At 37.6% G+C, this 57,671-nt stretch carries 55 protein-coding genes (1 of these 55 running past the window's edge); 26 read left to right on the top strand and 29 right to left on the bottom strand.

The window, feature by feature from the left end; genetic code table 11:
• Positions 1-573, bottom strand: partial view of a 23S rRNA (uracil(1939)-C(5))-methyltransferase RlmD gene (gene rlmD / locus E0W68_RS12215; RefSeq protein WP_135219723.1) — the beginning only. It extends 840 nt beyond the left edge of the window; the window shows 573 of its 1,413 coding nt (coding positions 1-573); its start codon is at positions 571-573; its stop codon lies beyond the left edge, outside the window.
• 69 nt (positions 574-642) lie between these two features.
• Here rlmD and E0W68_RS12210 point away from each other — a divergent pair, with 69 nt between their 5' ends.
• From E0W68_RS12210 to E0W68_RS12175, 8 genes are all read left to right on the top strand, one after another.
• Entirely contained in the window at positions 643-1,203 is a 561-nt protein-coding gene (locus tag E0W68_RS12210) for a DUF1697 domain-containing protein (protein WP_135219722.1), read from the top strand.
• An 89-nt stretch (positions 1,204-1,292) separates the two neighbouring features.
• Positions 1,293-1,709, top strand: coding sequence for an OsmC family peroxiredoxin (locus tag E0W68_RS12205; protein WP_135219721.1), 417 nt, complete (start codon positions 1,293-1,295; stop codon positions 1,707-1,709).
• A 99-nt stretch (positions 1,710-1,808) separates the two neighbouring features.
• Positions 1,809-2,774 (top strand): helix-turn-helix transcriptional regulator, encoded by a 966-nt coding sequence (locus E0W68_RS12200; RefSeq protein ID WP_135219720.1) that lies wholly within the window; start codon positions 1,809-1,811, stop codon positions 2,772-2,774.
• A 63-nt stretch (positions 2,775-2,837) separates the two neighbouring features.
• Positions 2,838-3,335, top strand: coding sequence for a DinB family protein (locus E0W68_RS12195; RefSeq protein WP_135219719.1), 498 nt, complete (start codon positions 2,838-2,840; stop codon positions 3,333-3,335).
• A 184-nt stretch (positions 3,336-3,519) separates the two neighbouring features.
• Positions 3,520-4,764, top strand: a complete 1,245-nt coding sequence (rocD, locus tag E0W68_RS12190) for an ornithine--oxo-acid transaminase (protein ID WP_135219718.1) — start codon at positions 3,520-3,522, stop codon at positions 4,762-4,764.
• Between the two features lie 37 nt (positions 4,765-4,801).
• On the top strand, positions 4,802-5,266 hold the full coding sequence (locus tag E0W68_RS12185) for a DUF5362 family protein (protein WP_135219717.1): 465 nt from the start codon (positions 4,802-4,804) through the stop codon (positions 5,264-5,266).
• 88 nt (positions 5,267-5,354) lie between these two features.
• Entirely contained in the window at positions 5,355-5,546 is a 192-nt protein-coding gene (locus E0W68_RS12180; RefSeq protein WP_135219716.1) for a hypothetical protein, read from the top strand.
• Complete coding sequence (locus E0W68_RS12175; protein WP_135219715.1) at positions 5,533-6,093, top strand: Smr/MutS family protein; 561 nt, start codon at positions 5,533-5,535, stop codon at positions 6,091-6,093. The genes E0W68_RS12180 and E0W68_RS12175 overlap by 14 nt, the downstream gene beginning before the upstream one ends.
• Before the next feature lie 50 nt (positions 6,094-6,143).
• Here E0W68_RS12175 and E0W68_RS12170 read toward each other — a convergent pair whose 3' ends face one another.
• On the bottom strand, positions 6,144-7,163 hold the full coding sequence (locus E0W68_RS12170; RefSeq protein ID WP_135219714.1) for a hypothetical protein: 1,020 nt from the start codon (positions 7,161-7,163) through the stop codon (positions 6,144-6,146).
• 110 nt (positions 7,164-7,273) lie between these two features.
• On the opposite strand from E0W68_RS12170, the gene E0W68_RS12165 reads away from it, so the two are divergent.
• Positions 7,274-8,413 carry a cysteine desulfurase family protein gene (locus E0W68_RS12165; protein ID WP_135219713.1) on the top strand — a complete coding sequence of 380 codons (1,140 nt, stop codon included), beginning with the start codon at positions 7,274-7,276 and terminating at the stop codon, positions 8,411-8,413.
• Positions 8,414-8,465: 52 nt separating this feature from the next.
• Here the strand turns inward: E0W68_RS12165 and E0W68_RS12160 are convergent, their stop codons facing one another.
• Both E0W68_RS12160 and lpdA read right to left on the bottom strand, forming a co-directional pair.
• Positions 8,466-9,149 carry an OmpW/AlkL family protein gene (locus E0W68_RS12160; protein ID WP_135219712.1) on the bottom strand — a complete coding sequence of 228 codons (684 nt, stop codon included), beginning with the start codon at positions 9,147-9,149 and terminating at the stop codon, positions 8,466-8,468.
• A 211-nt stretch (positions 9,150-9,360) separates the two neighbouring features.
• A complete protein-coding gene (lpdA, locus tag E0W68_RS12155) occupies positions 9,361-10,749 on the bottom strand; it encodes a dihydrolipoyl dehydrogenase (RefSeq protein ID WP_135219711.1) in 1,389 nt (462 codons plus the stop codon).
• 128 nt (positions 10,750-10,877) lie between these two features.
• Between lpdA and E0W68_RS12150 the strand changes: the two genes are divergently transcribed.
• Positions 10,878-12,173 carry a PIN-like domain-containing protein gene (locus E0W68_RS12150; protein WP_135219710.1) on the top strand — a complete coding sequence of 432 codons (1,296 nt, stop codon included), beginning with the start codon at positions 10,878-10,880 and terminating at the stop codon, positions 12,171-12,173.
• 56 nt (positions 12,174-12,229) lie between these two features.
• Here the strand turns inward: E0W68_RS12150 and E0W68_RS12145 are convergent, their stop codons facing one another.
• The 3 genes from E0W68_RS12145 to truA are packed head-to-tail and all read right to left on the bottom strand — an operon-like array spanning position 12,230 to position 15,035.
• Positions 12,230-12,514, bottom strand: coding sequence for a hypothetical protein (locus tag E0W68_RS12145; protein ID WP_135219709.1), 285 nt, complete (start codon positions 12,512-12,514; stop codon positions 12,230-12,232).
• 5 nt (positions 12,515-12,519) lie between these two features.
• Complete coding sequence (locus E0W68_RS12140) at positions 12,520-14,286, bottom strand: ABC transporter ATP-binding protein (protein ID WP_135219708.1); 1,767 nt, start codon at positions 14,284-14,286, stop codon at positions 12,520-12,522.
• A gap of 14 nt (positions 14,287-14,300) precedes the next feature.
• A complete protein-coding gene (gene truA, locus E0W68_RS12135; RefSeq protein ID WP_135219707.1) occupies positions 14,301-15,035 on the bottom strand; it encodes a tRNA pseudouridine(38-40) synthase TruA in 735 nt (244 codons plus the stop codon).
• 143 nt (positions 15,036-15,178) lie between these two features.
• Between truA and E0W68_RS12130 the strand changes: the two genes are divergently transcribed.
• Positions 15,179-15,679, top strand: a complete 501-nt coding sequence (locus tag E0W68_RS12130) for a metallophosphoesterase family protein (protein WP_135219706.1) — start codon at positions 15,179-15,181, stop codon at positions 15,677-15,679.
• A gap of 16 nt (positions 15,680-15,695) precedes the next feature.
• On the opposite strand, the gene E0W68_RS12125 is transcribed toward E0W68_RS12130, so the two are convergent.
• Entirely contained in the window at positions 15,696-16,964 is a 1,269-nt protein-coding gene (locus tag E0W68_RS12125) for a DEAD/DEAH box helicase (RefSeq protein ID WP_135219705.1), read from the bottom strand.
• Between the two features lie 101 nt (positions 16,965-17,065).
• Positions 17,066-18,097, bottom strand: coding sequence for a formimidoylglutamase (locus E0W68_RS12120; protein ID WP_135219704.1), 1,032 nt, complete (start codon positions 18,095-18,097; stop codon positions 17,066-17,068).
• 102 nt (positions 18,098-18,199) lie between these two features.
• Between E0W68_RS12120 and E0W68_RS12115 the strand changes: the two genes are divergently transcribed.
• On the top strand, positions 18,200-19,075 hold the full coding sequence (locus E0W68_RS12115) for a hypothetical protein (RefSeq protein WP_135219703.1): 876 nt from the start codon (positions 18,200-18,202) through the stop codon (positions 19,073-19,075).
• 52 nt (positions 19,076-19,127) lie between these two features.
• On the opposite strand, the gene hutI is transcribed toward E0W68_RS12115, so the two are convergent.
• On the bottom strand, positions 19,128-20,363 hold the full coding sequence (hutI, locus tag E0W68_RS12110) for an imidazolonepropionase (protein WP_135219702.1): 1,236 nt from the start codon (positions 20,361-20,363) through the stop codon (positions 19,128-19,130).
• A 71-nt stretch (positions 20,364-20,434) separates the two neighbouring features.
• Here hutI and corA point away from each other — a divergent pair, with 71 nt between their 5' ends.
• On the top strand, positions 20,435-21,517 hold the full coding sequence (gene corA, locus E0W68_RS12105; protein WP_135219701.1) for a magnesium/cobalt transporter CorA: 1,083 nt from the start codon (positions 20,435-20,437) through the stop codon (positions 21,515-21,517).
• Between the two features lie 2 nt (positions 21,518-21,519).
• Positions 21,520-22,215 carry a DUF1003 domain-containing protein gene (locus E0W68_RS12100; RefSeq protein WP_135219700.1) on the top strand — a complete coding sequence of 232 codons (696 nt, stop codon included), beginning with the start codon at positions 21,520-21,522 and terminating at the stop codon, positions 22,213-22,215.
• Between the two features lies 1 nt (position 22,216).
• Here the strand turns inward: E0W68_RS12100 and E0W68_RS12095 are convergent, their stop codons facing one another.
• A complete protein-coding gene (locus E0W68_RS12095; protein WP_135219699.1) occupies positions 22,217-22,714 on the bottom strand; it encodes a GNAT family N-acetyltransferase in 498 nt (165 codons plus the stop codon).
• A gap of 82 nt (positions 22,715-22,796) precedes the next feature.
• Complete coding sequence (gene fumC, locus E0W68_RS12090; RefSeq protein WP_135219698.1) at positions 22,797-24,194, bottom strand: class II fumarate hydratase; 1,398 nt, start codon at positions 24,192-24,194, stop codon at positions 22,797-22,799.
• Positions 24,195-24,405: 211 nt separating this feature from the next.
• Between fumC and E0W68_RS13875 the strand changes: the two genes are divergently transcribed.
• Both E0W68_RS13875 and E0W68_RS12085 read left to right on the top strand, forming a co-directional pair.
• Positions 24,406-24,564, top strand: coding sequence for a hypothetical protein (locus tag E0W68_RS13875; protein ID WP_162845836.1), 159 nt, complete (start codon positions 24,406-24,408; stop codon positions 24,562-24,564).
• 122 nt (positions 24,565-24,686) lie between these two features.
• On the top strand, positions 24,687-25,385 hold the full coding sequence (locus tag E0W68_RS12085; RefSeq protein WP_135219697.1) for a hypothetical protein: 699 nt from the start codon (positions 24,687-24,689) through the stop codon (positions 25,383-25,385).
• Here the strand turns inward: E0W68_RS12085 and E0W68_RS12080 are convergent.
• Together E0W68_RS12080 and E0W68_RS12075 are read right to left on the bottom strand one after the other, a co-directional pair.
• Entirely contained in the window at positions 25,358-25,741 is a 384-nt protein-coding gene (locus E0W68_RS12080) for a DUF3037 domain-containing protein (RefSeq protein ID WP_135219696.1), read from the bottom strand. The two genes, E0W68_RS12085 and E0W68_RS12080, sit on opposite strands and share 28 nt — an antisense overlap.
• On the bottom strand, positions 25,719-26,513 hold the full coding sequence (locus tag E0W68_RS12075) for a HipA family kinase (RefSeq protein WP_135219695.1): 795 nt from the start codon (positions 26,511-26,513) through the stop codon (positions 25,719-25,721). The genes E0W68_RS12080 and E0W68_RS12075 overlap by 23 nt, the downstream gene beginning before the upstream one ends.
• Positions 26,514-26,663: 150 nt before the next feature.
• Here E0W68_RS12075 and E0W68_RS12070 point away from each other — a divergent pair, with 150 nt between their 5' ends.
• On the top strand, positions 26,664-27,227 hold the full coding sequence (locus tag E0W68_RS12070) for a C40 family peptidase (RefSeq protein ID WP_225990297.1): 564 nt from the start codon (positions 26,664-26,666) through the stop codon (positions 27,225-27,227).
• Here the strand turns inward: E0W68_RS12070 and E0W68_RS12065 are convergent.
• Positions 27,224-28,810: a L,D-transpeptidase family protein gene (locus E0W68_RS12065; protein ID WP_135219694.1), complete on the bottom strand. Its 1,587-nt coding sequence runs from the start codon at positions 28,808-28,810 to the stop codon at positions 27,224-27,226. The two genes, E0W68_RS12070 and E0W68_RS12065, sit on opposite strands and share 4 nt — an antisense overlap.
• A gap of 447 nt (positions 28,811-29,257) precedes the next feature.
• On the opposite strand from E0W68_RS12065, the gene E0W68_RS12060 reads away from it, so the two are divergent.
• The 3 genes from E0W68_RS12060 to trxA all read left to right on the top strand — a co-directional run bounded on the left by E0W68_RS12060 (position 29,258) and on the right by trxA (position 31,999).
• Positions 29,258-30,058: a sulfite exporter TauE/SafE family protein gene (locus tag E0W68_RS12060; RefSeq protein WP_135219693.1), complete on the top strand. Its 801-nt coding sequence runs from the start codon at positions 29,258-29,260 to the stop codon at positions 30,056-30,058.
• Between the two features lie 137 nt (positions 30,059-30,195).
• Complete coding sequence (locus tag E0W68_RS12055; RefSeq protein WP_135219692.1) at positions 30,196-31,608, top strand: MBL fold metallo-hydrolase; 1,413 nt, start codon at positions 30,196-30,198, stop codon at positions 31,606-31,608.
• A gap of 88 nt (positions 31,609-31,696) precedes the next feature.
• Positions 31,697-31,999 (top strand): thioredoxin, encoded by a 303-nt coding sequence (gene trxA, locus E0W68_RS12050; protein ID WP_135219691.1) that lies wholly within the window; start codon positions 31,697-31,699, stop codon positions 31,997-31,999.
• Positions 32,000-32,063: 64 nt separating this feature from the next.
• Here trxA and E0W68_RS12045 read toward each other — a convergent pair whose 3' ends face one another.
• The 5 genes from E0W68_RS12045 to trhA all read right to left on the bottom strand — a co-directional run bounded on the left by E0W68_RS12045 (position 32,064) and on the right by trhA (position 35,722).
• Positions 32,064-32,483: a hypothetical protein gene (locus E0W68_RS12045; protein ID WP_135219690.1), complete on the bottom strand. Its 420-nt coding sequence runs from the start codon at positions 32,481-32,483 to the stop codon at positions 32,064-32,066.
• Positions 32,484-32,573: 90 nt separating this feature from the next.
• A complete protein-coding gene (locus tag E0W68_RS12040; protein ID WP_135219689.1) occupies positions 32,574-33,671 on the bottom strand; it encodes an agmatine deiminase family protein in 1,098 nt (365 codons plus the stop codon).
• A 14-nt stretch (positions 33,672-33,685) separates the two neighbouring features.
• The gene (locus E0W68_RS12035; RefSeq protein ID WP_135219688.1) at positions 33,686-34,048 is read right to left on the bottom strand and encodes a four helix bundle protein; all 363 of its coding nucleotides are present in this window, start codon (positions 34,046-34,048) and stop codon (positions 33,686-33,688) included.
• A gap of 63 nt (positions 34,049-34,111) precedes the next feature.
• Complete coding sequence (locus tag E0W68_RS12030) at positions 34,112-34,987, bottom strand: carbon-nitrogen hydrolase (protein ID WP_135219687.1); 876 nt, start codon at positions 34,985-34,987, stop codon at positions 34,112-34,114.
• 99 nt (positions 34,988-35,086) lie between these two features.
• A complete protein-coding gene (gene trhA, locus E0W68_RS12025) occupies positions 35,087-35,722 on the bottom strand; it encodes a PAQR family membrane homeostasis protein TrhA (protein WP_135219686.1) in 636 nt (211 codons plus the stop codon).
• Between the two features lie 82 nt (positions 35,723-35,804).
• Here trhA and E0W68_RS12020 point away from each other — a divergent pair, with 82 nt between their 5' ends.
• Positions 35,805-36,698, top strand: a complete 894-nt coding sequence (locus tag E0W68_RS12020) for an aldo/keto reductase (RefSeq protein ID WP_135219685.1) — start codon at positions 35,805-35,807, stop codon at positions 36,696-36,698.
• Between the two features lie 68 nt (positions 36,699-36,766).
• On the opposite strand, the gene E0W68_RS13870 is transcribed toward E0W68_RS12020, so the two are convergent.
• Together E0W68_RS13870 and crcB are read right to left on the bottom strand one after the other, a co-directional pair.
• Positions 36,767-36,922 (bottom strand): hypothetical protein, encoded by a 156-nt coding sequence (locus E0W68_RS13870; RefSeq protein WP_162076571.1) that lies wholly within the window; start codon positions 36,920-36,922, stop codon positions 36,767-36,769.
• Positions 36,923-37,082: 160 nt separating this feature from the next.
• Positions 37,083-37,454 carry a fluoride efflux transporter CrcB gene (crcB, locus tag E0W68_RS12015; protein ID WP_135219684.1) on the bottom strand — a complete coding sequence of 124 codons (372 nt, stop codon included), beginning with the start codon at positions 37,452-37,454 and terminating at the stop codon, positions 37,083-37,085.
• A 247-nt stretch (positions 37,455-37,701) separates the two neighbouring features.
• Here crcB and fabG point away from each other — a divergent pair, with 247 nt between their 5' ends.
• From fabG to E0W68_RS12000, 3 genes are read left to right on the top strand one after another with little or no spacing between them, the layout of a single operon-like run.
• Positions 37,702-38,448, top strand: coding sequence for a 3-oxoacyl-[acyl-carrier-protein] reductase (gene fabG / locus E0W68_RS12010; protein ID WP_135219683.1), 747 nt, complete (start codon positions 37,702-37,704; stop codon positions 38,446-38,448).
• 40 nt (positions 38,449-38,488) lie between these two features.
• Positions 38,489-40,516, top strand: a complete 2,028-nt coding sequence (locus E0W68_RS12005) for a hypothetical protein (protein WP_135219682.1) — start codon at positions 38,489-38,491, stop codon at positions 40,514-40,516.
• A gap of 12 nt (positions 40,517-40,528) precedes the next feature.
• Positions 40,529-40,948, top strand: a complete 420-nt coding sequence (locus E0W68_RS12000; RefSeq protein WP_135219681.1) for an META domain-containing protein — start codon at positions 40,529-40,531, stop codon at positions 40,946-40,948.
• A 48-nt stretch (positions 40,949-40,996) separates the two neighbouring features.
• On the opposite strand, the gene E0W68_RS11995 is transcribed toward E0W68_RS12000, so the two are convergent.
• Together E0W68_RS11995 and E0W68_RS11990 are read right to left on the bottom strand one after the other, a co-directional pair.
• On the bottom strand, positions 40,997-41,395 hold the full coding sequence (locus E0W68_RS11995) for a glyoxalase (RefSeq protein WP_135219680.1): 399 nt from the start codon (positions 41,393-41,395) through the stop codon (positions 40,997-40,999).
• Positions 41,396-41,478: 83 nt separating this feature from the next.
• Entirely contained in the window at positions 41,479-42,753 is a 1,275-nt protein-coding gene (locus E0W68_RS11990; protein WP_135219679.1) for an OmpA family protein, read from the bottom strand.
• Positions 42,754-42,873: 120 nt separating this feature from the next.
• Between E0W68_RS11990 and E0W68_RS11985 the strand changes: the two genes are divergently transcribed.
• Positions 42,874-44,226, top strand: coding sequence for an NAD-dependent succinate-semialdehyde dehydrogenase (locus E0W68_RS11985; RefSeq protein WP_135219678.1), 1,353 nt, complete (start codon positions 42,874-42,876; stop codon positions 44,224-44,226).
• 67 nt (positions 44,227-44,293) lie between these two features.
• Here the strand turns inward: E0W68_RS11985 and E0W68_RS11980 are convergent, their stop codons facing one another.
• The 5 genes from E0W68_RS11980 to E0W68_RS11960 all read right to left on the bottom strand — a co-directional run bounded on the left by E0W68_RS11980 (position 44,294) and on the right by E0W68_RS11960 (position 54,515).
• Positions 44,294-46,699, bottom strand: a complete 2,406-nt coding sequence (locus E0W68_RS11980; protein ID WP_135219677.1) for an alpha-ketoacid dehydrogenase subunit alpha/beta — start codon at positions 46,697-46,699, stop codon at positions 44,294-44,296.
• 196 nt (positions 46,700-46,895) lie between these two features.
• Complete coding sequence (locus E0W68_RS11975; RefSeq protein WP_317128307.1) at positions 46,896-49,640, bottom strand: gluzincin family metallopeptidase; 2,745 nt, start codon at positions 49,638-49,640, stop codon at positions 46,896-46,898.
• 229 nt (positions 49,641-49,869) lie between these two features.
• Entirely contained in the window at positions 49,870-50,595 is a 726-nt protein-coding gene (locus E0W68_RS11970) for an LOG family protein (protein WP_135219675.1), read from the bottom strand.
• A 28-nt stretch (positions 50,596-50,623) separates the two neighbouring features.
• Positions 50,624-53,455: an excinuclease ABC subunit UvrA gene (gene uvrA / locus E0W68_RS11965; protein ID WP_135219674.1), complete on the bottom strand. Its 2,832-nt coding sequence runs from the start codon at positions 53,453-53,455 to the stop codon at positions 50,624-50,626.
• A gap of 502 nt (positions 53,456-53,957) precedes the next feature.
• Complete coding sequence (locus tag E0W68_RS11960; RefSeq protein ID WP_135219673.1) at positions 53,958-54,515, bottom strand: acetate uptake transporter; 558 nt, start codon at positions 54,513-54,515, stop codon at positions 53,958-53,960.
• Positions 54,516-54,889: 374 nt separating this feature from the next.
• Between E0W68_RS11960 and E0W68_RS11955 the strand changes: the two genes are divergently transcribed.
• On the top strand, positions 54,890-57,671 hold a 2,782-nt coding region (locus E0W68_RS11955), incomplete at its 3' end, for an immunoglobulin domain-containing protein (protein WP_135219672.1).

Genomic DNA, 57,671 nt, shown 5'->3' with positions numbered 1-57,671 from the left:
ATTGCGTATGGCATTGCTTGGGTCTTCTTGCAGGCTGCAATGGGTTATGTCCAGTATTTTATCCCACATACGGGGTATATGAAAGCCTAAAGCATTACTGTTTTCAATTTCTTTATCACTTTGTATCTCTTCTTCGGTCATCCATCTGCTGTTAGAGAAAGAGAATTCCATTTTATTGCGGTAAAAAAACTGTTTTTCGCTACCCATAATAGGCTCAAATTCGGGTAATGCTATTTTACCAATGCGTTTCAGGTTGTTATACACTTCCTGATTTTTGTAGAACAATTGTCGCTCATACTTCATATTCTGCCACTTGCAACCACCGCAAGAGCCAAAATGCGAGCATACAGGGTCAATTCTGTGTTCAGAAAACTCATTGATTTTTATGGCTTTGCCTTCGTAGTAGGCTTTACGCTTTTTAAAAGTTTGTACATCTACAACATCACCGGGTACAACATTGGGTATAAATATTACTTTACCATCGGGGGCTTTAGCTACCGAAACGCCTCTTGCTCCTGCATCAAGCACCGCTACATTTTCAAATACAATCTTTTCTGTTCTTTTTCTTCCCATTCGGCAAAAATAAACTATTGCTCATTAAATTTAAATAATTTTGCAGGTAATACTTAAAAAACAAACACTATGCCTGTATATCTTGCTCTTTTTCGCGGTATTAATGTAAGCGGACACAATATTATTAAAATGGAACATCTGCGTAACTTAATGATAGCTAATGGCTATATAAATGTAGAAACCTATATACAGAGTGGAAATGTGGTTTTTGAAACCGATGAAACCGATAAAGCAAAAATAGCTCACGGTATGCAGTTACTTTTATACAAAGAGTATGGCTATGATGTAACTATATTTATTTTAAACGAAGCCGATTTGATTAACGCTATTGACAATAATCCTTATACTGATAAAGTGCCTGAACCATCGGGTAAGAAAAAATATCATGTAGTATTTCTGTCAAACGAAGCTACTAATGAAGGACTCGACAAGATGAAAAAGTACAACAGGAGTGATGATGTTTTTACAGCCGTAGGAAAAGTGATGTATTTGAAACTGGCGCAAAGTGCTGCCGAATCTAAACTGACAAACCCTTTTATTGAAGGTAAACTTAATAATTGCAAAGCTACTACCCGTAACTGGAACACTACTTTAAAAATGTTGGAAATGATACAAAACCGAAGCATTTAAAGTTTTTGTTAAACTTAATTTAAAGATTGTGGTTATGAGTATTAATTGATTAATTTTAAAAAGATTAACTAACCATAAAAAATATAATTATGAAACGAAATGCAAAAGCCGTATGGGTCGGTTCAATAAAAGAAGGAGAAGGAAATTTAACTACAGAAAGCAATGTGTTAAACAATACACAATATTCTTTCAAAACCCGTTTTGAAGATGGAAATGGTACTAACCCCGAAGAGCTTATTGCTGCGGCACATGCCGGATGTTTTACCATGCAGTTAGCAGCTTATTTAAGCGAGGGAGGTTATAGTATAGCATCATTAGAAACAAAATGCGATATAAATTTTCAAAACGGCAACGTGGTAGGTTCTCACCTGTCAGTAATTGGCAGGGTAGATGATATTTCTACAGAGGCATTTCAGCAGCATGTTAAAAAAGCAGAGGAAAACTGCCCGATTTCAAAATTACTGAATACAGAAATAACCAGTAATGCTACATTAGTACAGAATTAGTTATTTTACTACCATATTTTTATTCAGCCCCATTTATTGGGGCTTTTTTAATATCGTTTATTTTGGTTAAAACAGTAAATTTGAAAAAACTATTTGTATATGAATCGTTTTGACAGGATTACAGCAATACTGATACAACTCCAGTCAGGAAAAGTGGTAAAGGCACAGGACATTGCCAACAGATTTGATATAAGCCTGCGCACAGTATATCGGGATATCCGTACGCTTGAGGAAGCGGGTGTACCACTATATGGCGAGGCAGGTGTTGGGTATTCGCTTGTAGAGGGTTACAGGCTGCCACCTGTAATGTTTACCCCCGAAGAGGCTATCGCTTTTGTTACTGCCGAAAAACTCATGGAAAAATTTACCGATACGGCACTACAAAATAATTTTGCATCAGCACTATATAAAGTAAAAGCTGTATTGCGAAGTACCGAAAAGCAGTTGTTGGAAAACCTTGAAGGACAAATAGAAGTAAAAGACCGAAGAAGTACCATAAAACAGTTCCCGTTAAATACGCTTGATGTATTACTAAAAGCGATTGCCGAGAAAAAAGCAGTACAGATGAAATACAGAGCAGTCGGTCATGATGACGACAGCGACAGGCTTATAGAGCCTATAGGCATTTTTCATGAAAATGAAAACTGGTATACTGTGGCTTATTGCCATCTGCGCGAAAGTTACCGACAGTTTAGAATAGACAGGGTAAAAGATATAAAACTAACCCAACAGGAACAGCAGGAGCGCAGCACCCTGAAAGAATATAGGGAAAGAGAACAGCTCGATTGTACACCTATGGTGCAAAAAGCAGTAATAAGAACAGATAAAAAAATTGTTCCTTACATACAAAATCAACGTGATTATTATGGGTTTATCTCAGAAGAAGTACATCACGATTATGTTGATATGATTTTCCTGACGCACCATATGGATGAAGGGTTGCCGCGATGGATAATGATGTTTGCGGACTATGCCGAAGTGATTGAACCCGAATCGCTTAAAAACAAGATTTTAGAGCTTTCTGAAAAAATTTCTGAGAAAATGAAACTGGAAAAATCCTACTGACATAGGGCTGTCACCAAGTGTGTTTTACTTTGTGTCGTTAAACAAAATAAAAACACATTAATTATGAATTTACTTCATTTACTATTACAAGAAATGGACAAAGAGGCTGCTGTAACCCGCAAATTTTTAGAGCGAGTTTCGGCAGAGAAATTTGACTGGCAACCCCACCCAAAAAGTATGACTATGAAGGTACTTGCTGCCCACATAGCAGAATTGCCGGGTTGGGTAACTATGGCAATTACAACAGATGGGCTGGATTTTGCCAATAACCCATACCAGCCCAAAGATGTAAAGAGCACAGAAGAATTACTCAGTTTTTTTGAAGAAAACTTAAAAAGTGCTAAGGAAACACTTGCCGTATTTGACAGTAACGAGTTTACGAAAGAATGGGTATTGAGCAATTCAGATCAGATATTGAACAGAGATTCTAAATATGGGGTAATAAGAATGACCTATTCGCAAATAGTGCATCACCGTGCGCAACTGGGGGTATATTTCAGGTTACTCGACATCCCTGTTCCTGCAAGTTACGGACCAAGTGCCGATGATATGGGCTTTTAACCGGTATTAAAAAATGAGTAAAAAAACTCACTCTGCATCAGAGTGAGTTTTTTTGTTTTTGCATTTAATTCAAATTAAACATAAAATAATTTTATTTTTATTAATTTGCATCTGAAATAAGGATGATTTCTCTCCTGAGCAAAGAAGGAATTGCTGTTTTAAGAAAATAAAAAATAAGATTAAAATGTCAGTTTTAGAAAAATTAAGTTCGGCGGATGCCATTGCATTAGAAGATAAATACGGAGCTCATAACTACCACCCGCTACCTGTAGTGCTAAGTAAAGGCGAAGGAGTTTATGTGTGGGATGTAGAGGGTAAAAAATATTACGATTTCCTGTCGGCATATTCTGCTGTAAACCAAGGGCATTGTCACCCTAAAATAGTGGGTGCCATGATAAACCAAGCCCAAAGGCTAACCCTTACTTCAAGAGCATTTTATAACGACCAGTTGGGCAGGTATGAAGAATTTGTTACCCAATATTTTGGTTTTGATAAGGTATTACCCATGAATACCGGTGCTGAGGCTGTGGAAACAGCTATAAAAATATGCCGTAAATGGGCTTATGAAAAAAAGGGTATTCATGAAAAACAAGCTAAAATAGTAGTTTGCGAAAACAACTTTCATGGCAGGACTACTACCATTATATCATTCTCTAATGATGAAAATGCCAGAAAAAATTTCGGACCTTATACCGATGGATTTATCATGATACCGTATGATGATGTTGAAGCACTTGAGGAAGTTTTAAAAAATGAAAAAGATATTGCAGGTTTTCTTGTAGAGCCTATACAGGGCGAGGCAGGGGTATATGTACCCTCTGAAGGCTACCTTGCAAAAACCAAAGCATTGTGCGAAGCGCACAATGTGCTTTTTATAGCCGATGAGGTACAAACGGGTATAGCAAGAACAGGCAAACTGCTTGCTGTGCACCACGAAAACGTACAGCCGGATATACTTATATTAGGTAAAGCCTTATCAGGCGGAGCATATCCCGTATCGGCAGTATTGGCAAACAATCATATCATGAATGTGATAAAACCCGGTCAGCATGGTTCTACTTTTGGCGGAAACCCTGTGGCAGCGGCAGTTGCCATAGCGGCACTTGAAGTTATTGAAGAAGAAAATCTTGCGGAAAATGCTGAAACATTGGGACAGCTTTTCAGAGATAAGTTGAATGAATACATAACAAACAGCAACATTGCCACCCTTGTTAGAGGTAAAGGGCTGCTTAACGCCGTGGTTATTAATGATACAGAAGATAGCTCTACTGCTTGGGATATTTGTATGAAACTGAAAGAAAACGGGCTTTTGGCAAAGCCGACACATGGCAATATTATTCGTTTTGCACCGCCATTAGTCATGAACAAAGAACAGCTATTAGACTGTGCGAGTATTATTATAAAAACGCTGCAAGAATTCGAAAAATAAAAACCAAACCAATCAATTAATTATATTTTAATATTTTATGGAACAGAATTCTCCTTTCGATTCTTTTGAACTGCAATTAACTAATGAAGCTAAAGGTTTTTTAAAAACTTCTGCGGGCTGGGCTTTGTTTTTAGCGGTTATTGGCTCTATCGTTATACTACTGTCATTTTTCGGCTCGTTAGCAATCATACTGGCAGGCAGTGCTATGGACTCTGCTCCGGGCAGCTTGGGAGCAATGGGTATAATGTCGAGTGCTACACTGGGAATAATATCACTTTTATTTACGATAACAATGTTTTTCCCGGTTCTGTATTTATTTAAGTTTTCTTCGTCAACACGAAAAGCAATTAATGAAAATAATATTGACGGAATGACAAAAGCTTTCGGCGATCTGAAGGGTTACTTTTTGTGGTCCGGTATCCTTACCATTTTTTCGATTGTTTCCTATTTAGTGATTATAATAATTGCTGTTTCGGCTGCATCACGATTATCAGGAATGTAAATTTTCCTGCTTATTATATATAATCCCGCCTTGGCGGGATTTTTTATTGCTAAAGATTTTAGTAGCTTTGGCTTTTAATAATAAGGTTATGAAAACAATATATATTATACTGATGTTTGGGGCTGCTTTTCTTGCCTTATATGAGCAATCTAAACCTCAATCGGAAAAAAATATGATTGTAATGATTGCTGCTATTGCGATTTTTATGGTTGGACTCATGCGCCTTATGGCAAAAGTGCCGAGCAAAAATAACAGAGAAAAAGAGAATGAAGACGTTTAATATAGGTGATAATGTTACGGTACTGGATGACTCCTTTAGCGGTAAAGTAAAAGGATTTAAGAATGGTATGGTTATAATAGAAACCGAGGAAGGCTTCGATTTGGAGTTTAATGCCAAAGAATTGGTTAAGATAACAGACACTTCGGAACTGAAAGGTTTATTTGGTGCACAAAATATACAGGCTGTACTTAAAGAAAAAGAATTGCCTAAAAAACGCAGTTTTGTAAAAGAAAAAAAATCCAAAAAAGAAGACTTTGTTCTTGAAGTAGATTTGCATATAGAAAAACTGGTACCCAATAAAAGAGGAATGTCTAACTATGATATTCTCACACTACAGGCAGATACAGCCAAGCGTCAGCTTGAATTTGCCATAAGGAACAGGATGCCCAAAGTAGTGTTTATTCACGGAGTGGGTGAGGGCGTGCTGAAAGCCGAACTCGATTTTCTTTTGGGCAGGTATGAGGGTATTACGTTTCAGGATGCCGATTATAAAAAATATGGCTTGGGTGCTACAGAGGTATATATAAAACAAAACCCAAGCAGATAATAAAAAAGTATAACCGGTTGGCTATCCTTTTTTATTTACTCATGTTTTATTTATTCTTGAGTTATATAAGTACCCAGTAAAAAACCTCCGTTATTTTGTGCAGCTTCGGCATTCTCTACACTTAAAACTTCGTAGAGCGTAAAGGTTTCTCCGCTGGTCACATCCGTACGGGTAAACTCAACATCTTTAAGCCGTATTTCATGATGGAATTCTCCCGGAATTAAATCACTCTCAGTAGTTACTATTATAGCAGTTCCTGATGATGCTCTCCAGCCTTGTTCAACTTCAATAGTAATATCCAAGTCGCATACTATTGAGGCATTTACCGTACCGCTATATACCTTAAATAATAACTCATAATCCTCTTCTTCTTCCGAAAAGTTTATTACAGGTAGTTCGCCCACCTCATTAACGAAAGTATTGGCAGGGAAATTAAGTATAATTACATCATTTCCACTTGTTTTATACAGTCTGTCTTCAGCTACATTATCACAGTTAACTACAGTAGGTTCTTCTTCATCACCATAATTAAAGTTAAAACCAATAGCACTGTTAACAGAGCCAAAAGGATTATCGATGATACGAATATCTTCATCTCCGTTACTAAATGTGATTTCTTTCAAGATTATTCGGTGGGTATAACCAGCCAGTTTTCCGTCGTTAAAATCTTTTGTAGTTTCTATAAGTATAGTACCGTCGCCGGTCCATTCCTCTAAAACAGTAGGCGATGTAACAGGAAGCCCGCTACTGTTGCAAATCAGGTTACTGGTATTAGCAGGCCCGCTATAATTTCTATATAATATTTTGTTTGCCCCACTTGTACTTATAGCTACCTCTCTTGGTATTATATTTCCGTTATCGTCAAGCTCACTTTCTATATTATACAGTTCGGCAGGGCTTATTTCCAGAATAAGTGCCTCAGTACCATTAGTTTTATAGTATAAGTTGTTTTCTTCACATGTTGATACTGTACTGGTACTGGGAAAATTAAAACTTTTAAAGCTGATATCCCCGTCATCGCAGCCTAAAGCCAGTATCACTATGGCTGTAAGAGCCAGTATTTTTTTCATAGCTACTAAATTTTGAACAAAAATAAGGTTTTTAACCGCTTCGCGAAATGTTTTATACCAGCTTTAATTCAAAATACATTCATACTGACTTTTTAAGTAATTTTGTCATAATGAAAAAAGCATATCTCGATAACGCATCTACTACTGCACTCCGCCCCGAAGTGATAACCGAAATAACACGCGTACTCTCAGAGCAGTATGGCAATCCCTCGTCAACACACAGTTACGGCAGGAGCGCAAAGGTAATACTCGAAACCAGCCGAAAAACTATTGCTTCCTTACTTAACGCAGAAGCCCGCGAAATTATTTTTACATCAGGCGGTACGGAAGCCGATAACTGGATTATTCGCAGTGCCGTAAAAGACCTCGGCATAAAGCGTATTATTACAGCAAGGACAGAGCATCATGCTGTTTTGTATGCAGCGCAGGCTGTTGCAGCAGATTACGGCATTACGATAGATTATGTTAACTTGTTGCCTGACGGCAAACCGGATACTGATCATTTAAAAGATTTATTGGCACAAAACATACCCACACTGGTAAGCCTGATGCACGTAAATAACGAAACCGGTACAATCACAGATTTACATCAAATAGGTACAATTTGCAGGCATTACAAAGCTTTATTCCATTCCGATACCGTGCAATCGGTAGGGAAGGAGGTATTAGACCTTGCTACACTTCCTGTCGATTTTATAGTAGCCAGTGCGCATAAATTTAACGGTCCTAAAGGAGTGGGTTTTGCCTATGTGCGCAAAAACAGCGGATTGAAAGCCATGATTTACGGAGGAGAGCAGGAAAAAGGCATGCGCGCCGGTACTGAGGCAGTACACCAAGTGGCAGGTATGGCAAAAGCTCTGGAAATTTCCTGTAAAAACCTGGAAACAGAAAAAACTCATATCATCAACTTACGAAATTATTTACTGCAAGAATTAGCACTACATTTTCCGGGTTTTAAGCTAAACGGCAGTATTGATAATAATAATACTTCAACGTTTTATACTATTGTGAATGTAATGCTCCCATTACCCGAAGAAAAAACAGCAATGATATTGTTTCACCTTGATATGCATGGTGTTGCCGTATCGCGGGGCAGTGCCTGCCAGTCGGGTAGTATAAAGCCATCGCATGTGTTGCTGGAGCTTTTGAATGAGGAGGATATCAAAAAGCCATCTCTACGCATCTCGTTAAGCCATTATAATACTAAAGACGATATAGACATACTTATCAATGCTTTAAAATTGGTTTAAAAATATAAAAGCCCCGTTTAAGGGGCTTTTTAACGAAACAAAAAATGGAAAATTAAAATTTCATACCCACCCCAAAACCTACAAGTAATGGGTTAATATCTACTTCGGCAGGTATGCTGAGCCCTTCGGCAAGGTTAGAGCCATCTACAGTTACATCTGTACTAAGAAATATTTTTTTGACATCCATATTGATAAAGAACTTGTCGTTGAGCATCACGTCAAAACCTACCTGAAAGGCATAACCCAAAGCATTATCATACTCAACATCCCTAACGGTGCTGCCTTCGTCCACGTTATAAAAAATAGTGTAATTAACCCCCGCACCTACATAGGGTTTAAACGTTTCATTGGCATAAAAATGATACTGTACCGTTAAAGTAGGAGGGAGCAGGCAAACACTGCCTAAATCCACATCGGCGCTGGTTGGTCCGCCAATAGCCGAAATGTCAGAACCGGTAGTATGTACATCATGTTTTGTAGTCCCCAAAATAAGCTCGGCAGCAATATTTTTGGTAAAGAAATAGGTAAAATCGACTTCAGGAATTAACGAGGTAGAAATATCTACATCACCGCCTATAATGCCTATATCAGCACTTTCATCCGGTATTACGCCCACTCCGCGAACACGCATCTGCCATTTTTTAAAATCGGGTGTGTTATCGTTATTTTCTTGTGCAATTGCCGAGCCTGAAAGCAATAAAGCCATTGCTGATAAGGCTAAAACTATTTTTTTCATGTTTATTGGTTTTTTATAATTACACTTCAAAAGTAGGTAAGATAAAAAACGAATAAACTGACGAAAATCATGGTTTGGTAATTATTTTCAACCATTATTCATTCCTCATAAATAAAAGTTATACAACATAAAAAATCCGCCCTGAATAATCAAAGCGGATTTTTAGTATTATAAAAAGTAACTGTGTACTGTTACTGAAAACGGTTCACTATTATAAGTGTATAACCTCGCCATAAGCATCGGCTACGGCTTCCATAACCGCTTCACTCATAGTAGGGTGCGGGTGTATAGCTTTTAGTATTTCATGACCTGTAGTTTCCAGTTTACGCGCTACAACAGCCTCAGCTATCATATCGGTAACGCCGGCACCTATCATGTGGCAGCCCAGCCATTCGCCGTATTTAGCATCAAATATTACTTTTACAAAACCGTCAGGCGTACCCGCTGCTTTTGCTTTTCCTGATGCCGAGAAAGGGAATTTACCTATTTTAAGCTCATAGCCTTTTTCTTTAGCCTGTTTTTCGGTTAAACCAACAGAAGCAATTTCGGGAGTAGCGTAAGTACAGCCCGGTACATTACCATAATCGATTGGCTCTACGTGCAGTCCTGCAATTTTCTCCACACAAAGGATACCCTCTGCCGAAGCTACGTGTGCCAATGCCTGTCCCGGTACTACATCGCCAATAGCGTAGTAACCCGGTATGTTTGTTTGGTAATAGTCGTTTACCAATATTTTATCTTTGTCGGTAGCAATACCTACTTCTTCAAGACCGATGTTTTCGATGTTCGATTTGATACCCACAGCCGAAAGCACAATGTCAGCTTCCAGTATTTCTTCACCTTTAGCCGTTTTAACCGTAGCTTTAACACCTTTGCCCGAAGTATCTAATTTCTCTACCGATGAATTGGTCATTACTTTGATACCCGATTTTTTAAGCGAACGCTCAAATTGTTTCGATATATCTTCATCCTCTACAGGCACTACGTTGGGCATAAACTCAACAATAGTAACATCGGTACCCATAGCGTTATAAAAGTGTGCAAACTCAACACCAATAGCTCCCGAACCTACTACAATCATCGATTTTGGCTGTTCTGTCAATGTCATTGCCTGGCGGTAGCCTATTACTTTTTTACCGTCCTGTGGCAGGTTTGGCAACTCGCGCGAGCGTGCTCCGGTAGCAATAATAATATGGTCGGCACTAATTTCGCTGGTTTTACCATCGGCATCGGTAACATCAACCTTTTTACCCGGTTTTACTTTACCCGTGCCGTATATAACTTCTATTTTATTTTTTTTCATCAGGAACTGTACGCCTTTGCTCATACCGTCGGCAACGCCACGACTGCGCGCTATAACAGCGCCAAAATCTTTATCAAACTCTTTTATGGTAAGCCCGTAGTCAGATGCGTGCTTTAGGTAATCAAAAACCTGCGCACTTTTCAGTAACGCTTTGGTGGGGATACAACCCCAGTTAAGGCAAATACCGCCAAGGTTTTCTTTCTCTACAATGGCTACTTTTAAGCCTAACTGCGAAGCTCTTATGGCAGTTACATATCCGCCCGGACCGCTTCCCAAAACAATAACATCGTATTTCATGAGTATGGTTTTTTTCTCGTTTATTTTATGACCACGAAAATAGTTAATTATTTACAAAGAGGGAAATTTAATACTTACAGTGTTTGATAGAAAATAATTTATATATTTAGATAAATATTATTTTAATTATGGAAGCCTTAATTGATGAAAACTTTAGTTATAAAGCAAAATTAAAATCTACTTCAATTGAAGAGTATAAATCTTGTTTGGAAAATTATAGAAATAACTTTGATGGAGCTAAAGATTTAAAAGGTGGCATACCTATTTTTTTAGATACAAATGTATTATTAAGATATTATAGTATTTCATTTACTGCAAGAGAGAAGTTATTAAATTTTATTGATGAAAATAAAGAACGTATTTACATTACATCCCAAGTTCAAATCGAATTTCTCAAAAATAGGGAAGAAGTAATTCAAAAATTCTTTGACCAAGTTACAAATAGAATACCCAAAGATTTCACTAGTGAAATTATAAATAAAATCACTAATTTCTCTGAGCAACATAAAATAGTACTTAAAGATTATAGTTTTGTAGAACCTGAATTGGATAGATTAAAAAGTGAATTTGAAAATTTACTAGTAAAACTTAATGAGTCTATTGATGTCAATAAAGTTGAAAATCAAAACCTTTTAATAAATGATAAGCTTTTAGAAATTATATGCTCATGCCACCAGACAGATAAGCTAAATGAAAATGAACTGAAACTTATTATAGATGATTATGATGAGTTAGTCAAGAACTCAAAGAAAGATAATAATAATGAATATATTAACAAATCAGTTTTTCCTGGGCTTGGCGATTTTAAGGAAAAACCAGATGACCCTTATGGTGATTTTATAATTTTTCATGAAATACTTAAATTTACTAGAAGTAAATCTCAAAACGTAATATTCCTCACTTTTGATAATACTAAAGGTGATTGGATGAAAAAGGATAAATCTCCACATATGCATTATATTGATAATGTATATAAAAATACAGATAGAATTTTATATATAATTGATGCTGAAAGAACTCTAAATAAATTATTGGAAGTAAACATAGATTCTTTAATACTTAATGATAATAGATTTTTTGAAACTGAACTAAACATTAATTCCTTAAAGAAATTGTTTGAAACTGAAATTATATTATCAAAATTTAATGATGCTTTATTTGATCAAGACTTAATAGATGAATTGAAGTTTCATGGTTATGAAACAATTGAAAATATAGTTAAAGATTTAAAATATGCAGCTTTCGGCTTCAATAAAAGTATACACAATCAAAAAATTAGATTAAATAAAGTAGGTGCAATTAGGTTATTACTAATGATTGCAAACGAAAAATATAATATAATTTTCTCAAAAAAGCATGGTCCCGTTTCGCCAGGTCCAATACTTCTTAAACTATCAAAAAATGGTCGCGAATTTATAAAATAGGATTTACCCATCACTCTCCAACCCAAACTGCGAGTAATAATATTTTAGGCGAGTATTTATTTACTGTTATTTTTGATAGTTTTTATAATAAATACCACAACTCCGGCATGTATTGCTACATTAAGCATTAGTAATAAAATTGCCTGATATGCCGGAACCGGTGCATAAAAAGGGTAACTCCTGTCTATAAACGATAAAGGCAGGCTAAGTACTGTAAGGGTAAGATGCCCTATGATGTTGAATATTTTTATATACAAACCCTCGATAAAAAAAACAGCCAGTGCCCCCATTATTATTTCGGCTATCAGGAAAAGCAGAAAGATTTTAAGGTACAATCTCATAGCAGTTAGTTTATATCCTCTTCCTCCGCTTCCACGGCAAACTGCGAGTAATACAAGTTTTTATAGTAGCCCATATCCTGATTCATCAATTCTTGGTGTGTACCTTGTTCTACAATCAAGCCTTTATCCATTACTATAATTTTATCGGCATTTACAATAGTGGCAAGCCGGTGGGCAATAACTATCGAGGTGCGCCCTGTTGTAATTTTTTCGGTAGCGGTTTGTATCAACTCTTCCGAATAGGTATCAATGGATGAGGTAGCCTCATCGAGTATCAGTATGCTTGGGTTGCTCACATATGCCCTCAGGAAGGCTATAAGCTGCCTTTGCCCTGATGATAGCATTACGCCGCGCTCTTTTACGTTATAGTCATACCCGCCCGGCAGTGTCATAATAAAGTCGTTTACGCCAATAGCTTTAGCTGCTTGTATTACGTCTTCGCGGGTAATATCAGGGTTATTCAGTGTTATGTTGTTGAGTATGCTGTCGGCAAACAGGAAAACATCCTGTAGCACTATGGCTATTTGCCTGCGCAGGCTTTCGAGCGTGAACTCGTTTATATTGGTGTCATCTACGGTAATAGTACCGCTGTCTATTTCATAAAAACGGTTCAGCAGGTTTATAATTGTCGATTTCCCCGCACCCGTAGCACCTACTATGGCAATGGTTTCGCCGGCTTTTACATTCAGGTCAATACCTTTTATGACTTCCTCATCGGGTATGTAGCTGAAACGTACTTTTTTGAAAGTGATATCGCCTTTAAAATGTCCTGCCTGTTGCGTGCCTCGTGCCTGTATCTGGTTTTCAGATTCCAGTAACTCCAGTACCCTGTCAGAGGCTATAATACCCATTTGCAGCTCGTTAAATTTATCGGCTATTTGCCGTAACGGGTTAAACAACATACTGATAAGCATGGTGTAGGCAAAAAGGTCACCAAAGGTGGTTATGCTATCGCCGTTAACAATGTTGAGTCCGCCATACCAAATGATAAAGCCCAGTGTAAGCGATGAAATAATATCGGCAATAGGGAAAAAGATGGAGTTATACAGTATGTTTTTTAGCCATGCCTTGTTGTGCTTGGCGTTTATTTCTTTAAATTTTTCGTACTCTATATCTTCACGGTTAAAAAGCTGTACGATTTTCATACCGGTAAGCCTTTCCTGTACAAAGGTGTTAAGGTTTGCCACCTGTGTACGTACTTCCTGAAAAGCGCCTTTCATTTTTTGCTGGAATACTCGGGTAGCATACAGCAGTATGGGCATGGCAAGCAGTACTATAAGGGTAAGTTTCCAGTTCATATAGAACATAAAGCCGAGAACGACTACCATTTTGAGCAGGTCGCTTATAATCATAAACAGTCCCTGACTGAATATTTTGGCAATCGATTCGATATCAAAAACGGTTCGGGTTACCAGTTTACCCACAGGCTCATTATCATAAAATTTCATTTTGAAAGCTGTAATGTGCGTAAACAGCTTTTCGCGAATGTCTTTCACAATATCCTGCCCCAGCCAGTTTGCCCAGTACACAAAGTAAAACTGCGATATCACTTCCAGTAACAGCACAACCCCCATCAGGATGATGTAATTGAGCAGTCCTGTTTTATCGCCGAAACTTATGTAGGCATCTACCGTTTGTTTAAGTAAATAGGGGCGTAGTGCCGCAAATACTGATAGCAGTATGGCAAATATTATAACGCTTATATATCGGGATTTATAGGGTTTTGCAAACAGCAATACCTTTTTTAACGATGTGGATTTTATGGCTTTCATATCAATTTAACGGCTTAAAGGTACGGATAAATTACTTTGGTTAAATACAACCCATGTGCAGGAACCGAGAATCCGGCTTTGCCTCTGTCGCGGCTTTCTATAACGGCACGAAAATCATCAATAGCACTCTTACCTAAGCCTACCTGTACCAGTGTGCCCACTATGGCACGCACCATATTGCGCAGAAAACGGTCGGCACTTATGGTAAAAACCAGCTTGGTGCCCTGTTGTACCCAAAAAGCCTCTTTTATATCGCAATTAAAGGTTTTAACATCGGTATGGGTTTTCGAAAAACTTTTAAAGTCTTTGTATTCAAACAATACTTGTGCCGCTTTGTTCATCGCCTCCACATCAAGCGGATGCGAGTTATACCAGCTTCCTTCGTTATCAAAAGCATCTTTATAGGTGTGTATGTGGTACTCGTAGGTTCGGCTCACTGCGTCAAAACGTGCATGGGCATCATCAGCTACAGGAATAAACCGGTATATAACGATATCTTTCGGTAAAAAAGCATTGAGTTTATGTATCAGTAAATCGGTATCGAATACTTCATAAAAATCAAAATGGGCATACATTTGTTTGGCATGTACTCCGGCATCAGTGCGTCCTGCTCCCAAAACATCAATTTCTGTTCTCAGCAGGGTACTAAGCGCTTTGTTCAGTGTTTCCTGTACCGATGGGCTGTGGGGCTGGTACTGCCATCCGCAATAGTTTTTTCCGTTGTATGCAAATTCGATAAAATACCTCAAAACTGATTGATGATTTAAGATGGCAAAGATAAGCATTAGCCCCCAACCCCCAAAGGGGGGTAATGACAAGTAGTAGTAATTTAATATTGAATGATACTAATTCCCTCTTTGGTGGTTAGGAGGCTTTTAATACTTTTGTTGATATGAAAAAAATTCTGCTTCTTTCCGATACGCACAGTCATATTGATGATACCATACTTAAATATGTTCGCCTTGCCGATGAGGTGTGGCATGCAGGCGATATTGGGGATTTAAAAGTTACGGATACCATTAAGGAATTAAAACCTTTACGGGCGGTATATGGTAATATAGATAATAACGAAGCCAGGTTAGAATTTCCGCTACATAATCGTTTTATGTGCGAAGGGGTCGATGTCTGGATTACCCATATAGGCGGTTATCCGGGTAAATACAGCCCTGCTGTTCGGGAGGAGTTAACAGCAAATCCGCCCAAGCTGTTTATCTGCGGGCATTCGCATATTTTAAAAGTACAATTTGATAAGAAATTGGGGTTATTGCACATGAATCCGGGCGCAGCAGGGGTGCATGGTTTTCATCAGGTGCGTACTATGCTGCGTTTTGAAATTAACGGTGATACAATAGAAAACCTTGAAGCGATAGAAATAGGTAAGCGAGGAGTGTAAAAACAAAAAACGTTGGTTAATACCAACGTTTTTTGTTTTTCTTAGAAGCTTCGGACTTTCGTGAATTTGATTTTCCCGAACTACCACCTTTATTGCTGTTTCTTCTGTCAGGTTTTTGCCCTTCGGGCTTTTCCGCTGCTTCGCCCTCAGCATAAGGGTAAGGATGCCCGTCTATTACTTTTATATTCAGGCGTATCAGTTTCTCAATATCTTTTAGGTAAGGCAGTTCGTCCCTGCTGCAAAATGATATAGCAATACCTTCATTCCCCGCCCTGCCTGTTCTGCCTATACGGTGTACGTAGGTTTCGGGTACATTAGGCAAATCAAAATTTATAACATAAGGTAAGCTCTCTATATCAATACCTCGTGCTGCAATATCAGTAGCTACCAGTACAGATATTTCTTTATTTTTAAAAGCATCCAGCATACGCACCCTCGCATTTTGCGATTTATCGCCGTGTATAGCTCCCGCTTCTACACCATTCTTTTTTAGTGCTCTTACGGCATTATCAGCACCGTGTTTGGTACGGGTAAATACCAGTACATTAGAGAGGTTTTCGTTACGGATAAGGTGGTACAGCAGTTTGCGTTTGTCGCCTTTATCTACAAAATAAATTTGTTGTTTTACCCTTTCGGCAGTAGAAGATACCGGAGTAACCGATATGTACTTAGGATTGGTAAGGAAAGTATCGGCAAGTTCGCGTATCGCTATCGGCATGGTAGCCGAAAATAAAAGCGTTTGCCTGTTATCAGGGGTAAGTTTGATTATCTTTTTTACATCATTAATAAAACCCATATCCAGCATTTGATCCGCTTCATCCAATACTAAATGATGCAAGTGGTCGAGGTTTATATAGCCTTGTTTGTGTAAGTCCAATAATCTGCCGGGTGTTGCTATAAGCACATCTACACCTTTTTTAAGCTGGTCGGTTTGCGGTACTTGGTTTACACCGCCAAATATGGTTAGCTGACGAATGTTGGTATATTTTCCGTAAGTGTCAAAGCTTTCGCCTATTTGCAGGGCAAGTTCGCGGGTAGGGGTAACTACCAGCGTACGGATGTATTTTACTTTTCTGGCAGAGCCTACAATATGGTGTAATTGGTTTAGTATAGGTATTGCAAAAGCTGCGGTTTTACCCGTACCTGTTTGCGCACAACCCACAAGGTCAGTATCCTGCAGTATAATGGGTATAGCCTGTTGTTGTATAGGGGTAGGGGCTTCGTAGCCTTCTTCTATAAGTGCTTGTTGTATATTTTTAAGTAAATTAAGATCTTCGAATTTCATATATAAATAACGATGTTACTTGCTTAGCAGTAAGTACTAAGCAAGTGGCAAAGGTAGCTTTTTATTTTTAATGTGCTTTATGCGTGTTGTTACCTTGCTGTTTACAGTTCTTTCGATTTTATAAAATCAGTAATCAGGTAAGCTATCAGTTTACCTGTCAAGTGCCTGTTCATTTCATTGTCAAGTTCCGGTGCGCCTTCGCAAATGTGTAGGTAAGCTGCATTTTTATTTCTGCCGAAGTAATGTAAAAATTGTCTTGCGGTTTCTATACTAAAACCTGTTGGGGTTATGGCACTGCTTGCTATATTGGGCAGGGCATCAAGGTCTATTTCTATACCAAAAGTTTCATCTTCTATAAAGCCAAGCGCATGCCCCATTTCGTCAGCAAAGTTTTTTTCCCTGCGCACGGCTATTTGCTCGTAGGTGTTAAACTTTATCCTGTCGCTCATTTTCTTAATACTTTCTATTACTCCTTTTGAAGTATAGTTTTCGTGTAACCCAAAAATGAAATATTTTTTCAGGAATCCTTCTTCAAAAGCATAAGAGAATCCATTACCGCTATGGCGACCTTCCAGTATTCTGAAATCGGTATGCGCGTCGAAGTTAATAGCATTTACGGGCTTTCCTTTTGCCAATGCGGTACCTTTTATATTTCCATAAGCATTGTTGTGCCCGCCGCCAATTATTATTGGTGTTTTCCCCGCAATCAGTATATTCCGTACTATGTGTGAAACTTCTTTATCTATATTATCTATTATGGATGATAATGTTTTTCTGTCCGAAGCAACATTAACATCAAGATTACTTGCCGCATCGTTTGCAGCCGATACATCAATATGTCCTAAAATAAGTAATTTACTGCCTTTACAAAATTTGTTATGTTGTATATTAACAATGCTTTTAAGTGTTGACTCCCATGCTGATGCAGTGCCCGGCCTGCCAAAGTTGGCTCTTACACCAATATCTTCAGGAATACCGAAAAGAACAAAGTCGGCATCACATTCTTTTACAAACTGCCAGATAGGCACATCTGTAGGAATTGTAAGGATACGCTCGCCAAATTTTATCTCGCCACTGCGGTGGGATGTATATTTTGTAAGTTCGCTGCCTGTAAGCCGGATAATATTTTCCATATTGTTTATAGTAGATTTCAAAAATACTATTTTCCACTAAAGTTTCGTTAAAATCTATGTAGTAAATAAATAATATTTAAATTTGTTGAAACTAATTTTGAAATGGAAAAACAAAAGAGCAATACCAGTTTAAAAGCTATAATAGTAATTTTAGCAATATTACTCGTAGGTAGTTTAACTTTTATGTACAAAATGAGTACTGACAGTGAGAAAGCTGAACAAGTACACGTTGATGAAAAGAATGATTTTCTTGCCAAACTTGAGGCGGCCAAAGCAGAGTATGACGTTGCGGTATCTGAAAACACAGATCTTAGGGGAGAGCTTGAGGCTGAGCGGGAGAAAATTCAAAACCTTATTAATGAGGTTGAAAAATGGAAAGGAGATGCAAAATCGTTACAACGATTTAAAGATGATTACTCCAGACTGAAGCGTGAAATGGACAAGCTTATTGCTGAAAATAAAGTATTGAAAGAGCAAAATGCTGCTTTGACTACTGAGCGAGATAGTACAATGGTAGTTTTGGATGAGTCGAGAAGATATACCGATACACTGCTCAATCAAAATGAAAACCTGAGTAAGACGGTGCAAAGAGCCTCTAAGCTTACTATTGTTAACCTTAAAGCGGAGCCTTTTAAAGAAAGAAATTCAGGAAAACTGATTGCTACAGAAAAAGCAAGACGTGTGGATTTACTTAAGATAAGTTTTACCATAGCTGCTAACGAAGTTGCCCAATCAGGAAACAAAACTTATTATGTACAGGTAATTGACAGTAAAAACAATGTATTAGGGGAAAAGCAAACAGAAACGTTTGGCGATTATACTTTGACTTATAGCTTTATTACGAATGCTATTTATGAAAATCAAACTATGAATGTTACCGAGACATTATCGGGTAAAGATTTCGAGAAAGGTACTTATTATGTTAACCTTTTTGATAAGGATAAAATGGTTGCCGGTTCGACATTTACATTAAAATAATATTTAATATATAATTAAAAAAGAGCCTGCAAATTGCAGGCTCTTTTTGTTTTTAAATGATTTTACCTTCTATAATAACGGTATCTATAAGGTTACTGCCAAAAGCATAGGGCAACTGGTAGTAGGAGGAGAGTGGCTTGGCAATAATAAGGTTAGCTCGCTTACCTTTTGCAATGCTACCATGCGTTTCGGAAATTCCCATAGCATAAGCCCCGTTTATGGTAGCGGCATTAATAGCTTCTTCGGGAGTCATTTTCATTTTTATACAAGCGGTTGCTACTACCAAATTCATATTACCCGATGGTGTAGTACCAGGGTTAAAATCGGTAGCAAGTGCCATTGGTAATCCTGCATCAATCATTTTTCTTGCCGGGGTATAAGGTATGCTGATAAAGAAGGAACAGGTAGGCAATGCTACAGGCATAGTATTACTGTTTTTCAGTACCTCAATATCCTCATCCGTTACAATTTCCAAGTGGTCAACACTCAAAGCATTATGCTTTACACAAGCTTCAATACCATTGATGGCAGTAAACTGGTTTACGTGAATTTTAGCCTGTAAGCCATATTTTTTTCCTGCTTCCATGATACGCTCGGTTTCTTCGACCGAGAAATAGCCTGTTTCGCAAAAGGCGTCAATATAATCGGCAAGTTTTTCGTCGGCTATTTTTGGCAGCATTTCGTTAATAATAAGATCTATATATCCGCTGTGGTTTTCTTTATATTCTGCAGGAAAGGCGTGTGCTCCTAAAAAAGTAGCTTTTATAGCCACAGGATATTTTTCGCGAAGGCGTTTTATAACCCGAAGCATTTTTAGTTCGCCTTCTACAGTAAGTCCGTAGCCCGATTTTATTTCAACAGCTCCCGAACCTTGTTGCATAACCTCCTCCAGCCTTACTTTTGATTGTTGATATAATTCTTCCTCGCCGGTTTCATTCAGTTTCTTTGCCGAATTGAGTATGCCTCCGCCTCGTGCGGCTATTTCCTCATAAGACAAACCGTTAATCCTATCTACAAACTCTTGCTCGCGGTTGCCTGCATATACTATATGGGTGTGGCTGTCGCACCATGCGGGCAGTACTGTTTTGCCCGTTGCATCTATAATAGTATCAACCATTATTTCAGGGCAGTTGTCCATAATTCCGAAATCAGCAATGATATTATCTTCAATCAACAACCAGGCATTTTCTATTATGGGTAATTCGGCCATTGCTGCGCCCGAAACTTTTTCAATTCCGGCGTTTCGTACTTGTAATAATGCTGTAATATTGGTAATAAGTAGTTTCATCAATTAAACTTTTTGTAAAAATAGAATGGATTTTAAAAAACTCCTATATTTATGGTAACAAATCTAAGATTGTGAAGAAAATTAAATATAAAAAAGTACGCAAAGTACAGCCTAATAATTTTGAATATACCGGTAAGCATAAAACCAATCCGGTAGAAATGCAGCTATTTGTTTATGATGAAAGTAAATATGAAGAACTGAAAAACATAGGTTATGAACAGGCGGTTAAAAAGTGTACCCTAAACCCGGATGCTGAAGAAGTACGCTGGTTTAATGTGCACGGCTTGCATAATGTAGAGCTTATACGCAATATTGGCGAAAGCCTTAAAGTTGAAAACATAATAATAGACGATATTTTAAATACCTCGCGCCGTACAAGGATTGAGGAGTTAGAAGATGTACTGTTTTTCAGTGTAAAATCTATTTTGCCGGAAGAGGAAGAGGGAACTATAAAAACAGAACAAATAAGTTTTCTGCTGAAAGACAATCTTATTGTTTCATTTCAGGAAAAGAAAAGTGATTATTTTACTCATATTCGCGAGCGCATACGTACCGGAACGGGTATTATTCGTAAAAAGAAAAGTGATTACCTGCTTTACCTGATGCTGGATGCTATAATGGAAAACTTTTTTATTACCATCGAAAAAATGGAAGATAATATCGAAGCGCTTATCATTGAAGCTAAAACCAATTATAAAGCCGATATTATTGCCAAAGTAGAGAAATTAAGGGAAACTCTCAGTTATATTAAACGCTCTATAACTCCGCTTAAGGATGCTTTATTCAATTTAAAAAATGTGGAGCAAGATGATGTGTATCAGGGTATAAGAAAAACCAGTTATACATTTTTTGCGCGTTTGCATCAAAAAAGTTTAGAATTACTTGATCAAGTGGAGTACGACCTAAATTCGTTGGAAAGTGTATCTAATTATCATTACTCTGCACAAACCCAGCGTATGAACCAGATAATGAAAACGCTTACTATTTACTCGGTAATATTTATGCCGATAACATTTATAGTAGGGGTTTACGGAATGAATTTCGATAATATGCCGGAACTGCACACCGAGAATGGCTATTATGTAATAATAAGTGTTATGGTTGCAATAACCCTTATAATGGTTATTTATTTTAAAATAAAAGACTGGTTTTAATTATGCAAAAATTTACAAGTGATGTATCAGGGAAACAATTCCCTGTCAGCGAAAAAGTGTCTGCAAAAATGGTACGTAAGCCTATTATTGGTATTATACAAAAAGAGCATCCGACCTTTGATGAAGAATGCAGTTTGGCAATGGCTGAATTAAATGAATATAGGGAGAAGTATATTACTGAGTTTTTGCTGCAGGAACTGGGCGAACTCTCTAACATGGAAACCAAAGTAGTAGAATCACTAAAAAATAGAACAGTATTATCAGATAAATTAGAAGATGAGACAGAAATAACCACATTTGGACAGCGTGTGGCTGATAAAGTAGCTACTTTTGGTGGTAGCTGGACGTTTATAATATTGTTTAGTATTTTTATTTTCGGATGGATTGTACTCAATATCGTTTTTTTATCAAGCAAAGGGTTTGATCCTTATCCGTTTATCCTTTTAAACCTTATCCTTTCGTGTATTGCGGCTATGCAAGCCCCTGTAATTATGATGAGCCAAAACAGGCAGGAAGAGAAAGACAGGGAACGCGCTCAAAATGATTATATGATAAATCTGAAATCAGAACTGGAAATTCGGATGTTGCACGAAAAACTGGATCACCTGATATTATATCAGGAACAATCGCTCATAGAAATACAACGAGTACAGCTTGATATGATGAATGATATACTGACACGTATGGAAAAAAAGTAAATTATTGCAACATAAGCTGCATATACTGCACATCCAGCCAACGGTCGAACTTGTGTCCTACTTGTTTTAAAACACCAGTCTTTACAAAACCAAATTTTTCATGAAAGGCAATACTGTCTTTATTATCAGCATCTATAAGCCCTATCATAGTATGCAGCGCTTGTTGTTTGGCGTGTTCTATTAATGTTACGAGCAGTAGCTTACCAATCCCTTTTCCTGAATATCCTTCGGCTACATATACCGAATGTTCTACACAATATTTATAGCCTTCCTTTGGGTTGAATTTACCATAAGCGGCATAGCCTACCACAATGTCATTTTGTATTGCGATAAATACAGGAAAATTATTTTGTTGCTTTTCGGCAAACCATTGTTCCATATTGGCAAGTGTGCGTGGTTCATAGTCATAAATAGCCGTAGTGTGCAGTATAGCATGGTTTACTATAGGCAATATATGCGCTACATCAGATAATTGGGCGGGTCTTATAGTAATAGACATAACAAATAATTATATTCAAATATAATAAATAAAGGCTGTCCCAATAAGGAACAGCCTTTTATATGATAAAAAATAATTTTTCTTAGTTTAATTTACCTACCATATCTTCGGGTTTTACCCAAGCATCAAAATCTTCGGCAGAAACATATCCTAAACGCACCGCTTCTTCTTTAAGCGTGGTGCCGTTTTTATGTGCCGTTTGTGCAATTTCGGCAGCTTTATAGTATCCTATTTTGGTATTTAATGCCGTAACAAGCATTAATGAGTTGTTTACCAATTCTTTTATTCTGGCATGGTTGGGCTCTATACCGCTGGCGCAATGCTCGTCAAAAGACACACAGGCATCACCAATAAGTCGTGCCGATTGCAGGAAGTTAGCCGCCATAACAGGTTTAAATACGTTAAGCTCATAATGCCCTTGTGTACCACCTACGGTAATAGCCACATCATTACCAAAAACCTGAGCGCACACCATAGTAAGTGCTTCACACTGCGTTGGGTTTACTTTACCCGGCATGATAGATGAACCCGGCTCGTTTTCAGGGATTAATATCTCTCCGATACTTGAGCGTGGTCCTGATGCTAACATACGGATATCATTTGCTATTTTATTAAGCGATACCGCAATTTGCTTTAATGCCCCATGAGTTTCTACAATAGCATCGTGTGCGGCAAGTGCTTCAAATTTATTTTCGGCAGTTACAAAAGGTAAGCCTGTAAACTGAGCGATATATTCGGCAACTTTCACATCATAACCGTCAGGAGTATTAAGCCCTGTACCTACGGCTGTACCGCCAAGCGCAACTTCCGAAAGGTGAGCAAGCGTATTTTTAAGTGCTTTTAACCCGTAGTTAAGCTGTGCTACATAGCCCGAAAATTCCTGACCAAGCGTTAGGGGGGTAGCATCCATAAGGTGTGTACGTCCTATTTTTACCACATTCATAAACTGCTCGCTTTTTGCTTTTAGCGTATCACGAAGTTGTTCAACTCCTGGTATAGTAGTTTCTACAACCATTTTATAGGCAGCAATGTGCATGCCTGTTGGGAAGGTATCGTTTGACGATTGCGATTTGTTTACATCATCATTTGCTTTTAATACGGGCTCGCCTTCGCCAATTTTATAACCTGCCAAAACCTGTGCTCTGTTGGCAACTACCTCATTTACATTCATATTACTTTGTGTACCCGAGCCTGTTTGCCAAATTACTAACGGGAACTGGTCGTCCAGCTTACCGGCAAGTATTTCGTCGCATACCTGTGCTATAGCATCGCGTTTTTCTGCGGGAAGTACACCCAAGTCATGGTTAGCATAGGCTGCCGCTTTTTTAAGATAGGCAAAGCCTTCTATAATTTCTTTGGGCATAGAGGCAGGTGCGCCTATTTTAAAATTGTTTCTGGAACGTTCCGTTTGTGCACCCCAGTATTTATCCGCAGGTACTTTTACTTCACCCATGGTGTCTTTTTCAATCCTGTAATCCATTGTTTAGGTTTGTTATTTGTTGTATATTTTTAATTAAAGTAATGGCAAAATATCCAGCAATATGCTAAATGTATAGAAGCCTGTCAAAATTAAACATTATAGACAGGTATAAAAAATGATTTTGTTAAATAATTTTAAGGTTTTTTGGGGTACTGTATTGGTATAAATAAATTTTACACTTATATTTGTGCAGATTAAAACTCAGCAACAAATGGAATTCGGACAATACTTAGGATTTTTGGCTTTCTTAACAATACTTACTATAGGTTTCTGGTTAATGATGTTCCTTGTAAGTTTTGTGTTTTACTGGCTTGGAGGCGCAACCCTTGAGCTTATAAAAGAAAAAAGAAATAACAGAAATAAAGAATAATAAGAAGCTGCCAACAGGCAGTTTTTTTATACTTTTTATCTTGTATCTTCACAATAACTGATTACATAATTAGTTAATCATTATAGCATTACTTATTTTTATCCAAATTATAAATTGTTGCTATGCCTGTGTTTCAAATTCCCCCTGACGGAGGTATATTATATACCGAAACTGATTTAAACCAGCTTTTTCCTGAGCCGGTAAATACTATAACATCCCTTTTTTTTATTTTAATAGCTATCTACTGGACTTTTAAACTAAGAGGGCAGTACAAGCAACATTCGTTTTTAACAGGAGCTGTTATATTGCTGTATATAGGCGGTATTGGCGGAACAATATATCACGGCTTACGCCAATGGTGGTTTTTTATAATGATGGACTGGCTGCCTATTTTGCTGCTATGCGTTGCTGCGGGAGTTTATTTTTTAGCAAAAGTAACCCGTTGGTATTATGCCGCTTTGCTGATAGTATCATATATATTGTTTCAGTTTTTTGCCCGCAGAGAAATGGCTGCTAACGGAGGCGACATCCACCTTTTTATTAATATTAACTATGCTATTATGGGCTGTTTGGTATTATTCCCTGTATTAGCCTATTTGATAAGTACTAAGTTTACTAATGGCAAATGGGTGGGCTTTGCCTTGCTTGCTTTTATATTTGCACTTACCTTTCGCATTGCCGATAATTGGGGCTGGGTTAGTATAGGTACTCATTTTTTATGGCATACGTTTGGGGCGGTAGCTGCTTTTTGCATGTTCCAGTATCTTTATACGATTAACAAAACAAGTAATTTTTACAGTACCAGTTCTGTAAATAGCTGATTTGCTTTTTCTTCAGGGTGGTCGCAAAAACCGGGGTGTGGGCGAGAGGTTTGTATTACCGAGCTTCGCACTGCTGTAAGCCACCGGAATCTTTCCGCTGTTTCCATTTGTGCAATAGGTCCGCCATCTATACTCCCGTGTGCTATTTTCTCAAACGATTCCAGGTTTTTTCGTAACTGCTCTGTATCAAGTTCAGCATCCAATACGGCAAGTTTTGCTTCATCAACAGTATAAAGCATTTTTATAAATTTCTGTCTTTTGCAAAACAGTATTATGCCTGCATTAATAAACTCTTCGCGCTCTACTCTCGGCACAACACGAATAACGGCGTACTCATATAAGTGCTTGTCTTGCATCTTGCGCTTGTTTTATAAATAGTTCGGAATTAGCTAATCGGGTTACGAGGAAAGTTACATATACTTCCCGTATCTGCTCGGGAGTCATTGTTGTACCTTCCCATTGCAACCACTCATCAGGTATCAGGTTTATAATAGCTTTGATTTTACCTTCAGTTAAAAGCCTCTTATATTCAGTATTTACCTCTTCAAGCAATGATGCCTGTGGTAAGAGTACGTGGTCTTTTATTAGTGCAAAAGGGCTCTTGGCATGCTGTTCAGGGTTTGAAAATGAATGATGGAAATACAAACTTGCCCCATGATCTATCAGCCATAGCTCTTTATGCCAAATTAGCATATTTGTGTTACGAAATGTTCGGTCAACATTAGTAATATAAGCATCCAACCATACTATTTGCGAAGCCATTTTTGAGGGTACGGTAGTTACCACAGGATCAAAATTTATAGCTCCCGATAAGTAATGCAGTGCTAAGTTAAGCCCCTGACTGTTTTGCAATAAATCTTGTATTTCTTCATCAGCTTCGGTACGACCAAATGCTTCATCAAGGTTGGCAAATACCAGTTCGGGTACGGGTAATCCCAGTAATCGTGCTGTTTCTCCGCCTATCAGTTCAGCAATAAGGGCTTTCGTACCATGCCCCGCTCCTTTAAACTTCAGGACATAGTTAAAACAATCATCTGCTTCAGCAATAGCAGGCAGCGATCCGCCTTCGCGTAAGGCTGTAACATAGCGCGTAACATTTACAGTGCGCAAACCGGGTATTTGTACCATCAATTAAGGCTTTATTACTGTAAAAATAGCGAATTTAATTTTCCTTTAATAAGGTAAGACCGATTTAAAATTATAGTGTTAATGTTGGGTTAAGGCTATAAATTATCTCATTCAAAAGTTGTGGAATGGTTACTTTTACTAAAAAAGCATATGAAATTGATATATACTCCCTTACTGGCTATGCTATTACTATCCTGTGCTGAAAAGAAAGAGAAAGAGTTTACCGCTCCTGAAATTATAGTTGTAGAAAATATAGATGATGAAAATCATCAGATGAAACCTTTAAGAGTTATCAATAAAAGCAGGAGGGATTCAGTAATTGCATTTGCTGAGCAATATTTAGGAACAAAATATTGCTATGCCGGTAATAATCCGAAAACAGGGTTCGATTGTTCAGGTTATGTGAATTTTGTTTTTAACCATTTTGATATTGATCTTCCGCGCAGCTCATCGCAGTTTAAAGATTTAGGCACTGCTTTAGCTCCTGAAGATTTCAGGGAAGGCGATGTGTTAGTTTTTTACGGTTATCAGGATAACGAAACTATTGGGCATGTAGGTATAGTTTATGAAGCCAGTGGAATGGATTCTAAATTTATACACGCCTCTTCGGGTAGCGAATATGCAGTAACGATAAGCAACTTGGGTAGCAATGCCTATTCCCGCCGCTTTTATAAATGCATTAATGTGATTGAAACTCCCGCGCTTTATGATTAAGATTTATACAACAGATGGGCAAGCCTGTCATCACGTTTATACACATCATCAAAAAAGGCTACATTACCCTCTTCGTCTGCCCATGCGGTAAAGTAGGCTATATATACAGGTATCTTATTTTCGATTTTAAAGATATTTTCTCTGCCCATGTGCATTGCTTTATCAACTTTTTTTTCATCCCAGCCACCATGTTTTTGGGTAATGGCTAATGCCAGTTCTTTTGCTTTCTCTACCCGTACACAACCATGGCTAAAAGCTCTTTCCTCTTTGTTAAACAAGCTTTTGGCAGGAGTATCATGCAGGTATATATTGTTAGAATTAGGAAACATAAATTTTACAAGTCCTAATGAATTTTTTCCTCCGGGTTTTTGCCTTACCCTGTTGCCAACCCATTCCATATTATGCTCTGCCAAATAATTGTGGTTTTTGGCTATGCCGGGTTTTATTTCTTTTTCCAATATACTTTCAGGTATATTCCAGTAAGGGCTAAAGGCAATATAGCTCATCTCTCCGCTGAATACTACTGTTTTATTAAGTTCTTTTCCAACAACAACCCTGGATATTAGTTCCGGTTTACCGTTTATGAAATAGTGGAGTCTGTAGGAGGGTATATTAACTGCAATGTACTCTTTTGCAGTATTAATTTTTGGAGTTATCCATCGGCAACGCTCCATATTTACCGATATGGTTTTTATACGTTCTTCAACAGGTATATTAAGTTCTTTAACTAATGACGGGGTAATAAAGTTTTCGCTTTCTCTGTTATGCTTTGCATTATAGTTGCTTACAGCGGTAAATAGCTCACTGTCATAAATATTTTTATTGTTATTGTTTGTCAGATAACCTTCTTTAAACAGGCGTTCTCTTACTTGTAATACTGCGGTTGCCGAATCGCCGGGTTTAATAGATTTTATCCCTTTTTCGAGGTTAATAGTACCCCAACCTCCGTTTTGTTCTATATCTCTATATTTTTTAAGTCCTTTTTTCAAGTTATAGTATTGTTTAAAGAACTCTGTTGTGTTTTCGGTTATTAATAGCGGGTCGCTCATAAGCGTGTCCAGATAGGCAACATACGATGTTCGTTCTCTCGGCAGGTACCATCCTGTTTCCTTGCTGGCATCTTCGTTTAGCCCTGCATATACTTTTTTAGTATAATAAAAATACATAGAGCTAATCAACATTTCAGTCGTAAAATCAGGTCCTTTATTTACATTCCCGTAAAATAAATTATTTAATTCGGCTTGATAAGGTATTTTAATAGTCAATCCTTCTTCATCCAATTGATTAACACGGTTATATAATACGTTAGCAAATTCTATAATGCCTTTTTTATCTTGCCATATATAATGATAATTATGCTTTTTATAAAGCTCTTTAACCTGAGGGTTAAACTCTTTAAAATCAGGATATTTATCAAAAAAAGGATCAATAGCAGTACTATCAAGCGGAATTACTTCATCATCATGATTATGTACGTCTTCTGCTGATAATAATCCGACATCATTTTTATCTTTTTTACATGATAAAGTAGTAACAGCTAAAAAAACTGATAATAATAGTACAGACAGTTTCAATTTTTTCATCTCAATTTTTCTTTTTTTTAAAAGTAAGAAAAAATTTATACTACCTATTTCAGATGCTACTGTTTTTAACCAAACATTAGCAGTAATACCTATGTAATAAATAATACTGATAAATGTAATTAGTTTTACTCGTTTTGCAGTTAAAACTAAACTAGATAAAAGCATTACTTAAACACAGTGTCAGGCATATGGTTTTATGGGTTTTTAGTGGATAAATGATAACATTAATTCTTATATTCGCTCAGAAGAATGTTTGTATGAAACAAACCCGAATGGCACTCAATACCCCCGGAGTATAGTAGGGCAAAGATGTTTAAATGCCTTTCATAACGATGCTAAAAATTAAATAGAACAGAATAGCTTAAAAATAATAGCAATAAACTAATTATGTAACATTTGTTACTGCCCAACTGTTATTCAAGCAATACTTTAGCCTGAAAATTAAAAATGGAGATACACCAATTAATCGGATATATTTTAGCAGTACTTGTAGGATTATCTTTAGGGCTTATAGGCAGCGGAGGTTCAATACTTACCGTTCCTATATTAGTATATATAATGAGCATAGACCCCATTATTGCTACAGGTTATTCCCTTTTTGTAGTAGGCTCATCGGCTATGGTAGGCGGCGTGCGAAATGCACTGGAAAATCAGGTCGATTTTAAAACAGCAGCCACATTTGGCTTGCCATCACTTGTAGCGGCATATATGACCAGAGCCTATATAATACCTGCAATTCCTCATACTTTATATGAAACAGACAGTTTTATCATTACCAAGCCTTTGGTTATGATGGTGCTTTTTGCAGTGGTAATGCTTATAGCCTCTTTGCGCATGATAAAGTCTTCCAAAAAAACAGAAACAGTACAAAAAGAAGTAAAATCTTCCTTGTCGCAATTATTACTTTCAGGGGTGTTTACAGGGTTACTTGCCGGAGCAGTAGGAGCAGGAGGAGGTTTTATAATTATACCAGCACTGATATTCCTTGCAGGCTTGCCTATGAAAAAAGCCGTAGGAACTTCCTTAGTCATAATAGCCATTCAGTCTATGGCAGGTTTTGTAGGCGATTTGGGTAGTAATACTATAGATTGGTCTTTTTTACTATTATTTACACTGGCTTCCGTTATCGGAATATTTATTGGGATGTACCTTGCTAAAAAAATACCCGGAGAAAAGCTAAAATCGCTTTTCGGCTGGTTTGTACTGGCTATGGGTATATACATTCTGTCCAAAGAACTTTTCTTTTAGGAGTATGATATATATCATTCTTCTAACAACCTCTATTTCTTTTATTTGCAATTAATAATGTTCTGTAACTTTTGTTACTGCACAGGTCTTCAGAACACTATACTTTTACATTATAAAACTTAAAAAAACGAATATACATGAAAGTAGAACAAATTTATACAGGATGCCTTGCCCATGCGGCATATTATATTGAAAGTAATGGAGAAGCAGCAGTATTTGACCCTTTGCGTGAAGTACAGCCTTATATTGACAGAGCTATTAAAGACAATGCTAAAATTAAGTATGTTTTTGAAACACACTTTCATGCCGATTTTGTAAGCGGTCACCTTGACCTGAAAGCCAAAGCAGGAGCACAAATTGTTTTTGGTCCTACTGCCAAACCCGGATATGATGCTGTAGTAGCCGAAGACGGTCAGGTATTCGAAGTGGGGAACTATAAAGTAAAAGTATTACACACCCCGGGACATACTATGGAAAGTACTACCTATTTGTTGATTGATGAAAATGGTAAAGAACATGGTATTATAACGGGAGATACTTTATTTATTGGCGATGTGGGAAGACCCGACCTTGCACAGCATGTAATTGCCGATTTGACCGAGGAAAAACTGGCAAGACATTTATTCCACTCACTGCGTAACAAAATAATGCCGTTGGCAGATGATTTAATAGTATATCCTAATCACGGGGCAGGTAGCGCATGCGGTAAAATGATGAGTAAAGAAACTACCGATACGCTGGGTAACCAAAAGAAAACAAACTATGCCCTTCGTGCCGATATGACCGAAGACGAGTTTGTAAAAGAATTATTGACAGGGCTTACCACACCTCCGGGATATTTTCCTAAAAATGTACTGATGAACATTCAAGGATATGAAAGTTTGGATAATATAATGGATAAAGCACAAACACCTTTAAACTCCGAAGAGTTTGAAATGACTGCCAATGCCACACGAGCCTTAGTGCTGGATACCCGCAACCCCGAAGATTTTGCCAAAGGATTTATACCAAACAGTATTAATATTGGTTTAGATGGCAGTTTTGCTATGTGGATAGGCGAAATGATAAAAGATATTAACCAGGAAATATTATTGGTTACTTATGCCGATAAGGAAGAGGAAGCTATGATACGCCTGTCAAGAGTAGGGTATGACCATACCATAGGTTACCTGAAAGGAGGTTTTGAAGCATGGAAAAAGGCAGGAAAAGAAATAGATACTACAGCCAGAGTAAGCGCACAGGAATTTGCAGATAAATACAGCAAAGATACTTTGGTAATTGATGTAAGAAAGAAAAGTGAGTACGATTCTGAGCACGTAGTAGATGCGGTTAATATTCCTTTAAACAGTATATACAGCCATTTATCTGAAATACCAAAGGATAAACCTTTTGTAGTGCATTGCGCAGGTGGCTACCGAAGTATGATAGCATCATCTATACTAAAACAACTGGGATATGATAATTTTGCAGATGTAGAAGGCGGATTTAATGAAATAGCCCTCACTAAAGTACCGAAAACAGATTATGTTTGCCCCACTACATTATTGTAACAATTAACAATCCCTTTACAAAAAAGTCCTTCTCTTAGTAATGAAAAGGGCTTTTTCTTTTGTATTTTTATAACAAATTCGATTGACTATGGAGCGTTTTAACAAATTAATAAATAGTGATAAACCCGTATTGGTAGATTTTTTTGCTACCTGGTGCGGGCCCTGCAAAATGATGAGCCCTATACTCGAGGAGGTGAAACAAAACCTTGGAGAAAGGGTAACGATTATTAAAATTGATGTAGATAAAAATCAGCAACTCATGGCGCATCCCAACTATCAGGTTAGGGGAGTGCCTACTTTAATGCTGTTTCAAAACGGTAAAGTACTCTGGAAACAATCAGGCGTTGTATCTAAAGATGAAATTATAGATAAAATTTTAAGTTCTATCTAACAAAGAAAAGCACTCTATATAGAGTGCTTTTCTTTTAAAGTTTTCACTGATTTTTGTATCTAATCTAATTATGGAAGAGAATTAAATATAAAAAACATATTGTTACAAATAGAGTTGTTATTATCGATAATAGAGAAAATAAATTGGTTTTATTTATAGATTCTCCATACTTATCAATTAAATGGATTGGCTGTTGTGTGATTGATGCTTCAAATCTGCTTTTTTCCATCATTCTGTATTCTATTAATATTAAAAACCAAAGATTCATCAAGGGAATAACAATAGTCCATCTAGGAATATTGTCCTGAAACTGAGCCAAAGCGAAGAAACCTCCGATTAATAGATTATTATAATTGAACAAATTATCATGTATCCTGTCAAAATGTTTTAGTAGATTCTGAAGACCATCTTCTTCACGTTTCTTCATTCTTGCATCTCTTTCTTGCGCTTCTCTTTCTATTTCTTCCCAATTTATCTCATCCATAATTTTCATTTTAGTTGGTAAGTAAAAATATTAAAAAAACTTGGAAAGATTTTGTCTATAAATTGTACTAATTTATTTGTATGGATTAAGTTATAATGGTTCTTGCTGGCTCAGGCAATGAAAACTGCCAAGTCCCCATATAATATCAGTAGAATCGATACCGATAACTTCGCGATCTTTAAAACAGGATTGTAATATCTCCAATGCTTTTTTGTCGTTTACGTCATCTCTAAAGGTCGGTACTATCACACACTTATTAGCAATATAAAAATTAGCATAAGATGCAGGAAGCCTTTGGTTTTCATATGCTACAGGCTTTGGCATCGGTAATTCCACAATTTTTAGCGGACTGCCATCTTGTAGCTTCATGTTTTGTAATAGTTTCAGGTTTTCCTGTAATATCTCGTAGTTTTCGTCTTCCTTGTTTTCTTCTATTACGGTAACTACGGTATCTTCATTTACAAAACGGGTAATATCATCAATATGCCCGTCAGTATCATCGCCAATTATACCATCGCCCAGCCATAATATATGCTCAACTCCATAGTATTCTTTAAGATATTCCTCTATTTGCTCTTTGCTTAGGTGCGGGTTTCGGTTTTCGTTAAGCAAGCAAGCCGTAGTGGTCATTAGCGTTCCTTTGCCGTTAAACTCTACACTACCACCTTCCATAACAATATTAGGATGAAATACTTTTAGTCCCAGTGCTTCGCCTATTTTTGTAGGGACAACATCATCAAGGTCATACGGAGGGTACTTGTCGCCCCATGCGTTATAACCCCAATCAACTATTGCCTTTTCTCCTGTTGCTTGGTTTATTACAAATGCAGGACCATGATCACGACACCAGGCATCGTTAGTAGGGTGGAAGTAAAAAGTGATATTTTCAAGCTTGCTGTCAGCAATATAACGGGTATATTGTGCTATCTGAGCATAAGCAAATTGTTTCATGCTTTCATCGGCAACATTAATGCAAACTTGCTGATGGCGAGAAACATATAAGATAAATTCGCTATAGGGTTTATATACGGTTTCCAGTTTTCCCGGCCATGACTCCTCTTTATGAGGCCATGACAACCATAGTGCACGTTGGGGTGCAAACTCGGCAGGGAAAGTAAAACCCAGTTGTTTGGGCGTAGGATGTCCGAAGTCGGATGTTGGATGATTGTTATCGTTGTTTTGTGTCATTTTATGACTATTATTTATTTAAGCGAGTTTCTTAGCGCAGCCGTTTTATTCATTAAAATAAATGCTTCGGAATACAAAGTTTCAAAAATTTCTTCACTAATATAGTTTCTTCTCTTAGCTTTAAATAAGCAACAAACTACTTCTGCTATAGAACGAATTGAATAGGTTAGAAATTTCCTGAATTCAGGATTTGTATTACCTGTTGCTCCTTCTGAAATATTTAATGCAATACTATCGACTGCCCGATTAATCTGACTTTGTAAATTATATAATTCTTTAGACGGAAATGTTACTGAGATGTCATGAATCCTCTCACCAAAATCCATTGCTAAATCCCAAACTTGAAGTTTTTCGAATTTAAATTTTTTAAGTTCCATCTATAATATACTCAAGTTGGTTTATTAGCATCAGACCTCTGACTTCCTAACATCAGACACTTTTTAATCCTCATCAATATAGCGTTTTGTAATTGGCTGATAACTGTCTATTCTTCTGTCACGAAGGAAAGGCCAGTGCGTGCGGTAAAAATCAGTTTTTTGTGTATCAACCTCAACTACTGTAGTTTCTTCATCTTCATGAGAAGCAAGATACATTATCTTGCCGTGTGGGTTGGCTACAAAACTACCGCCCCAAAACTTCATTGCGCCCTCTTGTTCAAAACCTACACGGTTTACACTCACTACGTGTACACCATTGGCAACAGCGTGCGAGCGTTGTATGGTTTGCCAAGCATCATACTGTTCTTTGTTAGTATCTTCATCCTGCGATGTTGCCCAACCGATAGCGGTAGGGTAGAACATAATTTCGGCACCCATAAGTGCAGTAATACGGCTTGCTTCAGGATACCACTGATCCCAACAGATGAGCACCCCAATTTTGGCATACTTAGTTTGGAATACTTTATAGCCCATATCGCCGGGAGTAAAGTAAAATTTCTCATAAAATGCAGGATCATCAGGAATGTGCATTTTACGGTATTTACCTAAATAGGTTCCATCCGCATCAATTACAGCAGTTGTGTTGTGGTATAATCCTTCGGTACGCTTTTCGAACAGCGACGCAATAATAACTACATTAAGTTCTTTTGCTATTTCTGTAAGTGCATTTGTAGAAGGGCCGGGAATGGCTTCGGCAAGTTTAAAGTTATCATAATCTTCTACGTCACAAAAGTACAGCGATGTAAAAAGTTCCTGCAAGCATACTATTTGCGCGCCCTGTTTTGCTGCGTTACGTATTTCTTTAATTGCTTTTTCAAGGTTTTCCTGTTTGTTTTTTACACAGGACATTTGCACTAAACCTATTTTTACTTTTGCCATAGCAGATATCTAAAAATTTAAAAGTTCAAAATTAAGTAAAAACTTTCACTTTTAACAGGTATCCGTTGTTAGGCTTTTCTTAAAAGCTCACTACAGTGTTTACGGAATAAGATATAAAAATATAGCTAAAAAATGCAGTGTGCTGCCACCCAGTACAAAAATATGCCAAACGGCATGATAGTAGGGTACTTTTTCTTTCACATAGAAATAGATACCCAACATATAGCTTAACCCCCCTGCCAGCAAATACCATAAGGCAGGCGAAGGAATATTGGCTAACAAGGGTTTTATGGCAATGATAATGAGCCATCCCATGAGTACGTACAGTAACAGTGAAAGTTTATCTAATCGGCGAAGCGGGGAAAATTTAAAAATAAAACCGATTACAACAAAACCCCATATGAGTCCGAATATTGTCCATCCCCAAATACCTTTTAATCCCAAGAGAGCTATGGGGGTGTAAGTACCTGCAATGAGGACATAAATACTCAAGTGATCTATTAATAAAAAGCGACGTTTCCATTTTAGTTTTACCGCTGCATGATAGCTGGTTGATGCTGAGTAGAGTAAAACCAAGCTACCACCAAATACAAGCGAAGTGATAAGATGTATTGCCGAACCGTTATATACCGAAAAAATAATGAGAAGAACAAGCGCAACAACAGAAAGCGCAGCACCTATACCATGAGTAAGGGTGTTCCAGAATTCTTCTTTTTTTAGGTTTTTCTTCGGCATTGTTTTTTTCTTTATACAAAGGTACAAAACACCTTATTAGGTATATGATAAGGAATGCTTAAATTTGTGAAAAATGTACAATATGCAATACAAAATCCTAAATAAAATAAATCATAAAATCAGTGAAGTATCTTTTGGGTGCATGTCGTTACAAAGTACCTCTGCAGGCAATGACATATTGATTAATAGAGCGATTGACGAGGGAATTACCTTATTTGATACTGCCGACCTTTATGAGAAGGGAGAAAATGAACGATTATTGGGTACTGCCCTGAAAGGCAGACGAAAAGATATTATACTATCTGCCAAAGTGGGTAACCGTTGGCGGGATGATGGGAGCGGCTGGGATTGGTGTCCTACTAAAAAACATATACTTACGGCTGTGGATGAAAGCCTGAAGCGTCTGCAAACGGATTATATAGATTTATATCTGCTGCACGGCGGTACGATAGACGACCCTATGGATGAAACCATAGAAGCTTTTGAGCGGTTGCAGGAACAGGGTAAAATAGTGAGTTACGGACTTTCGTCCATACGTCCGAATGTGATACGGGAATATGTAGCGCGTTCCGGTATTGTGGCGGTAATGACGCAGTATAGCCTGCTGGACAGACGACCGGAGGAAGAAACGCTTAGCTTATTGGAACAGAACAATATTGGGGTATTAGCAAGAGGCACTGTAGCCGGAGGACTGCTGGCAGGAAAGCCCGCAAAAGAGTATTTAGGATTAAAAATAGCAGAAACAGATGCGATTGTAAAGAAAATCAATGCGATATTACCGGAAAGGAATTTAGGAGAAAAGGCATTACGCTACGTGGTTGATAATTGCTCAGTAACTACTGCTGTTGTGGGTATTCGTACAACGGAGCAGTTAACGGACACCATAGCTGCTGCCAACAGTACTCCGCTCAGTCATAGGGAGCGTGAGGCATTGCAGGCAATATGGCAAGGGAATTTATATGAAGCGCACAGATAAATCAGTAAAATAAAAAGCCGACAATTTCTTGCCGGCTTTTTTTATAATAAAGTGGTTATATCTTCTCATTATACAAATAACGGATAGTCTTCTTCGTCATAAATGCCTTGCTCTTGCGCCTCTTCTTCATGTTCATTCCATTCTGCTTCTGTAGCAAAACCATGAATTTTTACGAAGCCAAGTTTTACCAGTGTAGCTGTTAAAAATTCGGTTATCGTTTTCATCTTACTGCAATTTTAAAAGTTATTGTTGATTTGTTATTCTTACATAATTAAGAACACTACAAAGCTAACTACTAATGTACTATAGATGAAACTTATTAGTAAAACTTTAATATAAATTGGGCTTATTTAATAATAATCTTATAATTTATTAATAATTATGTTATTTGAAAATAAGCAACCCAAGCCAAACGGCAAATAGCCCTGCAATAATGCTTGCTGCAATGTAGGCAAAAGCGGTAAGTGTGTGCTGACCTTGCAGTAAGCCCACATTTTCTATTGCAAAAGTAGAGAAGGTGGTGTAGCCTCCGCAAAAACCTGTAATAAACAGATATTTTACAGTATCGCTGGCTATCTGCTCTTTCTCCATATAGCCAAAAATAAGCCCGATTAAAAAGCAGCCTATTATATTTACGGTAAAAGTAGCAAGAGGGAATATTGAACTGAAATATTTAGTAATTAATAGAGAAGAGAGGTATCTGAAAATACTTCCTATTGCGCCTCCCAATCCTACTAATACTATCGATTTAAGCATACATTCTATTTTAAATACTTTTCCATAGCAATTTTATGTATGGATATTGTTTCTTCACAAAAGTTTTTGATTGCACTACATTTTCAAAGCCATACTTTTCATATAGTTTCAACCAGTTTCATTAATATCCGCAAATTTAACAACTTTAAGGATGTAATACCCCAAAACTAAAAAAGATCGGGGAATAATACCGCAAACATTTTATTATATTTGTTGCTTTGTAAAGAAAAACTAACTAACAATACCTATGAAATTATTAGAAGGAAAAACGGCAATAATCACCGGCGCAAGCAGGGGGATAGGTCGTGGTATAGCACAAGTTTTTGCTAAACATGGTGCTAATGTGGCTTTTACATACAGTGCTTCTGCCGAAGCTGCAAAAGCATTGGAAGATGAATTGAATGCTATGGGCATAAAAGCTAAGGGCTACCAGAGTAACGCAGCAGACTTTAACGAGGCTCAAAAACTGGTTGATGATGTAGTAGCTGAGTTTGGTGCATTGGATATTTTAGTAAACAATGCAGGGATAACCAAAGATAACCTGTTGATGCGAATATCTGAAGAAGATTTTGACAAGGTTATAGAAGTAAACCTGAAATCGGTATTTAATATGACCAAAGCAGTACAACGTACTATGCTGAAACAACGTCATGGCTCTATAATCAATATGAGCTCTGTAGTAGGAGTAAAAGGTAATGCAGGACAAACCAATTATGCGGCTTCTAAAGCAGGGGTTATAGGTTTTACCAAATCGGTAGCATTAGAACTGGGTTCAAGAAATATTCGTTGCAATGCTATAGCTCCCGGTTTTATTGAAACCGAAATGACTGAAAAACTGGGTGCAGAGGTAGTAAAAGGCTGGACCGAAAATATTCCGTTAAAAAGGGGAGGAACTCCTGAAGACGTAGCCAATGCCTGTGTATTCCTTGCATCAGATATGTCGGCATACGTTACAGGGCAAACCCTGAATGTAGATGGCGGAATGCTTACGTAATTGAGAATTTATTTTTTAAAAATTTATACTGATACCTGAAATGACTACAACTACAGTTTTTTTACTTATAGTAGCTGCATTTGTAGCCTTTGCACTATCATTTTATCAATATTTATTTAAAGCCAAAAAGAAGGGCAGGCTGCAATTCTTTTTGGCTTTTTTGCGCTTTGTTACCTATTTTTCTATTTTTCTGTTGCTTATAAATCCTATTATAACCCGTAAGGACTATGAAACGGTAAAAACACCGTTGCCCATACTGGTAGATAATTCGTTATCGGTAAAAGAGTTAGGGCAGGACACTCTTGCTACGCAATTATATACGCAACTGCTGGATAATAAACAGTTAAAGGAAAAATATGACGTACAGCTTTTTAGTTTTGCAGATGGATTTGAGTCGGGTAAAACCCCTGATTTTACAGGAAAGCAAACGCATATAGACCAAGCCGTACAAAACCTGAAGCAATTATACAGAAACAGTAATTATCCTGTAGTACTGCTTACTGATGGTAACCAAACATTGGGTAATGATTATGTATATAGCTTTTCGCAAAATACAGCGGTTTATCCTTTAGTACTGGGTGATACTACATTATATACCGACCTGAAAATCAATCAGGTTAATGTAAATAAGTATGCGCTGCTTAAAAATAAATTTCCTGCAGAGGTTTTTGTACAATATAACGGTACTAAACCTATAGATGCTGTTTTTAGTATTACACAAGGTAATTCGGTTTTGCACAAGCAAAATATTTCTTTTACCAATCAAAACAAAGCACAGGCTGTAACGGTTTTACTTAATGCCGAAAGGGTAGGAGTACAAACCTATAAAGCCACTATCACATCTGCCGAGCAGGAAAAGAACCGATATAACAACACTAAAAACTTTGCGGTAGAGGTTATAGACCAACGGTCGGAAGTGGCTATTGTATCATCAATTACCCATCCTGATCTTGGGGCATTAAAGCGCGCTATAGAAACCAATAAGCAACGGAATGTAACTATTGTAAAACCAAATGAGGTTAAATCGTTACAGGATTATAATGTGTTGCTATTATACCAACCCGATGCAACATTCAAGTCGCTTTTAGAACAGAATAAAAGTGTAGGCGTAAATACGTTTATAATTACAGGGCTTACTACCGATTTTAACTTACTGAATCGCTATCAGGATGAACTGAACTTTAAAATGACATCGCAACGCGAAAATTATGCTGCGGGCTACAACCCACTGTTTAACTTATTTTCGTTAGACGATATCGGTTTTGAACAATTCCCTCCTCTGGAACATCCGTTTGGAACTGTTACTTCGAAATCGAATGCTGCTACCTTACTCAGGGCACGAATCAGAAACATCGAAACAGAAAATCCGTTAATGGTATTTTCTGAAAAAGGGGCATCGCGTACTGCTTTTTTACTGGGAGAGAATATCTGGAAATGGAGGGTAGAAAGTCATCTTACTACAAAATCATTTGACGAATTTGATGTTTTTATTGATAAAACAATTCAATTTTTAGCTTCCAATTCAAAAAGGAAATCACTGGTGGTTAACCACGAAAGTTTTTACAATTCGGGAGAAGTCATTACTGTAACGGCTCAGTTTTTTAATAAAAACTACGAATTTGACGAAAACGCAAGAATTAACATACAGCTAAAAAATAACACGACTAATCAGACTAAGAATTATGATTTCCTGAAAGGAAATAATGAGTATAAAGTTAATTTGGAAGGTTTAGAAGCCGGTAAATACAGTTTTACGGTAAAAGAAAGTAATACCAATACAACCTATAACAGTTCATTTGAAGTACTTGATTTTGAAATCGAAAAACAATTTGTAAATCCCGACCTTACCCGATTGAAACAAGTTGCAGCGGGTACTAACGGAATGGTATATTATCCTGACCAAGCGGATAAACTAATTAACTTTTTAGTGAATAATGAGAATTATAAACCATTGCAAAAAGCAATAACCCAAAAATCGCCGCTTATAGATTGGATTTGGTTATTAATTATTTTAGCAATTACACTTGCTGTGGAATGGTTTGTGCGTAAGTATAACGGATTATTATAAAAATTAAAAGATATGAAACGAGCAAGATATTTTGGGCTTATATTGGTTATCACTCTACTGGCTGCTTGCGGGGGTGCCAAAAGTATATCTAAATCAGCTTTAACGGAAACATCCTGGCAGTTAAAATCACTAAATGATGATGTTATGCTATCGGGATTTAACAGGGAAATACCGTATATAAACTTTACTGAAGACAATAGAATATCGGGCAATACAGGCTGTAATAATTTTAGCGGAGCGTATAGTAACTTAACTGATGAAGGGACTATTTCTTTCAGTAAAATGGTTGCGACTAAAATGTATTGCGACGGTGTTCCTGAAAGTGAATTTTTAAATGCTTTAAATCAGGTAAACGGTATAAAAAAGAATAAGGAACAATTAATTTTTTTGGATAATGATAAACCCGTAATGGTATTTGTTGCTAAAAAATAAAAAATAGACTAAAACAAAAAAGGGTAGCATATGCTACCCTTTTTTGTTTTATACAGTTTGTTCTAACAAAAGTACTTGATCTTTTAGTCGCTCAATAAGCAGGTTCATCATTCGTTTATTTAAGTTTGACGAGTTTTTAATATATTCGGCAAACTCATCGGCAGTAAACATTGCTATTACCATACCTTTTAGCGCATTCCTGAACTTGATGTCTTTTTGGATGGCATTTTCTATAAAAAGCAGCTTTTTCTCTACACTCAGTTTATAAAAATCGCTTTTATGCTTATTAATGTAGTTTAAAAAAGAAACAATGAATAAGCCATTTTGAAATTTTAATATCGGTCGGATAGTCCGGTTTTGAAAAATTTCTTCATCTGACGACTGTGTGTTTATCTCTCCCAGTATTTCTCCTCTCAATTCGAGAATACTCCTGTCTCGTAAATCCATTTGTTTATTTTTCTTTTAAAGATATAAAAAAACCTCTGCTTTTGGCAGAGGTTTTACTATTTTATTTCGAGTTTATCTATTCCTTATTTAAGGATGAAAGTTACTCTTCTTACAACTCTTCTTGCACTTGACGAACCCTGTCCTATAGTTGTATCTTCTCCGTTTGCAACAATATTTAATCTTGAGCCGTCTATACCGGCATCTATTAATATCTGTTTAACATTCTGAGCTCTTCTGTTAGATAAATCTTGGTTGTAGGCACTATCGCCCACCTCGTCTGCATAACCAATCACGTCAGCCGTTGCAGTCGGATTTTCAAGAAGATATTTCAGAAGGAAGTTAATACCATTAATAGATTCTTGATTAGGCATATCTCTGTTAAAGTCGAAATATACATTTATGTAACCACCGTTGATTAGGTCTTTAACACTTCCTCCACCCGTAGATCCGGTAAGAGTACCATTTTTAACCTCATTTCTTATCTCGGTATTTTTATTTTCTATGTATGATTCTAACTCATCAGGAACACCATTGTTATTTCTGTCAATCGTTCTTCCTTTGCTGTCTACTGCTACACCTGTAATAGTATTTGGTTCAGAATCAAGATAATCAGGAATACCATCTTTATCAGAATCGTTCATCATGGTTTCCATTTCACCAAGTCTGTCTTCTAGATCTTCAAGTTCATCAGATTTTTCATCAATATACCAGTCAGCATGTTGTTCATGCTTACCTAAGTATATAGATAAACCAAGGGTACCATTATATAAAGTACTGTCAAAACCTTGACGACCTTGTCTGTCATAATCCGCACCATCCCATGTTTTGTGTTGCGAGAAATTATTATACATTGTAAAATCAGCGTTCAGCGCAATTCGGTTAGATATTCTGTATTGCATACCCATACCGATAATAAAATTCCCTAAACGGTCAGAGCCATCATACAAATCATTACTCATTTGAGAAACACCTACCCCTAAATGCCCCAATACGTTTATTCTGTCAGTCCATGTCTCAAATTCCATTATACGACCAAAATTCACGTATCCTTGTAAATTTACACCAATTACTTGGGTTTCAAACTCTTTGCTTGGATTTTCGCCATCATCATTTAGCACATCATAGCCTCCTTGAATTTTCAAACCAAATTTGGTGTTAAACATATATCTGAACCCCAAATCAGCATGGAATAAATTATTCGCATTCATGTGATATCCATCTGTAAAAGGATTAGCAGCTTTGTTTACACCACCATTAATATCAATAGACCATTTATTGAAGTCGTTAGAACCGGTCTGCGCGCTCATATCAACAGATGCCAGGCAAATTAATAATAAGGGTAGTACAATTTTCTTCATAATGATTGTTTAATTGTTATTGGTATTGTCGAATTTTGGCGTAAAAGTAATAATTTTATCTTAAGTAATATCTGTTATATTTATAACTTAGCATATAATTTAATCAAACAAATGTATAAAATGTTTTCAAATACAAATCCTTTTAATCTAACTTTTTTATCTGAATATCAATATATTACTGATATTCAGGCTGTTTCTTACTGCGAAGCAAGTAAGAGCACTTTTAATGTTTGGAAAACTTACAGCTTACATGACAGGCTAAAACTTATTGAAAATTTAATATATACATTATCAAAAAATAAAGATGCACTGGCAAAACAATGTACTTTAGAGATGGGAAAGCCAATAAAACAGTCTGTTGCCGAAGTTGAGAAGTGTATTTTGCTATGTAAGTATTATTTAGAAAATGCATTAAATTTTTTGTCGCCACATACTATTAAAACCGATGGAACAGAAAGTTTTGTAACATTTGAGCCTCTTGGTGTTATTCTTGGTGTTATGCCATGGAATTTTCCTTACTGGCAAGTATTTCGGTTTGCCATTCCGTCAATAATAGCAGGTAATACCGTAGTGCTAAAGCATGCCTCAAACGTTGCAGGATGCGGTATATTATTAGAAAAATTGTTTATAGATGCAGGTTTTCCGGAGGGAACGTATAAGAACCTTCTTATATCAGGAGAGCAAGTGGCAAATATAATAGACTTACCCTTTATAAAGGCTGTATCGTTAACGGGGAGTGAAAAAGCAGGCGCATCTGTAGCCTCAAAAGCAGCCGGGCTTATAAAAAAATCAGTATTAGAATTGGGGGGCAGTAATGCCTTTATAGTACTGAAAGATGCCGATATTGAAAAAGCGGTTGCCACTGCCGTTACCGCACGAATGCAAAATACAGGACAGAGCTGTATTGCAGCCAAACGATTTTTAGTACATCAATCTATATATGACGTATTTATTGATAAATTTAAAACAGCAGTACAGGCATTAAAAACAGGTAACCCAATGGAGGAAGATGCTGATATTGGACCATTGGCAAGAGTGGATCTTGCCGAAGAGATTGAGAAACAAGTTGTAAAATCGGTAGAGATGGGGGCGAAAATAGTTATAGGCGGTAAAAGAGATAATGCTTTTTATACGCCAACTATAATGACTGATATTACTACGGATATGCCTGTATTTAATGAAGAAGTATTCGGACCTGTAGCACCTGTGATACCATTCGATACTTTTGAAGAAGCTGTCGAGCTAAGTAACGGTACTGAGTTTGGGCTGGGGGTTACCATTTTTACAGAGGATAGAGAAGCAATTAAAAAGAAAATACATCTTTTTGAAGAAGGCGCCGTATTTATAAACGCACTGGTAAAATCAGACCCTGCATTGCCATTTGGCGGAGTTAAAAAATCGGGTTACGGGCGCGAGCTTGCCGAAAACGGAATTAAAGAGTTTGTAAATGTAAAAACAGTATATATAAAGTAATATGATTACTTAGTAATAAAAAATCCCTGCTATCAGCAGGGATTTTTTGTTATATATGTTTTTGATTTTAATATAATGCTGGGTATTTACTAGGTTTAACCTCATGCATTATAGCATACACTTTTTCGTAAATATCCTCTGCAGATGGTTTCGAGAAATAATCCCCGTCAGTGCCATAAGCAGGGCGGTGCGCTTTTGCTGTAAGCGTTTCAGGTTTGCTGTCCAGGTATCTGTATGCATTTTGTACATCAAGTACTTGCTGCATGATAAATGCCGAAGCACCACCCGGTACATCTTCATCAATTACCAGTAATCTGTTGGTTTTTGCTATGCTTTTTACAATATCATTATTGATATCAAAAGGCAGTAATGACTGTATATCTATAATTTCAGCATCAATACCAATTTCCATAAGTTCTTTTGCAGCCTGCTCCACAAGGCGCAGGGTAGAACCGTAGGATACCAGTGTGATATCAGTACCTTCTTTAATCGTTTCAACAACACCGATAGGTGTTTTAAACTCGCCCATGTTTACAGGCATTTTTTCTTTAAGTCGATACCCGTTAAGGCATTCCACTACAAGAGCAGGCTCATCAGTATCCAAAAGTGTGTTATAAAAACCGGCAGCTTTAGTCATGTTACGAGGTACCAATACATGCACGCCTCTTAGTGCATTAATAATCATGCCCATTGGCGAGCCGGAGTGCCATATACCTTCCAGCCTGTGACCGCGTGTACGTATAATTAAAGGAGCTTTTTGCCTGCCTGCTGTACGGTATTGTAACGTAGCAAGGTCATCGCTCATAATTTGTATAGCATATAATAAATAATCAAGATACTGTATTTCGGCAATAGGGCGTAAGCCTCGCATAGCCATACCAATTCCCTGACCTAATATGGTAGCTTCGCGTATGCCCGCATCGCAAACCCTAAAGTCCCCATACTTTTCCTGCATACCCTCAAGTCCTTGGTTTACATCGCCTATGTTACCACAATCCTCACCAAATACTAATGCTTCAGGGTGTTTGGTAAAAATAGCGTCGAAATTATCACGCATAATAACGCGTCCGTCAACTTCTTCCGCCCCTTCTTTATATTCAGGGTGTACTTCGCTTACGCTGAATACATTTTTGTCGGACTGCGAGAATAAATGTGAACTGAATTTTGGTTGTATTTTTTCGGTATAATCTTTTATCCATTGTGCTATTGTAGCCCTTCCGCTTTCTTTTGCTATAAGCCTAAGTACTTTTCGTGCGGTTACCAGCAGTTCTTTTCGTATAGGCTCTTTAATAGCGGCAAGTTCATTAGCATATTTTTCTATAAAAACTTTGTTTTCACTATTTTGAGCAATAGAATTCAGTACGGCAACAAGTTCTTTTTGTTCTTCCTTAGCAGGGGTAGTAAAGGCATACCATGCAGCTTTTTTACCTTCCAGTACGTCTTTCTTAGCTTCTTTATCTATTGCTTCAAGTTCTTCATTCTCAGCAATGTTGTTTTCCAACATCCATTTTTTCATTTGGGCTATACAGTCATATTCGCTTTCCCACGAGAGGCGGTCGGCATCTTTATAACGCTCGTGTGAGCCTGATGTAGAGTGTCCCTGTGGCTGTGTTAGCTCATAAACATGTATAAGTACCGGTACGTGTTCTTCGCGGGCAATGGTAGCTGCTTTTTCGTAAGCCGAAACCAATTCGGCATAATCCCAACCTTTTACTTTTATTATTTCGTAGCCCTTTGTGTCTTCGTCACGCTGAAAACCTTTTAATATTTCAGAGATATTTTCTTTTGTAGTTTGATGGCGTGCATGTACAGAGATGCCGTATTCGTCATCCCAAACACTTATTACCATAGGTACCTGCAGTACGCCGGCGGCATTTATAGTTTCGAAAAATAATCCTTCGGATGTACTGGCATTACCAATAGTACCCCAAGCAATTTCGTTACCGTTTATAGAAAAATTGGTTTTATTTTCTATCCCCGATACATTTCGGTATATTTTTGATGCCTGTGCCAGTCCTAATAGTCGCGGCATTTGCCCGGCGGTAGGCGATATATCCGCACTTGAATTTTTTTGAGCAGTCAGGTTTTTCCAGTTTCCGTTTTCGTCAAGACTGTGCGTGGCAAAATGCCCGCCCATTTGCCTTCCTGCCGACATTGGGTCGTGTGCCAAATCACTATGTCCGTACAGTCCTGCAAAAAATTGCTGTACTGTAAGTTGCCCTATAGCCATCATAAAGGTTTGATCGCGATAGTAGCCCGACCTGAAATCACCGTTTTTAAAAGCTTTAGCCATAGCAAGTTGCGGAACTTCTTTGCCATCGCCAAAAATACCAAATTTTGCTTTTCCCGTCAGTACTTCTTTACGTCCTAATAGGCTGCATTCTCTACTGATTACGGCAATTTTATAATCATTAAGCACTTGGGCTTTAAAATCTTTAAACGAAAGTGATTTTTTTGTTTCTGTCTCTGTCATAAAATACGGGTTGTATAGCTACAAATTTAAATAAAAGAATTAAATATTAGTAACCCAGTGTTAAAAAATGATTTCATTTTTATTAATAAACTAACTTCATTACTCTATTTTGATGTGTAAAATGTAACAAAGTAGGTTTAAAAATACAGATTGTATATTTTTTAGTTCATATAAAACATTCTGTACAATAATTACACTAAAACCATTTTCGGGTGAAAAGGTTTATGAGTGTACCGGGACTTATGGTTACCACAAAGCGTATTTTCTCGCTATAATTTCCGTTTTCAAACTCAAGTCCGTTGCTCGAATATACAGGAAAATAAAGCTCAAAATAGTCAGGAAGTAAGTTAAGCCTTATACCGCTGTCATAAACAAATTGGGTATTACTGTACTGGTTTTTAAATAATCCGGCATCGCCATATACCTCTATCCAGTTCCATATATTAAAACCGCCGTTTATGGTAGTCATCCACTGGTTGGCATAGCGTGTATCAAACATTGATTTGAATCCTCCTTCTGCCATTATATATTGTTGACTGAATAGACCGCTGCTTTCTGAACGTCCGTAAAAATTATAATCGAACAGATAATCAGTAGGGCGGTCGAGTCCGAAACTGAAAAACTCAGATTTTGTGCCTCTGTACATAAAAGCTCCTGCAAATAAACGAATATTTATTTGTCTGTTGTTATTAAATAGCCTTCTAAACTCTATTTCGCCTGATATTTTGCCAAAAGAATTGGCTATCTGTACATCTGTATTAAAGCTGTAATGTTTTGTAATTTCCGATTCATATTTGGTGTAGCGCGCATTAAAAACAGAATAATTTTCGTTTTGCTCATCAGTTACAACATATAAAGAACGTTCTCTTTGTACCATTACCTGACGGAGGGTAATAAATTGCTTTTTGTTTTTTCTTAAATCATCATCCCGCAGCCTAAACTGTACGGCAGGAACAAACTTTAAATATTGGGCATCGGGTGTATAGTGATAGGTAGAACCGCTAAGAAAGTATCTTACATTATAAAGTTCTTCATCTCGGACATAATTATTAAACATGAGTGAAAAAGAGCCTATAAGTGTACCCGTTTTTGTAGAATAGGTAGGCTCTATATCAAAAATAATGGGTTTTTCGAGCAATGATTTATTATGAAACCGTAAGCCGGGCGAAAAACCGTCATATAAATTGAAGGTAAAACTGGGTACATAAAATATCTGATTGTACCTCGGGTCTTCTATATCCTGAAAAAAGGTAAACTTAAAAGGTTTTTGGTGGGGCAACCAACTGTTAAGCTTTTTCCAGTTGTTTCGCAGGTTATATTCGGGGGCTTCATTATTATAGTTAAGAGCCAGCCTGTCTGCGTTGCCCGATGCAATGGTGAGCGTAGTATCAACTTTTACATTTTCAAGCCATTTTTTAAAAACTACAGTGTCATTATGCAATCCGTATAAGGCTATGGGCACGTTAGTACCTGTACGATTTTTTATTTTTACCTGTACAGAGTCGTTTTTTTGCTTGGTGCATCCAAATTTATAATCAATAAGATTATGAGTATCAATAACAGTATCAAAAAACCAGTCGATGTCTTTATCGGTCTTGGCTTTTAATAATGCTTCAAAATCACTTCTGTCCGTTTGCTGTTTTGCATTCAGTTGATAAAATTCTGTAATAGCCTGCTCTACAGAGTTATTATTAAGATAATCATCAAGATAAGCCATACTGAGCCCGGCGCGGTATCTGCCTGCTATTTGCTCATTAAATTTTATCATTTCATTTTTCGGATCCCCAATAGGCTGATCTGAATTTCTGCGTGCCATCAGCAAGTACAGGTAGTTGTATTTATCGTTAAAGTCGAGCTGAAAAAGATGATGCCCTTTCAATATACCCCAATCAGCCAGGTTTCCCATCATTTTCTTATCAGGATGAAATTCCTGTACATATTGCATCATTACATACATTTGTATGGCATCATATATCCAGGCATCTTTTCGGGGGTCGAGTTTTAAAGTATTCTTTAAATTGGCATAGAGGTAGGTTTTTAAAAAACGCATTTCGAACTGAAACGAGTCGGGAAACGGTCTTAAAAAAGAGGGCAGTTGGTTTAGCCCATATACAGGGTTACGGTCATAATCTACCTGCGTAACCATGATTTTGCCATTGGGGTACCGTCCCAGTTTATCTGCTGCAAAACGAGTAATATTATCTATCAGCAGGGTTTTTTGAATATCGGTAACCCTGTTGTCGTTAAGATTAGTGCTTATTTCGGCAACTGAATTACGATATACTTCATAACTTTTTTCTTTTTCAAGTGACAAGTTAAAATTATTAAACTGTTTCCCGATAAGAAAATACTCTATTGTAGCGCCTTTGTCTGTTTTATTACCTATATAAAGATCGGATGTTACAACCATATCACGCGGCACACTAAGGGTTAACTCATAGTCGCTTATGGCATTGGCTATATCATCAAGATTTTCGTTACTATACAGGGCAAAATTTCCGTTATCTAATCGGGCAGGGGATAAGTACCAATCTTTCAGGGTAAAACTGCCGTTATCATCATAACCAAATTTTGTAAACTTGGCGTGGGGTATTTTTACGGTATATCGTATAAAAAAACTGAATTTACGATTGGGATAAATAGGATTTTTTAGCTGAACCGTTATAATATCAGGATGCTTTTCGGGTCTTTGCCAGTGTAGCGAACGTCCGTTTTGGTCTATTATCGAAAAAACATCTGTGCTGCCGCGTTCATGATCTTTAGCGAGATGAAAAGCGCGAACAAACTCATCCGAAAAACGTTTGGCAAGAGGGCTGTTTTTATCCGAATAGGCATTATTCCAGTCATTAAGCACAAAACTGTTCAGTGTATCTTGTGACTGGTTATGAAAAGTAATTTCCTGCCTTACCTTAAGCACTTTGACATCATAGTCAACATCCACGAACAACTTATTAAGATGCTGCGCTTGCAGGTTAACTGAATATATCAGAAAAACAAAAAAGAGCCAATTACGTAAATTCAATGCTTTAAATAATAAAAATCCGATTATAGGTAGTTTACCAACATAAAACAACTTCTATACCAAATTATGTATGCAACATAGGCATTTTTTGCCATTTTTGCAGCATTAAAATAATAAGGAGTAGAATTCTTTTTTGAATAAACCTGATTTAGAAATTGGGGCTAAGATTGTATTTTTTATAAAAATTCTCTATAACCTCTAATACCTCGTCTTCTGTATCTACGATTTTTATCAGTTTAAGGTCGTCAATGTTAGCATTAAAGTACTTTGTAATCATCACACTTTCTATCCAGTCCATTAACCCTGACCAAAATTCGCTTCCTACCAGTATGATAGGGAATTTGGCTATTTTTTTAGTTTGTATAAGTGTTATTGCTTCAAACATTTCGTCGAGCGTACCAAAACCTCCAGGCATAACCACAAACCCTTGTGAATATTTTACAAACATTACCTTACGCACAAAAAAGTAATCAAAATTCAGGTTTTTATCGCGGTCTATATAAGGGTTAAAGTGCTGTTCGAAAGGTAAATCAATATTTAATCCTATTGACGGACCTCCGCCCGCATGAGCGCCTTTATTACCCGCTTCCATAATACCGGGACCACCCCCTGTAATAACACCATAACCTGCCTTTGAAATTTTCTCGGCTATTTTTTCTGCGAGTAAGTAATATTTATCGTCAATTTTAGTACGTGCCGAACCGAATATCGAAACGCTCGGACCTATACGTGCCATGCTTTCGTAACCATTTACAAATTCCGACATTATTTTGAATATAGCCCAAGAGTCATTACTCCTTATCTCATTCCAGCTTTTTTGTTGTAGTTTTTCCCGAATACGCTGATCGTCATTTTCATAGTGGTCTTCTAACATACTATATCTTTATAATTAAACAAACACGCTAAATTAACTCTTTTTTAAGAAAATGTGCCGTGTAACTCTTTTTGTTTTTCACAACTTCTTCGGGAGTACCTTTGGCAACAAGCTGTCCACCGCCTTTACCGCCCTCATACCCGATATCAATAATATAATCGGCAAGTTTAATAACATCCATATTATGCTCTATAATAAGCACCGTGTTACCTTTATTTACCAATTTGTTAATAACTTCCATCAGCACGCGGATGTCTTCAAAGTGCAAACCTGTGGTAGGCTCATCTAAAATATAAAAAGTATTGCCTGTATCTTTTTTAGAAAGTTCAGAAGCCAGTTTTATACGCTGTGCCTCGCCACCCGATAGGGTAGTACTTTGTTGCCCAAGCGTAATATAGCCCAAACCAACATCCTGTATGGTTTTTATTTTGCGATATATTTTCGGGATATTTTCAAAGAAAGGAACAGCTTCATCTACCGTCATTTCCAATATATCAGAAATAGATTTTCCTTTATATCTGATTTCCAGTGTTTCACGATTAAAGCGTTTTCCCTGGCAGGTTTCGCATTCCACATATACATCCGGCAAGAAACTCATTTCTATAACCCGCAAGCCCGAACCTTCGCAGGTTTCGCAGCGTCCGCCTTTTACATTAAAACTGAATCTGCCCGGTTTATACCCGCGTATCATGGCTTCGGGGGTTTGTGTAAACAGGCTTCGTATTTCGCTGAATACATCCGTATAAGTTGCAGGGTTAGAGCGTGGTGTACGCCCGATAGGCGACTGGTCAATATCAATAACTTTATCAATATGCTCCAGTCCTTCAATTTTTTTGTATGGAGCAGGTTTTTTAACGGCATTAAAAAAGTGGGTGTTCAGTATAGGGTACAACGTTTCATTGATCAGCGTACTCTTACCGCTGCCCGATACTCCTGTAACGCAGATCAATTTTCCTAACGGAAATTCTACACTCACATTCTTCAGGTTATTACCTTTTGCTCCACTCAGTTTTATAGATTTTCCGTTGCCTTCGCGTCTTTTTTTGGGTACTGCTATCGTCCTTTCGCCATTTAGGTAAGATGCCGTAAGCGTATGCTCCTTAAGCAGTTCGGCAGGAGTACCTTTGCTTACTATTTGCCCGCCAAAACGTCCGGCGGCAGGACCAATATCAATAACATAGTCGGCGCGTTCTATCATATCCTTATCGTGTTCTACCACGATAACCGAGTTGCCAATGTCGCGCAATTGCTCCAGCGAGCGTATCAGTTTTTCGTTATCGCGCTGATGCAGCCCTATACTCGGTTCGTCAAGAATATACAGTACGCCCACAAGTTGCGAGCCTATTTGCGTGGCAAGCCTGATGCGCTGTGCCTCGCCACCCGAAAGTGATTTTGAGCTTCTGTCTAACGCTAAATAATTAAGCCCTACATCCACCAGAAAGCTAAGGCGGGTTTTTATTTCCTTTACAATTTCGTGGGCAATAGCTTTTTGTTTTTCCGATAGCTCTTTTTCAAGGTTTTCAAACCAATCAGCAAGGTCGGATATATCCATATGTGCCAGTTCGGCAATGTTAAGACCGTTTACTTTAAAGTATAACGATTCTTTTTTGAGTCTCGAACCTTCGCATACGGGGCATTGTATCTCGTCCATAAATTCCTTAGCCCAACGCTTTATTGATGCCGAACCGCTCTCGTCATACTGGTTTTTTATAAAACTGGATATGCCTTCAAAGTCTATTTTATATTCGCGGTTTACCCCCAATGTTTTAGACGATACGGTAAATTTTTCCTTACCACCGTTCAGTATCATATCCATTGCTTCGGCAGGAATTTTCTCTATCGGGTCGGTGAGCTTAAAGTCAAACTTTTCGCCAATAACCTCAATCTGCTTAAATATCCACGAGTTTTTATATTCGCCCAGTGGTGCAAAACCTCCTTTTTTGATGGTAACTTTTGGGTTGGGTATTATTTTATGGATGTTGATTTCGTTTACCATGCCCAGTCCGTTACAGTTATTGCAAGCTCCTTTTGGGGAGTTAAACGAAAAGTTATTCGGTTCGGGGTTCGGGTAGGAGATGCCCGACGTGGGGCACATCAGGTTACGGCTGTAGTAGCGCGCCTCACCGCTTTCCTGCTCTATAACCATCATAACATCATCGCCATGATACATGGCAGTTTTAATGCTGTCGGCAAGGCGTTTGTCGGTATCTTCGGTAGTATCAACCGCAAGTCGGTCGATAACAGTTTCGATATCGTGTGTTTTGTAGCGGTCGAGCTTCATACCGCTTTCTATATCGCGTATTTCGCCATCTACCCGCACTTTCAGGAAGCCTTGTTTGGATATTTGTTCAAATAGCTCGCGATAATGTCCTTTACGGGAACGGATGATGGGGGCGAGTATGGTAATACGCTTACCATCGAATTTTTCGATAATCAGTTCCCGAATTTGGTCGTCGCTGTAGCTTACCATTTTTTCGCCCGTTTCATAACTGTAGGCATCGGCAGCACGGGCGTAAAGCAGTCGTAAAAAGTCGTATATCTCGGTAATAGTCCCTACGGTAGAACGCGGACTTTTACTGGTTGTTTTTTGCTCTATGGCAATAACGGGCGATAGTCCGTCTATTTTATCGACATCGGGGCGTTCCAGCCCACCGAGAAACTGACGCGCATAAGCCGAAAATGTTTCTATATAACGGCGTTGCCCTTCGGCATAAATGGTATCGAAAGCGAGTGATGATTTCCCCGAACCCGAAAGCCCTGTGATAACCACAAGTTTTTCGCGCGGAATTATAACATCTATATTTTTAAGGTTATGGGCGCGGGCACCCAATACCTCTATAACATCTGTAGTATCTAGCATAGTAACTTTTGTGCAAAGCGCAAAGGTACTGATTTTTGAGGTATTTTTGTAGGTAGAGGAGAGGTAAGAAATTGTTAAAGAGTGTAATTTATGAAAATTAGAAAGTATTGAAAAATTTACTTATGTATTTTACAATTCCTGTTTTTATGAGGCGTGAAGCGGGGGACTCGAACCCCTATAACCCTCTATCCTAAAAAAGCTAAGCGTTCAACTATTATTATCTACTCTAAAGCAAAGGCTCCATTCTTCACACGAGGGTTGCTTCACGAATAAAAATTTTCAATCTTTCCATAATTTCCGATTTTAAACATTCAACAATTACTAAACAAATAGCAAAAAATATAATCTTTGTTAGGTCAGATAGATAATAGGTTAATGATTCAACTTTATTGCATAGGCTCTTCAATATTATGGGTAAAAATAATATTATTGATTCAAATTTACAAAGATTATTTCGTAGTTTCTCCTCATAATGACAGAGATTATATTTTTAAATTAATTATCAATAAGGCAACACCCTTTTTCCTTTAGCTTCTTCCAGTAATTCTGCCATAGCAAGGTAAAAGGCACTACTACCGCATATAACGCCTACTACGCCTGCAAAATGGTGTATCATAGTGTTGCCTGTCCACAGGGCAACAGCCAGCATAAAAAACAGTATAGTTAGTGACAGGAATACAAATTGCTGTACTTTGCTGTTGCCCCAAGTGCCCACCCACATAAAGCCTGTAAAAAGTCCCCACAGTGCCAAATACCATCCTAAGAATGCCGGTGGCGTTGCAGCAGCTTCTTTTACGCCTGTAGCGGGTAATAGCCACACGCATACTAACGATAGCCAAAAGAATCCGTAAGACGTAAATGCCGTTGCGGCAAAAGCATTTCCTTTTTTAAAGCACATAATACCGGCTACTATTTGTGCGAGCCCGCCATAGCATATACCCATAGCCAGTATAACGGAACTAACAGGGAAGAACCCCATATTGTGTATGTTGAGTAAAATGGTAGTCATGGCAAAGCCCATAAGTCCTAAAGGTGCCGGATTGGCTATTTTTGTATCCATTTTTTATGAAATTTATATTTTAACCTATCAAAAATAGTTTTTTGTTTGCCTCAATGTTAATATTATATTGTCTTTTTGTAAGGGTATTTGACTTTACCTTCAAAATGGAAAAGCAATAAAAATTTGTGTATCAAAGAGGAAAGTTGTTTCCGATAAAGCTCCCTGCCCATACGGGGCTGCAATACATTTAATCAGTTAAACCGTAAACCGCCACACCATATAATAATGCACTTACCACATTATTTAATTGTTAAGTGCTTTAATATGGCTTAACCTTATGGTAATTATAATTTTAAGTACAAGGAACTTCATTGCATTTCGATTGTTCTATTTTTGGCTGTTTTGTTTTTTAAAATTTTATTAAAATTGTAATTATGAAGAAATTTTTATTGAAAAGTTTGTATCATGCAATGTGGGTTGCCATCATGGCAACAACCAGTATTTCATGGGGGCAAACACCGGTATCATTACCAACCGAATCGCCTTACAGCGAAGATTTTAATACTACTCCCGGACCTTCGGGAACAACCTATCCCGAAGGATGGATTGCTTATAAGGGAACTGCGACTGATGATGAAATGCTGTCGGGAAGTACAGCATCAACAACAAATGGTGGAAACCATAACTATGGCTCAAAAATAGGGTTACTTGCATCAGGAAGCTATTCAGCTCCGCTATATCTGGTTCTTGCGATTGACAATACAGCAGGGAAAACAGCCTTGAATATTTCCTATGATGTTATAAAAATCAGGGAGCAGACCAGGAATAATTCCTTTAATTTGGAAATAAGCACAACTTCAGCTACATCCGGCTTTACGGCTGTTGCCGGAGGTGATTATGATTCCGGTAGCATAGCTCAAAATACAGTTACGCCTTATACAAACCTTGATATTTCTGCATTAGATGATACGTCAGGTACAGTTTGGATAAGATGGGCTTATAATGAAATAGGAGGATCCGGCTCAAGAGACGGTATTGCGCTTGATAATGTGGTAGTTTCATGGACAGAAACTGTAATAATTCCGGATGCTCCTGTTGCCACAGCAGCTACAGCGGTTACACCGGTAAGTTTTACGGCAAACTGGGATCCGGTTGCCGTAGCTACAGGTTACAGACTGGATGTTAGTACATCGCCTACTTTTGGTACTTTTCAGGAGGGCGGTACTTTAGTCGAAACTTTTGAAAGTATACCTACTATAAGCGGAGATTTTAACGGCAATTTTACAGGAAACTCAGGTATAGAGTGGTATGTAAACCTCGGACGTACTAATTATACGGGTACAACAGGAAAGAAAATAGCAATAAGACCAAATACGCTAAATAACGGTTCTATAGAATCGGGGGTTATAGAAGGCGGTATTGCCTCACTGACCTTTGACTATAATAAAGTATCTCTTGGTACTGACTCAGGAGAGTTTACAGTATCTATACTAACAGGTGAAGATTTTTCAACTGTAACTGATTTGGGTACTTTTACTTTTACTCCTACTCAGGCAAATTTCCTTAATAACAGTATTAACATAACTGAGGATTGTAAAATAAGGATTGATAACATATCAACCTATACATATGCTTATCTGGCTCTTGATAATGTTACTATTACCACCAATACAATTAATGAGCCTTCTTTTGTAGCAGGTTATGAAAACTTATTTGTTTCAGGTACGAGCCAGGAAGTTACAGGTCTGTCTGTAAATACTACCTATTACTACAGAGTAAGGGCAGAGTATAATGAAGAGACGTCTGTAAACTCCAATGTAATTGAAGTAACTACGGATTGTAATGAAATAGCTGTACCCGTTATAGCAAACCCACAATTTTGCGTTTCGGCTACGGTAGCCGATTTGAATGCCCTTGACACAGATATAAATTTAGTATGGTATAACGAGGCAACAGGCGGAACCGCTTTGGAAGCCGATGCTACTGTTACATCAGGAACTTATTATGTATCAAGTATGGAGAACGGATGTGAGAGTGAAAGGGTAATGGTTGAAGTTACGGTTTCTGAACTTCCCGGTTTACCACAAATTAGTCCTATATGGCAGTTTTGCGGTTCGGCAATCATAGCCGATATAGATATTGAAAGCGAAAACATTATTTGGTACAATCAGGAAACCGGTGGAGAAGCTCTTATACCGGATACAGCCTTAAACTTTGGGATGAATATTTTATATGCAGCTTTGGCAGACGGTATTTGTGAAGGAGAAAGGCTTAAGGTAAGAGCCGTAGTTAATGCTTTGCCTACTGTACCTGAATTAGATACACAGGAGTTTTGCGGCAGTGCCGTTGCTTCTGAACTTATTAGTGAATTAGACAGTAATACATCATTGAACTGGTATACATCTGCCGAAGGTACAGCTCTTGATGCTGCTACAGTATTAACGACCGGTACATATTACGCATCAAAAACTGTACAATATGCTCCCGGAGGACTTCTTGCAGGATCATTACTTGGGTTTAACTTTGATTTACCTGCAAGTGAATTAGATGGTGCCATATCTTCTGATGATACTGAATTTGCTTTCCCCGTTACATTAACTCCCGGCCCTGATGCGGTACTATCGCCAAGTACTAATTTTTATGGGTTTCAGATAGGTTCAAACGGTATTTCTCTTTCAAATGAAGAATACGTTGAATTTACTGTTTCACCAGATCAGTATTATGCTTATTCAGTTCATGAACTTACTGTTAAAACTCCTGCTGCCAGCACTTTTATATCTCAAGGTGTAAGCCATCAGTTTGCTTACAGTATCAATGGTAGCGATTTTGTACTTGCAGGTTCGCCGATAACTACTACTGTGGGTAACCAGACGGTTGAATTTAATTTTATCGATATCACAGAACTACAACATATACAGCCCGGTACTACGGTTACCTTCCGTTACTATGCCAGCGGAGCAACTGACGGTGCTATTACTGAGGGAACTTGGGGCTTTTTGGGTCAGTCTGGGTTATTAATGACCGGTACACTCGAACAGCCTATATATTCATGCGAAGGTCCACTTACACCGGTAGATGTTATTATTAATGAAATCCCTGCCACCCCTGTAGCAGCAGCACAAAATTTCTGTGTAGAAGGTACCGTAGCCGAACTGGAAGCCGATATCGAAAATGCTTTATGGTATGCCGATGAAACAGGCGGTGCACCATTGGCAG

It is taken from the genome of Flavobacterium salilacus subsp. salilacus, from assembly GCF_004634195.1.
Taxonomy (GTDB): Bacteria; Bacteroidota; Bacteroidia; order Flavobacteriales; family Flavobacteriaceae; genus Flavobacterium; species Flavobacterium salilacus.
This window is presented reverse-complemented; position numbering and strand designations above follow the sequence as displayed.

What these genes read in the sequence shown, in the direction of transcription:
- E0W68_RS12100 (WP_135219700.1), top strand. Translation starts at nt 21,520, where the DNA reads ATGCAAAAATTTACAAGTGATGTATCAGGGAAACAATTCCCTGTCAGC.
- E0W68_RS12150 (WP_135219710.1), top strand. Translation starts at nt 10,878, where the DNA reads ATGGAAGCCTTAATTGATGAAAACTTTAGTTATAAAGCAAAATTAAAA.
- E0W68_RS12070 (WP_225990297.1), top strand. Translation starts at nt 26,664, where the DNA reads ATGAAATTGATATATACTCCCTTACTGGCTATGCTATTACTATCCTGT.
- E0W68_RS12055 (WP_135219692.1), top strand. Translation starts at nt 30,196, where the DNA reads ATGAAAGTAGAACAAATTTATACAGGATGCCTTGCCCATGCGGCATAT.
- E0W68_RS12005 (WP_135219682.1), top strand. Translation starts at nt 38,489, where the DNA reads ATGACTACAACTACAGTTTTTTTACTTATAGTAGCTGCATTTGTAGCC.
- E0W68_RS11970 (WP_135219675.1), bottom strand. Translation starts at nt 50,595, where the DNA reads ATGTTAGAAGACCACTATGAAAATGACGATCAGCGTATTCGGGAAAAA.
- E0W68_RS12200 (WP_135219720.1), top strand. Translation starts at nt 1,809, where the DNA reads ATGAATCGTTTTGACAGGATTACAGCAATACTGATACAACTCCAGTCA.
- E0W68_RS11960 (WP_135219673.1), bottom strand. Translation starts at nt 54,515, where the DNA reads ATGGATACAAAAATAGCCAATCCGGCACCTTTAGGACTTATGGGCTTT.
- E0W68_RS12085 (WP_135219697.1), top strand. Translation starts at nt 24,687, where the DNA reads ATGCCTGTGTTTCAAATTCCCCCTGACGGAGGTATATTATATACCGAA.
- E0W68_RS12175 (WP_135219715.1), top strand. Translation starts at nt 5,533, where the DNA reads ATGAAGACGTTTAATATAGGTGATAATGTTACGGTACTGGATGACTCC.
- E0W68_RS12030 (WP_135219687.1), bottom strand. Translation starts at nt 34,987, where the DNA reads ATGGCAAAAGTAAAAATAGGTTTAGTGCAAATGTCCTGTGTAAAAAAC.
- uvrA (WP_135219674.1), bottom strand. Translation starts at nt 53,455, where the DNA reads ATGCTAGATACTACAGATGTTATAGAGGTATTGGGTGCCCGCGCCCAT.
- E0W68_RS12040 (WP_135219689.1), bottom strand. Translation starts at nt 33,671, where the DNA reads ATGACACAAAACAACGATAACAATCATCCAACATCCGACTTCGGACAT.
- E0W68_RS12020 (WP_135219685.1), top strand. Translation starts at nt 35,805, where the DNA reads ATGCAATACAAAATCCTAAATAAAATAAATCATAAAATCAGTGAAGTA.
- E0W68_RS12185 (WP_135219717.1), top strand. Translation starts at nt 4,802, where the DNA reads ATGGAACAGAATTCTCCTTTCGATTCTTTTGAACTGCAATTAACTAAT.
- E0W68_RS12140 (WP_135219708.1), bottom strand. Translation starts at nt 14,286, where the DNA reads ATGAAAGCCATAAAATCCACATCGTTAAAAAAGGTATTGCTGTTTGCA.
- rocD (WP_135219718.1), top strand. Translation starts at nt 3,520, where the DNA reads ATGTCAGTTTTAGAAAAATTAAGTTCGGCGGATGCCATTGCATTAGAA.
- E0W68_RS12165 (WP_135219713.1), top strand. Translation starts at nt 7,274, where the DNA reads ATGAAAAAAGCATATCTCGATAACGCATCTACTACTGCACTCCGCCCC.
- E0W68_RS13870 (WP_162076571.1), bottom strand. Translation starts at nt 36,922, where the DNA reads ATGAAAACGATAACCGAATTTTTAACAGCTACACTGGTAAAACTTGGC.
- hutI (WP_135219702.1), bottom strand. Translation starts at nt 20,363, where the DNA reads ATGAAACTACTTATTACCAATATTACAGCATTATTACAAGTACGAAAC.
- E0W68_RS11995 (WP_135219680.1), bottom strand. Translation starts at nt 41,395, where the DNA reads ATGGATTTACGAGACAGGAGTATTCTCGAATTGAGAGGAGAAATACTG.
- E0W68_RS12080 (WP_135219696.1), bottom strand. Translation starts at nt 25,741, where the DNA reads ATGCAAGACAAGCACTTATATGAGTACGCCGTTATTCGTGTTGTGCCG.
- E0W68_RS12160 (WP_135219712.1), bottom strand. Translation starts at nt 9,149, where the DNA reads ATGAAAAAAATAGTTTTAGCCTTATCAGCAATGGCTTTATTGCTTTCA.
- E0W68_RS12170 (WP_135219714.1), bottom strand. Translation starts at nt 7,163, where the DNA reads ATGAAAAAAATACTGGCTCTTACAGCCATAGTGATACTGGCTTTAGGC.
- crcB (WP_135219684.1), bottom strand. Translation starts at nt 37,454, where the DNA reads ATGCTTAAATCGATAGTATTAGTAGGATTGGGAGGCGCAATAGGAAGT.
- E0W68_RS12115 (WP_135219703.1), top strand. Translation starts at nt 18,200, where the DNA reads ATGGAAAAACAAAAGAGCAATACCAGTTTAAAAGCTATAATAGTAATT.
- E0W68_RS11990 (WP_135219679.1), bottom strand. Translation starts at nt 42,753, where the DNA reads ATGAAGAAAATTGTACTACCCTTATTATTAATTTGCCTGGCATCTGTT.
- E0W68_RS12205 (WP_135219721.1), top strand. Translation starts at nt 1,293, where the DNA reads ATGAAACGAAATGCAAAAGCCGTATGGGTCGGTTCAATAAAAGAAGGA.
- E0W68_RS12210 (WP_135219722.1), top strand. Translation starts at nt 643, where the DNA reads ATGCCTGTATATCTTGCTCTTTTTCGCGGTATTAATGTAAGCGGACAC.
- E0W68_RS12045 (WP_135219690.1), bottom strand. Translation starts at nt 32,483, where the DNA reads ATGGATGAGATAAATTGGGAAGAAATAGAAAGAGAAGCGCAAGAAAGA.
- E0W68_RS12145 (WP_135219709.1), bottom strand. Translation starts at nt 12,514, where the DNA reads ATGAGATTGTACCTTAAAATCTTTCTGCTTTTCCTGATAGCCGAAATA.
- E0W68_RS13875 (WP_162845836.1), top strand. Translation starts at nt 24,406, where the DNA reads ATGGAATTCGGACAATACTTAGGATTTTTGGCTTTCTTAACAATACTT.
- fabG (WP_135219683.1), top strand. Translation starts at nt 37,702, where the DNA reads ATGAAATTATTAGAAGGAAAAACGGCAATAATCACCGGCGCAAGCAGG.
- E0W68_RS12075 (WP_135219695.1), bottom strand. Translation starts at nt 26,513, where the DNA reads ATGGTACAAATACCCGGTTTGCGCACTGTAAATGTTACGCGCTATGTT.
- E0W68_RS11980 (WP_135219677.1), bottom strand. Translation starts at nt 46,699, where the DNA reads ATGACAGAGACAGAAACAAAAAAATCACTTTCGTTTAAAGATTTTAAA.
- E0W68_RS12060 (WP_135219693.1), top strand. Translation starts at nt 29,258, where the DNA reads ATGGAGATACACCAATTAATCGGATATATTTTAGCAGTACTTGTAGGA.
- E0W68_RS12000 (WP_135219681.1), top strand. Translation starts at nt 40,529, where the DNA reads ATGAAACGAGCAAGATATTTTGGGCTTATATTGGTTATCACTCTACTG.
- E0W68_RS12035 (WP_135219688.1), bottom strand. Translation starts at nt 34,048, where the DNA reads ATGGAACTTAAAAAATTTAAATTCGAAAAACTTCAAGTTTGGGATTTA.
- E0W68_RS12120 (WP_135219704.1), bottom strand. Translation starts at nt 18,097, where the DNA reads ATGGAAAATATTATCCGGCTTACAGGCAGCGAACTTACAAAATATACA.
- E0W68_RS11985 (WP_135219678.1), top strand. Translation starts at nt 42,874, where the DNA reads ATGTTTTCAAATACAAATCCTTTTAATCTAACTTTTTTATCTGAATAT.
- lpdA (WP_135219711.1), bottom strand. Translation starts at nt 10,749, where the DNA reads ATGAAATACGATGTTATTGTTTTGGGAAGCGGTCCGGGCGGATATGTA.
- trxA (WP_135219691.1), top strand. Translation starts at nt 31,697, where the DNA reads ATGGAGCGTTTTAACAAATTAATAAATAGTGATAAACCCGTATTGGTA.
- trhA (WP_135219686.1), bottom strand. Translation starts at nt 35,722, where the DNA reads ATGCCGAAGAAAAACCTAAAAAAAGAAGAATTCTGGAACACCCTTACT.
- fumC (WP_135219698.1), bottom strand. Translation starts at nt 24,194, where the DNA reads ATGGATTACAGGATTGAAAAAGACACCATGGGTGAAGTAAAAGTACCT.
- E0W68_RS12195 (WP_135219719.1), top strand. Translation starts at nt 2,838, where the DNA reads ATGAATTTACTTCATTTACTATTACAAGAAATGGACAAAGAGGCTGCT.
- E0W68_RS12065 (WP_135219694.1), bottom strand. Translation starts at nt 28,810, where the DNA reads ATGAAAAAATTGAAACTGTCTGTACTATTATTATCAGTTTTTTTAGCT.
- E0W68_RS12130 (WP_135219706.1), top strand. Translation starts at nt 15,179, where the DNA reads ATGAAAAAAATTCTGCTTCTTTCCGATACGCACAGTCATATTGATGAT.
- E0W68_RS12095 (WP_135219699.1), bottom strand. Translation starts at nt 22,714, where the DNA reads ATGTCTATTACTATAAGACCCGCCCAATTATCTGATGTAGCGCATATA.
- E0W68_RS12125 (WP_135219705.1), bottom strand. Translation starts at nt 16,964, where the DNA reads ATGAAATTCGAAGATCTTAATTTACTTAAAAATATACAACAAGCACTT.
- E0W68_RS12180 (WP_135219716.1), top strand. Translation starts at nt 5,355, where the DNA reads ATGAAAACAATATATATTATACTGATGTTTGGGGCTGCTTTTCTTGCC.